Origin of the sequence: Variovorax paradoxus, assembly GCF_024734665.1 — a bacterium.
GTDB lineage: Bacteria > Pseudomonadota > Gammaproteobacteria > Burkholderiales > Burkholderiaceae_C > Variovorax.
The window spans coordinates 3,451,396-3,507,811 of record NZ_CP102931.1; the positions used below are offsets into that span (position 1 = coordinate 3,451,396).

Below are 56,416 nucleotides of genomic sequence, written 5' to 3' on the forward strand. Positions count from 1 at the left end.
CTCGAAACCCGGGCACTGCGTGTTGAACTCGCGCGAGAACTTGAGGTAGTCGACGATCTTCTTGTTGAAAACCTCGCCCGGAATCAGCAGCGGAATGCCCGGCGGGTACGGCGTGATCAGGCTGGTGGTGATGCGGCCTTCGAGCTCGTCGATTTCCACGCGCTCGGTCTTGCGGTGCGCGATGTGGGCGAAGGCGTCGCTGGGCTTCATGGCCGGCGTGAGGTCGCTCAGGTACATCTCGGTCGTGAGGCGGGCCACGTCGTAGCGCGCGTACAGCTGGTGGATGTGCTGGCACAGGTCGCGCAGGCCGAGGCGTTCGTAGCCCGGATGCTGCTGGCAGAACTCGGGCAGGATGCGCCACATCGGCTGGTTGCGCGCGTAGTCGTCCTTGAACTGCTGCAGCGCCGTCAGCAGCGTGTTCCAGCGGCCCTTGGTGATGCCGATGGTGAACATGATGAAGAAGCTGTAGAGCCCGGTCTTCTCCACGATCACGCCGTGCTCGGCGAGGAACTTGGTCACCACGCTGGCCGGGATGCCGGTTTCGGCGAAGTTGCCTTCGAGGTCGAGGCCCGGCGTGACGATGGTCGACTTGATCGGGTCGAGCATGTTGAAGCCATCAGCCAATTCGCCGAAGCCGTGCCAGTTGCGCGGCGACTTCTTGTTCTTGGGCTTGCCGTTCTTCTCGCCCTGCATGATCCAGTCGTCGGCGCGGCCAATGCCTTCTTCAACGAGCTTCTCGGGGCCCCAGACCTTGAACCACCACTCGTCCTTGCCGAACTCCGCCTCGACCTTGCGCATGGCGCGGCGGAAGTCGAGCGCTTCGAGAATGCTTTCTTCCACCAGCGCGGTGCCGCCGGGCGGCTCCATCATGGCGGCAGCCACGTCGCAACTCGCGATGATCGCGTATTGCGGGCTGGTCGATGAGTGCATCAGGTAGGCCTCGTTGAAGAGGTCGCGGTCGAGCTGGCGGTTCTGCGAGTCCTGCACCAGCACGTGGCTGGCCTGGCTGATGCCGGCCAGCAGCTTGTGCGTCGACTGCGTGGCGAACACCAGCGATTCCTTGGGGCGAACGCGGCGCTTGCCCATCGCGTGATAGGCGCCGTAGAACGGGTGGAAAGCCGCGTGCGGCAGCCACGCCTCGTCGAAGTGCAGCGTGTCGACGTAACCGTCGAGCATGTTCTTGATGGTCTCGGTGTTGTAGATCACGCCGTCGTAGGTCGATTGCGTGAGCGTCATCACGCGCGGCTTGACCTTGTCGGGGTCCACGTCGGCCAGCAGCGGGTTGGCCTTGATCTTGGCCTTGATCGCGCTTTGCTCGAACTCGCTCTTCGGGATCGGGCCGATGATGCCGAAGTGGTTGCGCGTGGGCTTCATGAACACCGGAATCGCGCCGGTCATGATGATCGCGTGCAGGATCGACTTGTGGCAGTTGCGATCGACCACCACCACGTCGCCCGGCGCCACCGTGTGGTGCCACACCATCTTGTTGCTGGTGCTGGTGCCGTTGGTCACGAAGAAGCAGTGGTCGGCATTGAAGATGCGCGCCGCATTGCGCTCGCTGGCAGCCACCGGGCCAGTGTGGTCGAGCAGCTGACCCAACTCTTCGACCGCGTTGCAGACGTCTGCGCGCAGCATGTTCTCGCCGAAGAACTGGTGGAACATCTGGCCCACCGGGCTCTTCAGGAACGCCACGCCACCCGAGTGGCCCGGGCAGTGCCACGAATAGGAGCCGTCTTCCGCGTAGTCGATCAGCGCCTTGAAGAACGGCGGCTGCACGCCCTCGAGATAGCTCTTGGCCTCGCGGATGATGTGGCGCGCCACGAATTCGGGGGTGTCCTCGAACATGTGGATGAAGCCGTGCAGCTCGCGCAGGATGTCGTTCGGGATGTGGCGCGAAGTCTTCGTTTCGCCGTAGATATAGATCGGCACATCGGCGTTCTTGCGCCGCACTTCGCCGATGAAGTTGCGCAGGTTCAGCACGGCCGGGTCGAGGTCGGGGCCGACCGTGAACTCCTCGTCGTCGATCGACAGGATGAACGCGCTGGCGCGGCTTTGCTGCTGGGCGAACTGGCTCAGGTCGCCATAACTCGTGACGCCCAGCACCTCGAAGCCCTCGCTTTCGAAGGCCTGCGCGAGCGCGCGAATGCCGAGGCCCGAGGTGTTTTCGGAGCGGAAGTCCTCGTCGATGATGACGATGGGAAAGCGGAATTTCATGAGCGGGGCTCCGGACGGACTGACAGACAGGCAATAAGGCGAGGCGCGAAGTGTACGGAATTCGGATGACGAATCTGGTCAGGCTCGTGCAAGCCATTCGGGCCTGTGCGGCAAGCTCCCTTTCGCCGGCTTGGGCGCAGTACCCCTACGCAGGGCAAGCGCTTGTAGCAGATGCATCAGAATGGCGCGCATCGAATAAGGAAAAGAGGAGTCGACATGGCGAATTCCACCGTCTGGTGGCTGATTGCGGGGGTAGCCATCGTGGTCGAGTTGCTCTCGGGCACCGTCTATCTTCTGCTGCTGGCCGCCGGCTTCGCGGCCGCGGCAATCGCGGCTCACTTGGGCTTCGGCACCGTCACCCAGCTGATCGTGGCCTCGGTCATCGGCGTGGGCGCCGTGCTGACCTGGTACTCGATCCAGCGCAAGCGCCCGCCTGCCCCGCCCACCGGAACCAACCGCGACGTGAACCTCGACATCGGCGAGACCGTGCACGTCGATGCCTGGAATGCCGACGGCACGGCGACCGTGCGCTACCGGGGTGCGCAGTGGACGGTGATCCAGCGCGCGGGCCGCACGCCCTCGACCGGCGAACACCGCGTGGTCGAAGTCATCGGCAGCCGGCTGGTCGTCGACAAGGTTTAGTCAATACGTAGAACTCAGAAAAGGAAGCGCACCATGGAATTTTCGGTCCCTCTCATCATCCTGGTCATCGCGATCATCTTCATCAGCCAGTCGGTGAAGTTCGTGCCGCAACAGAACGCCTGGGTGCGCGAGCGCCTCGGCAAGTACCACGGCACCATGACGCCCGGCCCCAACTTCCTGATTCCGTTCATCGACCGGGTGGCCTACAAGCACAGCCTGAAGGAAATCCCGCTCGACGTGCCGAGCCAGATCTGCATCACGCGCGACAACACGCAGCTGCAGGTCGACGGCATCCTGTACTTCCAGGTGACCGACCCGATGCGCGCGAGCTACGGCTCGTCGAACTACATCGTGGCGGTGACGCAGCTCGCACAGACCTCGCTGCGCAGCGTGATCGGCAAGCTGGAGCTCGACAAGACCTTCGAGGAACGCGACGTCATCAATGCTCAGGTGGTCGCCGCCATCGACGAGGCCGCGCTCAACTGGGGCGTGAAGGTGCTGCGCTATGAAATCAAGGACCTGACGCCGCCGAAGGAAATCCTGCTGGCCATGCAGGCACAGATCACCGCCGAGCGCGGCAAGCGCGCGCTGATCGCGGCTTCAGAAGGCCGCCGCCAGGAGCAGATCAACATCGCCACCGGCGAACGCGAGGCCTTCATCGCCCGCTCCGAAGGCGAGAAGCAGGCGCAGATCAACAACGCCCAGGGTGAAGCCGCCGCTATTACCGCGGTCGCCACCGCGACGGCCGACGCCATCGAACGCGTGGCCGCGGCCATCCAGAAGCCCGGCGGCGAACAGGCCGTGCAGCTCAAGGTGGCCGAGCGCGCCGTCGACGCCTACGGCAAGGTCGCGGCCGACTCCAAGACCACGCTGATCGTGCCAAGCAACATGAGCGAGACCGCCGCGCTCATCGCGTCAGCCATGCGCATGGTTCAGGCAGGCAAGCCGTCGAATCCGACCTGAACTGACTGCTACAATCGTGGGCTCAGGAGCGGTGGATGAGCGGTTTAAGTCGCACGCCTGGAAAGCGTGTGAGGGTTAATAGCCCTCCGCGGGTTCGAATCCCGCCTGCTCCGCCAGAGATTGATTGTTCGTAACCGTTCACGAACATGAAGACAACGCAAGAAGTCCAAGTTGCCACAAGCACTTGGGCTTTTTTGTCGTCTGGCCCAACCAGACTTGAAAGGCAGTGCGTTGCTTTGCAACAACTTGACTCCTGAACTCGGACACTTTCTTCTGGCAGTACCATCCAAAGGTTTTCATTTCAAGCCCACAAAGGAGCCTCGATGGCCGGACAACCGAAAACCCAGCCGCGTGGCAAGACACCGCTGGACCGCACCCTCGAAAAGAGCGAGCAGGTGGCCGCCGACGTGCAACGGGCATCGGACAACCTCGCCGTGGTGAACACGGTGCTCGAACAGGACCTGCCCGAGGAAGTGCAGGTCGGCGAGGTGGCGCAGGCCATCGAGCACACGAGCCAACTTGAAGAAAAGCTGGCCAAGTCCGCTGAAAAGCTGGCCGAGGTCAATGCCGCGCTGAGCGAGGAAATCGAGAAGCGTCTCGAGGTCACCGCGGAGCGCGACGAAAGCCAGGCTCTGGCCGAGAAGCTCAAGGCAAAGATCCGCGCCGAAAGCTCCGACTGAACGGCGCGCAATACGCCGTCCGTATCCTTTCTCCTACGCTGCATCAGCGTCAGGCACGCTACGCTATTGGTTCTCAAAGCGAAACCACGGCATGGCCCTCATCACGTTCCTCGTCGAGGACAACAAGACCATCAGGGATAACCTGGTCCCGGCACTCGAGGATTTGGTCAATGGCCGCGTGGTCGGCTTCGCCGAAACCGAGACAGACGCCCTCGCATGGCTCGCGGCGCATCCCGACGACTGGCAGCTCCTGATCGTCGACCTGTTTCTGAAGGAAGGCTCCGGCCTCGGCGTGCTGGGCGGCTGCAAGACCCGCAAGCCCAGCCAGCGGGTGGTGGTGCTCAGCAACTACGTGACGGCGGACATCCGGGCGCGCTGCACGGCACTCGGCGCCGACGCGGTGTTCGACAAGTCGCGAGACCTCGATGCCTTCATCGAGTACTGCAATGCCAACCGCCCCTCGGGTCTAGCACCGCTCTGAACCCTGAATAAGCCGCCTTTGAAGCGGCCATGAAAAAAGGGCCCGAAGGCCCTTTTCTCTTTTGCGGACAACCGCAGGTTTGCCGAAGCGAATCAGCGCACCACGGCGATCTGCGTGCGTGCACCACCCTTGTAGGTGTACAGCGTCAGGGCACCGTTCTTGATGTCGCCCTTTTCGTCGAAGGCGATCGGGCCGGTCACGCCCTTGTATTGCACCTTGCCGACTTCAGGCAGGTACTTGGCGGGGTCGGACGAACCGGCCTTCACCATGGCTTCGGCCAGCACGTTGACCGCGTCGTACACGTACGGTGCATAGATCTGCACTTCCACGCCGTTCTTGGTCTTGAACTTGGCCTTGAAGTCTTCCAGCGGCTGCTTGAAGTCGCCGTCCACACCGCCGGCTTCGGCGCACACCACCATCTCTTCGCCGATGGCATCGCCAGCCAGCTTCGGCAGTTCGCTGGTGCACAGGCCGTCGCCGCCCATGAACTTGACGTTCAGGCCGAGTTGCTTGACCTGCTTGAGCATGGGGCCGCCAACGGCGTCCATGCCGCCGAAGAACAGCACGTCGGGCTTGGAGGCCTTCAGCTTGGTCAGGATGGCGTTGAAGTCGGTCGACTTGTCGGTGGTGAACTCGTGGCCCACGATGGTGGCGCCAGCGGCCTTGGCCGATTTCTCGAACTCTTCGGCAACGCCTTGGCCGTAAGCGGTACGGTCGTCGATCACGGCAATGTTCTTGCCCTTGAGCGTTTCGACAGCGTACTTGCCCAGCGTGCCGCCGAGTTGCGTGTCGTCAGCCACCACGCGGAACGTGGTCTTGAAGCCTTGACGCGTGTACTTCGGGTTGGTGGCCGAAGGCGAGATCTGCGGAATGCCGGCGTCGCTGTAGAGCTTCGAGGCGGGGATGGTGGTGCCCGAGTTCAGGTGACCGACCACGCCGTTGACCTTTTCGTCCACGAGCTTCTGGGCCACAGCCGTGCCCTGCTTCGGATCGCCTGCGTCGTCTTCGGCGATCAGTTCGAACTTGGCAACCTTGTCGCCGATCTTGAGGCCCTTTGCATTCAGGTCTTCGATGGCCATCTTGGCGCCGAACTCGTTGTCCTTGCCGAGGTGGGCGATGGCGCCGCTGGTAGGTCCAACGTGACCGATCTTGACGACCAGTGTTTCTCCGGCAGGTGCGGGTGCAGGTGCAGCCGGGGCCGCAGCCGTTGGCGCGGGCGCTGCAGCGGGAGCAGCAGCTTCTTCCTTCTTGCCGCAAGCCACGAGCGTGATTGCAGCCAGTGCGACCGCAGTCCATTTCAATTGCATGAGAACCTCCAGAACTTGGATGAAAAGAATAAAAAACCGGTCGTGTGATCCGGGCGCGCTGACCTCGCAAGTTTCGCGCCGCGGACCAGCGGCACCCTCACGCCCTTCCGACCTGCGGCGCAGTTTAGCCGAGGATTCAGGCTCCGGAAGCTGGCGTAGACCCTGTGTTTTCGCTGAGTTCGGCGGCCATCGCTTCGATCACCAACGCGCGCAAAACGGCTTCGATTTCATTGCGCAATCGCGGCACCATCGCATCGAGTTGATGCTGAACGGCAGCTGACACGGTGTCGCTCAAACGCTCTTCCAGAGACAGGTCGACGCGCTGCAGAACGCGGTGCAACAACTGCTCTTCGAGGCTGACGATTTCCGCCTGCGAAAGCTGCGCAGCTGGCGGCAATGCCATGGCGCTCGCCGGGTCAGGCTGGGATGCCGGTGCGGCCTGCGGCTCGGGGATCGCGGGCTCCTCCGGGATCTCGAGCACCGTGGTCAGCGTGGGAACGAACCGGGGCGGCGTGCGCAGTGTGCTGGCCATGTCAGGGACTCTTTGCGAAGTCGTGCGGCTGGATGGTGTAGCCACGATCGGCATAGTGGCGCCAGCGCGAACGGCCGACCTGGCGGTCGTTGTCCTCGTTGCTCACGATGTCGATCATGCGTTCATAGCGCTCGAAGCCCGCAGGCACTTCGAGGCCCAGGTTCACCAGCATCTCGCGGTGCGGCAGCGAGGCCGCATCAGCGCCCTGCGCCGACAGCACGACGGGCGAACGCGCGACCACATGGGCCGGCGCATCGTCTCGGCAGTGCGCGACGAAGTCCACCGGCGACAGCTGCCAGAGCGCAGCGTCCACGGCGTCGAGCGCCTGCGCATCGCCCACGACCACCACGCGCAGGCCGCGCGTGTTCACGGCCTTGCGAACCAGCCGGCAGGCGTAGTTCAGCTTGTCCCGCGCGTTGTAGTGAAAGCCGATTTCCGTCACTTCGCGGACCGGGCCTTTTTGGCCGGGGCTCCGGGGGTCTTGGTTTTCTTGGCCTTGCCGGTCTTGGCGTCAGCGTCGTCGCTGGCCGCGCGACTCGTCAGGTACGACACCAGCAAGCCCACTGGCCGGCCGGTCGAACCCTTGGCCGCCCCGCTCTTCCACGCAGTGCCCGCGATATCCAGATGCGCCCAGGCGAAGTCGCCCGCGAAGCGCTGCAGGAACTTGGCGGCAGTGATGGCGCCACCTGCGCGGCCGGCGATGTTGGCCACGTCGGCGAAGTTGCTCTTGAGGCCTTCCGCATAGTCGTCGTCGAGCGGCAGGCGCCAGCAGCGGTCCTGCGAGGTCTCGCCAGCGGCTTCGAGCGCCGCGGCCAATGCTTCGTTGGTCGAGAACAGGCCGCTGCGCACGCCGCCCAGGGCCACCACACAGGCGCCCGTCAGCGTGGCGATGTCGATCACTGCCGCTGGCTCGAAGCGCTTGGCATAGGTCAGCGCGTCGCACAGGATCAGCCGGCCTTCAGCGTCGGTGTTGAGCACCTCGATGGTCTGGCCGCTCATGCTGGTCACCACGTCGCCCGGCTTCACCGCGCGGCCGTCGTTCATGTTTTCGCACGAAGGAATGAGGCCGACGACGTTGATGGCGGGCTGGATGTCGCCGAGCGCGCGGAAGGTGCCGAGCACGCTGGCCGCGCCGCACATGTCGAACTTCATCTCGTCCATTTCGGCAGCCGGCTTGAGCGAGACGCCGCCGGTGTCGAAGGTGATGCCCTTGCCGACCAGCACCACGGGCGCCTGGTCCTTGGGCGCCCCGTGGTAGCGCAGCACGATGAAGCGCAGCGGCTCCGCCGAGCCCTGCGCCACCGCGGCGAAGGAGCCCATGCCGAGCTTTTCGACCTCCTTCGGCCCCAGCACTTCGCACTTGATGTTCGGCAGCTTGGCCAGCCCCTTGGCGGCCTCGGCCAGCAGCGTGGGCGTGGCGTGGTTGGCGGGCCGGTTGCCCCACTCCTTGGCCAGTTCGATGCCCGCGACAGTGGCTCGGGCGGCGTCGAAGGCGCCGGTGACAGCGGCGGCATCGGCCACGCCGACGGTCAGGTGGCGGATGCTGCGGGGTTCGGCCTTCGACTTGGTGGCGGTGTAGACATAGCTGGCGTCAGCCGCCGCCGTGACGGCGCCGGCCACCGCCGCACCTTCGGCAGGCTGGGCAAACACCAGAGTCACGCGCTTGGGGGCCTGGGCCTTGGCCGAATTGACCGCTGCGACCACGCCGCTGCGCACCGATGCGGGCTTGCCGTCGCCGATGGCGGCGAGCACCACGCGGGATGCCACGACGTCTTCCGGACGGTAAAGCCCCAGCAGCTTGCCGGCCTTGTCGGGCAGGTCGCCGGCCTTGCGGGCACTGGCGGCGAGCACCGACAACGGGTCTTTGGAGGTAAGAGGAGCGCTGCCGACGAGCACGATCAGGACATCGGATTTCTCGGCTGCGGCCTGGGCGACGGTGAGGGTCTTGAGTTGAAAGTCCATAATCCTTTTTTTCCTCGAACGATGTTATTCCATTCTTCCCTACGCAAGGAGCTGTCCCGCAGCTTCGGAGCGACCCTCGTGGTACTGGTCACCATCGTGATGACCATGATGCTCATCCGTACCCTCGGGCTCGCGTCCAAGGGCAGTGTGAACCCGCAGGAGGTGTTCCTGGTGATGGCCTACACGGTGCTCGGCTACATGCCGACCATCCTGAGCCTGAGCCTGTTCATCGCCATCGTCGGCACCCTGTCGCGCATGTATCGCGACAGCGAAATGGTGATCTGGTTTTCCAGCGGGCGCGGCCTGACCGACTTCATCAAGCCGCTGTTCCGCTTCGCCTGGCCGGTGCTGATCCTGATCGCGGTGATGGCACTGGTGGGCTGGCCGTGGGCCAACTCGCAAACCATCGGCATGCGCAAGCAGTACGAGCAGCGCAGCGACATCGAGCGGGTGGCGCCGGGTGAGTTCCGCGAATCCGCAGGCCGGGTGCGCGTGTTCTTCATCGACAAGGAGACGCCGGACAACTCCAAGGCCACCAACGTCTTCATCTGGTCGATCGAGCGCAACATGCAGATCACGACCTCGGCACGCAGCGGCAGCATCGAGAACATCGGCGATTCGCGCTACCTGCTGCTCAACAACGGCCAGCGGCTCGAGCAGCCCATGGCCAACACAGGCCTGAAGATCAGCGAGTTCAAGACCTACGGCACCCGGGCAGGCGGCAACAGCGGCCTGGTCAACGACGTGACACCGCCGCGCGCGCGCAGCACGCTGTCCCTGTTGCCCGACGCCAGCGCCCCCAGCCGCGGCGAACTGGCCTGGCGCATCGGCATGCTGCTGACGGCCATCAACTTCGTGCTCCTGGCGCTGAACGTGTCGAGCGCCAACCCGCGCGTCGGCCGAAGCGGCAACCTGCTGCTCGCGCTGTTCGCGTTCGTCGTCTACTACAACATGCTCAACCTGGGCCAGAGCTGGATCAGCTCCGGCAAGTACGGCATGGGCAACTTCATGCTGCTGTTGCATGGCGGCGTGCTGCTGATCAACCTGGCATGGCTTGGCGCCCGCCAGAACAACTGGGGCCGGCGCATGAAGCAAAGCCCGTCCGCAGCCGTGCCGCCCACACCCAAGATCGAACCCACGTGAAAACGATAAGACGCCTGATCTACGTGGAGGTGCTGAAGGCCGTTGCGTTCGTGACGCTCGGCTTCCTGAGCCTCTTTTTCTTCTTCGACTTCGTCGACGAGCTGCAATCCATCGGCAAGCCGGACAGCCTCAACTACGGGCCCGCGCAAGCGCTGGCCTACGTGACCTTGCTGATCCCCAGCCACCTCTACGAGCTGCTGCCGATCACGGTGCTGATCGGCTCCATCTTCGTCATGGCCCGGCTGGCGCAGAGCTCCGAATACACCATTCTGCGCACCAGCGGGCTGGGCCCCTGGCGCGCGTTGCGCACCCTGCTGCTGCTGGGCATCGGCTTCGTCGTGCTGACCTTCGCAGTCGGCGACTATGTCGCCCCGGCTTCCGAGCGCACGGGGCAACTGCTCAAGGCCAAGTACCAGGGCATCTATTCGCTGGCGGGCAACACGGGCGCCTGGCTCAAGGAAAAACGGGGCAATGTCTCGTACGCGGTGAACGTGCTGTCCATCGACCGCAAGGGCGCGCTGAAGAGCCCGCGCATCTTCGAATTCGACGACAACGGCTACATCAGCACCCAGATCACCGCAGGCTCGGCCCGCATCGGCGACGGGCACTGGATGCTCACCGACGTGGAAGAGCAGAAGTACGACACGCGCGGCGCGGCCGACCAGGCCCGCATTGCCACGACCAAGACCCCGCAGCTGAACTGGGCCACCTCGCTGACCAGCGAAATGGTCTCGGTCGCGCTCCTGCGCCCCGACCGCATGAGCACGATCGACCTGTTCGACTACATACGCCACCTCGACGCCAATGGCCAGACCGCGCAGCGCTACGAGATCGAGTTCTGGCGCAAGGTGTTCTATCCGCTCTCGTGCCTGGTGATGGTGGTGCTCGCCCTGCCCTTCGCCTACCTTCACTTCCGCCAGGCCGGCATCACCACCTACGTGTTCGGCGGCGTGATGATCGGCATCAGCTTCTTCCTGCTGAACAACGTGTTCGGCTACCTCGGCAACCTCAGCAACTGGTCGCCATGGCTCACGGCGGCGGCGCCGGGAATGATCTATTCGGTGATGTCGTTGACAGCCTTCAGCTGGCTGGTCTTGCGACGATGACCCAGGGCATCGTTTTACTGGCGCATGGTTCGCGCGACGAGCGCTGGCGCCAGCCCATCGAGGCCGTGGCCGAGCGCGTATGCAAAAACGAGCCCGATGCCCGCGTGGCCTGCGCCTACATGGAGCTGGCAACGCCCGACTTGCCCACGGCGGTTGCGGCGCTGATTGCAGGCGGTGCCACCGCCATCCGCGTCGTTCCTCTCTTCCTCGGCATGGGCAAGCACGCCCGCGAAGACCTGCCGCACCAACTCGAGGCACTGCGCCAGCGCTGGCCCGACATTGGCTTCTCGCTCGCCCGCATCGTGGGCGAAGAGCCCGAACTGGTCGATCTCCTGGCCAGAATTGCGGTCAAATAGTGAACATCCGGCAATTTCGATAGATTCCGAAGGCATAATGAATTCCGCAATAAGACGGAATTTGATATGAATCTGCATCAGTTCAAGTTTGTTCAGGAAGCCGTGCGGCGCAACCTGAACCTCACCGAGGCGGCCAAGGCGCTCCACACCTCGCAACCCGGTGTCTCCAAGGCCATCATCGAGCTCGAGGAAGAACTGGGCGTTGAAATCTTCGCGCGCCATGGCAAGCGGCTCAAACGCGTTACCGAGCCGGGCCAGCACGTCATTGCCAGCATCGAGCTCATCATGCGCGAGGTGGGCAATCTCAAGCGCATCGGCGAACAGTTCAGCGCGCAGGACAGCGGCACCCTCTCCATCGCCACCACGCACACCCAGGCGCGCTACGTGCTGCCCGTGCCCGTGGCCAACCTGCGCGAGGCCTATCCCAAGGTCAACGTGAGCCTGCACCAGGGCTCGCCCGACCAGGTGGCGCGCATGGTGATCGACGAAATCGCCGAAATCGGCATCGCCACCGAATCGCTCGACGGCTACGCCGAGCTGGTGACCCTGCCCTGCTACGAATGGCAGCACGTTCTGGTGCTGCCCAAGGACCATCCGCTGGCCGCCAAGGAGCGCATTTCGCTCGAAGACCTGGCGAGCGAGCCGATCATTACGTACCACCCCTCGTTCACCGGCCGCACGCGCATCGACCATGCGTTCGCGCAGAAAAAGCTCACGCCGCGCATCGCGCTCGAAGCCATCGACTCCGACGTGATCAAGACCTACGTGCGCCTCGGGCTGGGCGTGGGCATCGTGGCCGAAATGGCCGTGCGCGACGAGTCGAATGCCGACCTCGTGGTGCGCCCGATGGGCCATGTGTTCGGCCAGAATATTGCGCGTGTCGCGTTCAAGCGCAGCGCCTATCTGCGCAACTTTGTCTTCAAGTTCGCCGAGCTGCTGTCCGACCGCCTCGACCGCAACCTGATCGCCAAGGCCCTCAGTGGCCATCAACAAGACTACGAGCTATGAGTACAGTTCAATCCCCACGCACGCCCGACATCGTCACCAAGCTGCCGGCCGTCGGCACCACCATCTTCACCGTGATGTCGGCGCTGGCCGCCGAGAAGAACGCGGTCAACCTGGGCCAGGGCTTTCCGGATTTCCACTGCGATCCGAAGCTGCTCGAGGACGTCACGGCCGCCATGGCCGCGGGCCACAACCAGTACCCGCCGATGCCCGGCATCCCGGCGCTGCGCGACGCCATCGCCGCCAAGATCTCGGCGATGTACGGCTACAGCTACAGCGCGGCCACGGAAATCACCGTGACCGCCGGCGCCACGCAGGCCATCATCACCGCCATCCTCGCCATCGTGCGCCCGGGCGACGAAGTGATCGTGCTCGAACCCTGCTACGACAGCTACGTGCCCAACATCGAGCTGGCCGGCGGCAGCGTGGTGCGCGTGCCGATCACGCCGGGGACCTTCCGCCCCGACTTCGACAAGATCGCCGCAGCGCTCACGCCGCGCACGCGCGCCATCATCATCAACACGCCGCACAACCCGAGCGCCACGGTCTGGACCGAAGCCGAAATGCGCCAGCTCGAAGAGCTGCTCGCCCCCACCAACGTGTTCGTGATCAGCGACGAGGTCTACGAACACATGGTGTTCGACAGCGCCCGCCACGAAAGCGTGGCCCGCTTTCCAGGCCTGGCAGCGCGCAGCTTCATCGTCAGCAGCTTCGGCAAGACGTACCACGTCACCGGCTGGAAGGTCGGCTATGTGGCCGCACCGGCCCCGCTGATGGCCGAGTTCCGCAAGGTGCACCAGTTCAACGTGTTCACCGTGAACACGCCGATGCAGCACGCGCTTGCGCAGTACATGGGCGAGCCGAAGCCGTACCTCGAACTGCCGGCCTTCTATCAGCGCAAGCGCGACTTGTTCGCGGCGGGCCTGGCCGAAAAAACCCGCTTCAAGCTGCTGCGCAGCGAAGGCAGCTACTTCCAGTGCGTCGATATCTCGGCAGTCAGCGATCTGTCCGAAGCCGAGTTCTGCCTGTGGCTCACGCGCGAGATCGGCGTGGCGGCGATCCCGCTGTCAGCTTTCTATGGCGACGGCTTCGACCAGCGCGTGGTGCGCTTCTGCTTCGCCAAGAAGGACGAAACGCTGCTCGCCGCGCTGGAGCGCCTCGCGCGGCTCTGACGCTTGCGGCAGCCGCACGTCGATGACGAAACAGCCCACCACCATCGTCAGGCTCGTTTTCAGCGTGGTCGGCGCGCTGCTGTGCGGCATCGCCCTGCTGCTGTACCAGCATACGTCGGCGTTCATCGCGTCGGCCAGCCGCACGGAGGGCGAAGTCCTGCGGCTGCTGCATGTGGAAAGCTCGAAGAGCAACAGTTCGGGCACCTGGAAGCCACTGGTGCGCTTCAAGGCGCCGGGCGGCGAAATCATCGAGTTCACGCCGTCGAGCAGCAGCAACCCGCCGGCCTACGGCGTCGGCGAGAAAGTCGACGTCTTCTTCGATCCGCGCAACCCGCAGGACGCCATGCTGAACGGCTTCTTCTCGCTGTGGGGCGGCGCCGTCATCACCGGTGGCATTGGCCTCGTTTTCCTGCTCATTGCGGTGGCAATGCTGTTCCTGCCTGCGCAGGCGCCGGCAACGCGCCGACGGCCAGGGTAGGACGTTCACCGACCACCGAAGGGGCGGCTCTCCGGCGATCTGCGCGACATGGCGGGGGGAGCATGAAAGCTCGTCACAACAACCGCCCTGGAGAAAACATGTCGCTCTCGTTCATTCTGCTGATCGTCCTGATCCTGATATTGATCGGCGCGCTGCCGAGCTGGGGATACAGCCGGGCCTGGGGCTATGGTCCCAGCGGCGGTGTCGGCCTGGTCGTGCTGATCGTCGTGATCCTGGTTCTCATGGGACGCATATAGGCCCAGGCACGCCGCAAAGAAAAAGCCCGCGCAAGCGGGCTTTTTTTCGTCCTCCGCGGCCTGCGGATCAGGCCTGCAACTGGGCCCAGGCCTTGTCGAGCCGCTTCACGCTCACCGGCTGCGGCGTGCGCAGCTCCTGTGCGAAGAAGCTCACGCGCAACTCTTCGAGCAGCCAGCGGAATTCGAGCATGCGGTCGTCCACCACGCCCTTGCGCTCGGCCACAAGGCGCCAGTAGCGCTGGTCCTGCGGCTTCAGCTCGGCGAGCTTGGCGGCGTCGCGCGCCGGGTCGGCACGCAGCTTGTCGAGCCGCAGCACGATCGCCTTGAGGTAGCGCGCGAAATGCTGCAGCTGCGTCCACGGCGCATCGGCGATGAAGCGCTTGCCGACGAGACGCTGCAGTTGCTGCGCGGCGTCCTGCACGGCGTCGGGCTGGATCTTCGTGTCCTTGATCTTGCGCGCGGCCGCTGCATATTCGACGAGGATGGTCGACGCGAGCCGGGCCACCTCATTCGCGATGAGCGTGAGGCGGCCGCGGCCCTCCTCCAGCCGGCGCTTGAAGGCGAACTCGTCGGTCGGCAGCGGCTCCTGCAGGAAGGCCCGGTCGATCGCCACGTCGATGATCTGCGTGCGCAGCTCCTCGGAGGTGCCCAGCGGCATGTAGGCCACCGACATCTTCTGCAGGTCGGGAATGTTCTTCTCGAGGTACTTGAGCGCGTCTTTCAGCTGCAGCGCGAACAGGCGCCGCAGGCCGGCGCGGTGCTTTGCGGCTGCCACGGCGGGCTCGTCGAACACCTCGATGGTCACCGCATCGCCTTCGTCGCGCAGCGCCGGGAAGCCGATCAGCGATTGCGAGCCGCGGCGCACTTCCATCAGCTCGGGCAGCTCGCCGAAAGTCCAGCCCGTGTAGCGCTGGCCTGCAGGCAATGCAGCGGGTGCGGTGGCCTGGCTCGCATCCTTTGCAGGCGCCCCTGACTTGCCTTCGGGCGCAGCCGCCGCATTCTTCTCCGGCGACGCCTTGACGTTGAGCCCCGCCAGCGCCTGGAAAGCACCCCGCGCCTGCGCACCAAGCTCAGCCTTCAGCGCACCGAGGTTGCGCCCCATGCCCAGCTGCCGGCCGTGCTCATCGATCACGCGCAGGTTCATGAACAGGTGCGGCGGCAGCATGTCGAGCTTGAAGTCCGCGCGCTTGACGTCGATGCTGGTCATGTCGCGCACGCGCTTGAGCAGCACGTCAGTCAGCGAGCCTGTGCCGAACAGCTCGGGCACGGACAGTTCTTCCGCCAGCTTCGACGCCGACTCGGGCAGCGGCACCAGCCGCGATCGCGGGCGCTGCGGCAGGCTCTTGAGCAGCGCCTGGATCTTGTCCTTGAGCATGCCCGTGACCAGCCACTCGCAGCGCTCCTCGCTCACCTGGTTGAGCACGAACAGCGGCACGCTGACCGTGAGGCCGTCCTTCGCGTCGCCGGGCTCATGCAGGTAGGTCGCGGCGCAATCCACACCGCCGAGTCGAAGCGTCGGCGGGAACGATTGCGTCGTGATGCCGGCCGCCTGGTGGCGCATCAGTTCGTCACGTGTCAGGAACAGCAGGCGCGGTTGGTCCTTCGAGGCATGGCGGTACCAGTTCTCGAAGGTGATGCCGCTGGCCACGTCGGCGGGCAGCTGTGCGTCGTAGAAGGCGAAGATCAGCTCGTCGTCGACCAGCACGTCCTGCCGGCGCGACTTGTGCTCCAGCCCTTCGACCTCGCGCACCAGCTTGCGGTTGGCCTGGAGGAACGGGAACTTGCTCTCCCACTGCCCCGCGACCAGCGCCTCGCGGATGAAGATCTCGCGCGCCGCGACCGGATCGACCTTGGTGAAGTCGACACGCCGGCCGCTGTAGACAACGAGGCCGTACAGCGTTGCCCGCTCCAGCGCAGACACCTGCGCGCCCTTTTTCTCCCAGTGCGGATCGAGCAACTGCTTCTTCAGCAGATGCTCAGCCACCTGTTCGAGCCACTGCGGCTCGATGTTGGCGATGCCGCGCCCGAAGAGCCGCGTGGTCTCGACCAGTTCGGCCGCGACGATCCAGCGGCCGGGCTTCTTCTTCAGGTGCGCGCCTGGGTGCTTGTAGAACTTGATGCCGCGCGCGCCGAGGTACGCCTCGTCGTCTTCGAGCTTCCAGCCGACATTGCCCAGCAGGCCTGCGAGCATCGACAGGTGCAGCGGCTCGTAGCCGGCCGGCTCCGCATTCAGGCGCCACTTGTGCTCGGTAACCACCGTGAGCAGCTGCGAATGGATGTCGCGCCATTCGCGCACGCGGCGGATGTTGATGAAGTTCTGCCGCAGCAGCTGTTCGTACTGCCGGTTGCTGAGCTTGTGAGTGTCGCCATGGCCGCCGCGCGCGTCGGCGATCCACTTCCACAGCCGCAGGTAGCCGCTGAACTCGCTCTTCTCGTCGTCGAACTTCGAATGCGCCTGGTCGGCCTGCTGCTGTGCTTCCATCGGGCGATCCCGCACGTCCTGCACGCTGAGAGCCGACGCGATGATGAGCACCTCTTCGAGCGCGCCACGCGAGCGGGCTTCCAGGATCATGCGGCCCACGCGCGGGTCCAGCGGCAGCCTCGACAGCTCGGCGCCGGTGTGCGTGAGCTCGTTGGCGTCGTCGACCGCGCCCAGCTCGTTGAGCAACTGGTAGCCGTCGGCAATCGCGCGCGGGGAAGGCGCTTCCAGGAACGGAAAGCGCGCCACGTCACCGAGGCGCAGTGATTTCATCCGCAGGATCACGCCGGCCAGCGACGAACGCAGGATTTCAGGATCGGTGAAACGCGGCCGGCCCTCGAAATCCTTCTCGTCGTAGAGCCGGATGCAGATGCCGTTCGCCACACGACCGCAACGGCCCGCGCGCTGGTTGGCCGCAGCCTGGCTGATCGGCTCGACCAGCAGCTGTTCGACCTTGCTGCGGAAGCTGTAACGCTTGACGCGTGCCGTGCCGGTGTCGATCACGTAGCGGATGCCCGGCACCGTAAGCGAGGTTTCGGCCACGTTGGTGGCCAGCACGATGCGCCGGCCCGTGTGGCCGTCGAAGATGCGGTCCTGCTCGGGGCCCGAGAGCCGCGCGAACAGCGGTAGCACCTCGGCATTGCGCAGCAGCGGCTGGTGGCTCAGGTGGCGGCGCAGATGGTCGGCCGCCTCGCGGATCTCGCGCTCGCCGGGCAGGAACACGAGGATGTCGCCCGCGTTGTGCGGATCGCGCCAGAGTTCGTCGACACCGTCGGCAATGGCGTCGTTCAGGTCATGCTCGCGCGACTCTTCGAAGGGGCGGTAGCGCTGCTCCACCGGGAAGGTGCGGCCCGACACCATGATGGTCGGCGCCGGTCCCTTGGCCGAGGCGAAATGCTGCGCGAAGCGATCGGCGTCGATGGTGGCCGAGGTGACGATCACCTTCAGGTCGGGCCGGCGCGGAAGGATCTCGCGCAGGTAGCCCAGCAGGAAATCGATGTTCAGCGAGCGCTCGTGAGCCTCGTCGATGATGAGCGTGTCGTAGGCCTTCAGCAGCGGATCGGTCTGCGTTTCGGCCAGCAAGATGCCGTCGGTCATCAGCTTGACCGAGGCGTCCCGGCTCAAGCGGTCCTGAAAGCGCACCTTGAAGCCGACCACGTCGCCCAGCGGCGTCTTCAGCTCTTCGGCGATGCGCTTGGCCACCGAGCTCGCGGCGATGCGGCGCGGCTGCGTGTGGCCGATGAGCCGGCCCTTGCCGGGCTCGGCATTGAGCTTGCCGCGGCCCAGCGCGAGCGCGATCTTCGGTAGCTGCGTGGTCTTGCCCGAGCCCGTCTCGCCGCAAACGATCACAACCTGGTGCGCCGATATGGCGGCCATGATTTCGTCGCGCCTGCCCGAGACAGGGAGCGATTCGGGAAATTCGATGCGGAGAGGTGTCGTGGTCGTCAAGGGAAGGCAGTCGTCGGGCTGGCGCGGCGGGCAAACCGTCGATTATCGGTGCGCACCGCGGCTGTTGCACGGCATCCACAGCGCGCTGCTTCGCCGCAACACGATCCGTAAATAGTCTTTACTCAATTGCAAACCGCTACTACGATCGCGTCCATGTCCTGCCTTGCCCCCACCACTTTGCGCCGTCGCTGCGCAAGCCATGCGCCCGCCGCGCATGGGAGGGTCAAGTTGCCCCGCCCGGCCTGAAGCCCGCGTCCTCGCTCACGTCGGCGCGCTTCGAGCACAGAAGCGCCGCAACCGACACCCACAGCGTCTTGCCTGCCGATTCCTTCATGCCGAAGGAGCGGCCGCCTTTCCGTATCTGTTCGATTCAAAAAGAAAAACACCATGTCCAAAGACATCCATTCCCGTCTGCACGCCGAGCTCGCAGAGCGCACGCGCCACCTGCAGACCGTTGCCGAAGCCCTGAAGACCGAGCTCTTCGGCATCGACGACATCATCGACCGCGTGATCGATTCGCTGCGCGCCTGGTATGTGCTGCCGCAGATCATCAGCCGCCCCGTCATCGTCTGCCTCTGGGGCCTTACCGGCACCGGCAAGACGCAACTGGTGCGCAAGCTCGCGCAGCACCTGGGCTTCTACGACCGCTTCATCGAAGTGCAGATGGACGGCTTCAGCCACGGCTCGGGCTATCACAGCCGCGGCTCCATCTCGGCCATGCTGGCCGAATCGGGTATCGCCGAAGGCACGCCAGGCATCCTGGTGCTCGACGAATTCCAGCGCTTCCGCACGGTCGACGGCAACGGCAATGACGCCAAAGTTGAGCGCTACCAGGACGTGTGGGCGCTGCTGTCAGACGGCCGCCTGCCGCCCGCGCTCTCGATGCTCGGCGAGATCGAGTCGTCGCTCGCGCATGCCGAGTTCGTGCAGGACCGCGACGGCGCCGACAAGAAGAAGTTCGACAAGAAGCGCAAGCTGCACCTGTCGCCCTGGGAGGCGCGCGAAGTGAAGCGCTGCCTGAAGCTCTCCGAGACCCTGCTGCAGATCATGGCGTGGAAGCCCGCCGAGGTGCACGCACGCCTGCGTGCCTTCCGCGACACGCAGCAGAGCTGGGAGACCGACTACAGCAAGCTGCTGGTGTTCGTCTCGGGCAACCTCGACGAGATGTACGCCGAGACGGCCCAGCGCGTCGAAGACTGCGACACCGACGCCGACATCTTCCACGCGCTGACGAAGAAGCTCTCCGTCATCGACGTGAAGAAGGCGCTGGCCGAGCGCTTCCGCCCCGAGCAGATCGCCCGACTGGGCAACAACCACGTGATCTACCCCTCGTTCAACCGCGCGACCTACGTGCGCCTGATCCTGTCGATCTGCGACCGCTACGTGGCCGAGATCCAGGAAAGCTCCGGCGTGCGCTTCGTGCTCGACGCGAGCGTGTACGAGCAGATCTACGCCAACGCCGTGTTCCCGGCGCAGGGCACGCGCCCGCTGTTCTCGTCGATCCACGCGATCCTGAGCGCGACGCTGGTCAATGCCGCGCTGTGGGCGCTGGAGCAACGCGCCGACGGCAGCGAGCCGGTGTGGCTCACGCTGGACGCGGGCGCCTCGTGCATCACGGCCAAGTACCGAAAGGCGCGCCGCCAGTTTCCGGTCGCGCTGGAGCTGAACCGCCTCAAGCAGCGCTCGAGCGAGGACTTCCGAGCCCTGCTCGCCGTGCACGAGGCGGGCCACGGCGTGGCCTATGGCCTGCTGTTCGCCCGCGCGCCGCAGGAAATCAAGATCAACGTGGCCTCGTTCGAAGGCGGCTACAACAGCTACGAGCAGCGCAAGGCCTGGTCCAAGGAAAACCTGCGCGACCGCATCTGCGTGAGCCTCGCGGGCCGCGCCGCCGAGCAGCTGGTGTTCGGCGAGCAGGCCTGCACCTCGGGCGCCACGCAAGACTTCATGCAGGCGACCGCCTATGCCGCGCAGTACGTGCGCCACTTCGCCTTCGGCACGCGCCTGAGTCGCACCGACGTCGCGAACGACCCGGGCGACAACGTCAACACCGACATCGAGGCGACCAACCCCGAGATCGAGGCCCTGCTGGCGCAGGAACACGCACGCGCGCTGGCGCTGCTCGACGCGCACACGCCTGCGCTGATGGCGGTGGTCGACGCGCTGCTGCGCGAGGGCTCCATCGCGCCGGCTGAACTGGCCGCGATGCTCGAGCTGCCGGACCCGGCAGCCGGTGCGGCCACGGACGCCTACGCAGCGCTGCTCGCGAGCTTCCGCGCCCGCAACGCCGGCCTGCCACCGGCGACGCCGCCCAGGGGCTCCGGAGCGGCCATTCCCGCGAGCGCAGCCCGTGTGCTGCGTGCGATCGCCTGAGTCAGGCAAATGACGCTTCATGAATGCACAATCACGCCCCATGTCCACCGTCTTCAATTTCACCTTCGTGCCCTGGTTCCGCTCGGTCGCGCCCTACATCCACACGCACCGCGGTAAGACTTTCGTGGTCGGCCTGGCGGGCGAGGCGATTGCGGCAGGCAAGCTGCAGAACATTGCGCAAGACCTGGCGCTGATCCAGAGCATGGGCGTGAAGATCGTGCTGGTGCACGGCTTCCGGCCGCAGGTCAACGAACAGCTCGCGGCCAAGGGCCACGAGGCTCGCTATTCGCACGGCATCCGCATCACTGACGAGGTGGCTCTCGACTCCGCGCAGGAAGCCGCCGGCCAGCTGCGCTACGAGATTGAGGCCGCCTTCAGCCAGGGCCTGCCCAACACGCCGATGGCCGGCTCGACGGTGCGGGTGATCTCGGGCAACTTCATCACCGCGCGACCGGTGGGCGTGGTCGATGGGGTGGACTTCAAGCATTCGGGCCTGGTCCGCAAGGTGGATGCGGCCGGCATCCGCCGCACGCTGGACTTCGGCGCGATGGTGCTGATGTCGCCCTTCGGCTTCTCGCCCACCGGCGAAGCCTTCAACCTGACGATGGAAGAGGTGGCCACCAGCGTTGCCATTTCCATCCAGGCCGACAAGCTGATCTTCCTCACGGAAATCCCCGGCATCCGCATCGACAGCGAGCTGCCCGAGAGCGAAGACAACCCGATCGACACCGAGCTGCCGCTGGACGCCGCCGAAAAGCTGCTGGCCTCGCTGCCGCCGGCCCAGAAGCCGACCGACACGGGCTTCTACCTGCAGCACTGCGTGAAGGCCTGCAAGGGCGGCGTGGAGCGCAACCACATCCTGCCCTTTGCGCTCGACGGCTCGCTGCTGCTGGAGGTGTACGTGCACGACGGCGTCGGCACCATGGTGATCGACGAGAAGCTCGAAAGCCTGCGCGAAGCCACCGTGGACGACATCGGCGGCATCCTGCAGCTGATCGAGCCCTTCGAGCGCGACGGCACGCTGGTCAAGCGCGACCGCAACGAGATCGAGCGTGACGTGGGCCACTACACGGTGATCGAGCACGACGGCGTGATCTTCGGCTGCGCGGCGCTCTACCCGTACCCAGAGGCGCGCACCGCCGAAATGGCCGCGCTCACGGTGTCGCCGCAATCGCAGTCGCAGGGCGACGGCGAGCGCATCCTCAAGCGCATCGAGCACCGCGCCAAGGCCATGGGCCTGGACAGCATCTTCGTGCTCACCACGCGCACCATGCACTGGTTCCTCAAGCGCGGCTTCCAGCAGGTCAACCCCGACTGGCTGCCCGAGGCCCGCAAGCGCAAGTACAACTGGGACCGCAAGAGCCAGGTGCTGGTCAAGAAGATCTGACCGGCTGCTGCCCCCTCTCGAAGGAAACTGCCCCGATGACGCTCGCCACCGCCCTGCTTTTTGCCATCGTGGCCTTCGCCGCCATCGCCACGCCCGGCCCCACGGTGCTGCTGGCGCTCAGCAACGGTTCGCGCCACGGCGTGCGCCGGGCGCTGCCGGGCATGCTCGGCGCGGTGCTGTCCGACTTCGTACTGGTCGGCGCCGTGGCGCTCGGCCTGGGCGCACTGCTGGCGGCGTCGGAGTTCTGGTTCTCGATGCTGAAGTGGGTCGGTGCGGTGTACCTCGCCTGGCTCGGGCTGCGCATGCTGCGCTCCAAGGGCGGTTTCCACCTGCCGGCGGCCGATGCCGCGCCTTCGGCCACGGCGGGCGAAAGCCGGCGCATCTTCTTCAAGTCTTTTCTGGTGGCGGTGACCAACCCCAAGGGCTACATCTTCTGCTCGGCCCTGCTGCCGCAGTTCATCGATCCCTCCGCCGCACAGGCGCCGCAGTACATCGTCATTGCGCTGATCTTCGCGGGCCTCGACATGGCGGTGATGCTGACCTACGCCTTCGTCGGCGCCCGCGCGATCCGGCTGCTGACCGTGTCGGCCACACGCTGGATCGATCGCGCCTGCGGCGGCATGCTGCTGGCGCTGGCCGGCTCGCTGGCCTTCTACCGGCGCAGCGCGGCCTGACGCCTGCCAGCCGTCATGGCTGTCGTCATGGCCGCCAGTAGCCGCTTCGACAGGAGCGGTAACACCTGTCACCGATAATCCCGGGCATGAATCCTCTGCTTTCCCGGTTGCAACCCTATCCCTTCGAACGGCTGAAGCAACTGTTCGCGGGCGTCACGCCCAACCCCCAGTTCCCGGCCATCAGCCTGGGCATTGGCGAACCCAAGCACGCCACGCCGGGCTTCATCAAGGACGCCCTGAGCGCCAGCCTCGGCGCGCTGGCCGCCTACCCCGCCACCGCCGGCGACCTGGCGCTGCGCACCGCCTTCACCGACTGGCTGAAGACCCGCTACAGCCTCGCCCTCGACCCAGCCACCCAGGTGCTGCCCGTCAATGGTTCGCGCGAAGCCCTGTTCTCGCTGGCGCAGACCGTGGTCGATCCCACCGCCTCGCCGCAGCCGGTGGTGATGTCGCCCAACCCGTTCTATCAAATCTACGAGGGCGCGGCCCTGCTCTCGGGCGCCGAGCCGTACTACGCGGCCAGCGTGCCCGCGCGCAATTTCGCGGTCGACTGGGACAGCGTGCCCGAGGCCGTCTGGGCCCGCACGCAGTTGGTGTTCGTCTGCTCGCCGGGCAACCCGACGGGCGCGGTAATGTCGCTGGACGAATGGAAGAAGCTCTTCGCCCTCTCGGACCGCCACGGCTTCGTGATCGCCGCCGACGAGTGCTACAGCGAAATCTACTTCCGCAACGAGCCCCCGCTCAGCGGCCTCGAAGCCTCGGTGAAGCTCGGCCGGCCCGACTTCCGCAACCTGATTGCGCTGACCTCGCTGTCCAAGCGCAGCAACGTGCCCGGCCTGCGTAGCGGCTTCGTGGCGGGCGACGCGGCCATCATCAAGAAGTTCTTGCTCTACCGCACCTACCACGGCAGCGCCATGAGCGGCACCGTGGCCGCGGCCAGCATCGCGGCCTGGGGCGACGAGTCGCATGTGGTCGACAACCGCGCCCAGTACCGCGCCAAGTTCGCGGCCGTCACGCCGCTGCTCGAACCCGTGCTCGACGTGCGGCTGCCCGACGCCAGTTTCTACCTCTGGGCCGGTGTGCCCGAAGTGTGGGCTGGCGACGACGAAGCCTTCGCCCGCGCGCTCTACGCTCAATACAATGTGACGGTTCTGCCGGGGAGCTATCTGGCGCGCGAGACCGCGCACAGCGCCAACCCGGGCCGCGGCCGCATCCGCATGGCACTGGTGGCCGAAACAGCCGAATGCGTGGAGGCCGCCGAGCGCATCGTCCGCTTCTGCAAGGACGCCCGCCGCTGACCCGCTTTCCTGCCCCGATTTTTCACCCGAGACCTTCTCAATGACCCAGCAACTGCAACAAATCATCGACGCCGCGTGGGACGACCGCGCCAACATCTCGCCCACCGCCTCGTCGGCCGAAGTGCGCGACGCCGTCGAGCACGTCATCACCGAGCTCAACAACGGCAAGCTGCGCGTGGCAACCCGCGAAGCCGTCGGCAAGTGGACCGTGCACCAGTGGATCAAGAAGGCCGTGCTGCTGTCGTTCCGCCTGAAGGACAACGAGCAGATGCAGGCCGGCTCGCTCGGTTTCTACGACAAGGTGCCCACCAAGTTCTCGCACCTGTCGGCCGGTGAGCTGAAGGAATCGGGCGTGCGCATCGTGCCGCCGGCCGTGGCCCGCCGCGGCAGCTTCATCGCCAAGGGCGCGATCCTGATGCCCTCGTACGTGAACATCGGCGCCTACGTGGGCGAAGGCACCATGGTCGACACCTGGGCCACCGTGGGTTCGTGCGCACAAATTGGTGCCAACGTGCACCTGTCGGGCGGCGTCGGCATCGGTGGCGTGCTCGAGCCGCTGCAGGCCGGCCCGACCATCATCGAAGACAACTGCTTCATCGGCGCCCGCTCGGAAGTGGTCGAAGGCGTGGTGGTCGAAGAAAACTCGGTGCTGTCGATGGGCGTGTTCATCGGCCAGAGCACCCCCATCTACGACCGCGCCACCGGCGAAACCCATTTCGGCCGCGTGCCCGCCGGCTCGGTCGTCGTGGCCGGCAGCCTGCCCAAGGACAACGGCCGCTACAGCATGTACGCCGCCATCATCGTGAAGAAGGTCGACGCCAAGACGCGCTCCACCACTTCGCTGAACGACCTGCTGCGCGACTGATCGGCTCTTTCAAGGCCGAACCCTTTTCCCCTTAGAGAAAACAACAGCACCCCAGGAGAGAGACCGATGAACATGATGGAGCGAATTCTTCGTTTGATGGCCGAGCGCAAGGCCTCCGACATCTACCTCTCGGCCCACTCCCCGGTGCTGATCCGCATCAACGGCATCTGCGTGCCCATCAACGCGCAGGTGCTGCCTCCGACCGCGCCGCTCGCGCTGCTGTCCGAAGTGGTGCCCGCCGCCCGTATCCAGGAGCTGGAAAGCACGGGCGAACTCAACATGGCCGTCGCCCTCGAAGGCGCCGGCAACTACCGCGTGAGCGCCATGCGCCAGCGCGGCACCTACGCGGTGGTGGTGCGGCACATTGCCGCCGACATCCCGAGCTTTGCCGATCTGAACCTGCCCGACATCCTGAAGACGCTGATCATGGAAAAGCGCGGGCTGATCCTGATGGTCGGCGCCACGGGCGCGGGCAAGACCACCACGCTGGCCTCGATGCTCGACTACCGCAACGAACACGCCAGCGGCCACATCCTCACGGTCGAGGAGCCGATCGAGTTCACCTACACCAACAAGAAATCGGTGGTGAACCAGCGCGACGTGGGCAGCGACACCACCTCGCTGCAGACGGCGCTGAAGAACGCGCTGCGCCAGGCGCCCGACGTGATCCAGATCGGCGAAATCCGCGACCGCGACACCATGACCGCCGCCATCGCTTATGCGCAGTCGGGCCACCTGTGCGTGGCCACGCTGCACGCCAACAACAGCTACCGCGCGCTGAACCGCATCCTGAGTTTCTTCCCGGTCGAGGTGCGTCCCACGCTGCTGGGCGACCTGGGCGGCGCGCTGCGCGCCATCGTGTCGCAGCGCCTGCTGCGCACGCCGGCCGGCGGTCGCGTGCCGGCGCTCGAAGTCATGCTCAACACCGCGCTGGTGGCCGAGCTGATCGAAAAGGGCGACTTCTCCGCCGTAAAGGAAGCGATGGAAAAGTCGATGGCCGAAGGCTCGCAGACCTTCGAGGAAGACATCGCCCGCCTCATCACCGAAGAGCGCGTCACGCGCGAAGAAGGCCTGTCGCAAGCCGACTCGCCCACCAACCTGATGTGGCGCCTGCAGAACCGCGCCGCGCCCAAACCGCAGGTCGACGACCGCCATCTGACCGACCAGGTCGATGAACCCACCTTCACCGACATCACGCTCGACGTGAAGTTCTGAACCAAGCCTTTTCCCGATGTCCCGTACGCTCCAGCTCGCCGAGCAACTCATCTCGCGCCCCTCCGTCACCCCCGACGATGCGGGCTGCCAACAGATCCTCGGCGAGCGGCTGGCGCAACTGGGCTTCACCCTGGAAACCATCGAGAGCGGCCCGGCCGACTTCCGCGTGACCAACCTGTGGGCGGTGCGCCGCCCCGCGAACGCGGCCGCGACCAAGACGCTCGTGTTCGCCGGCCACACCGACGTGGTGCCCACCGGCCCCGTCGAGCAATGGACCAGCCACCCCTTCACGCCCACGCACCGCGACGGCAAGCTCTACGGTCGCGGCGCCTGCGACATGAAGACCTCGGTCGCGGCCTTCGTGACCTCGATCGAGGAATTCCTGCAGGCCGTGCCCGAGCCGAAGCTCACGCTGGCGCTGCTGCTCACCAGCGATGAAGAAGGCCCCGGCGTCGACGGCACCGTCATCGTCTGCAATGCACTGGCCGCCCGAGGCGAGGTCATCGACTACTGCATCGTCGGCGAACCCACTGCCGTGGAGCGCTGCGGCGACATGATCAAGAACGGCCGCCGCGGCACCATGAGCGGCAAGCTCACAGTGAAGGGCGTGCAGGGCCACATCGCCTACCCGCACCTGGCGAAGAACCCGGTGCATTCGGTAGCGCCCGCGCTGGCCGAACTGGTGGCCATCAACGCCGCCGGCGGCTGGGACGCCGCAAGCAACCCCTACTTCCAGCCGACCAGCTGGCAGATCAGCAATTTCCACTCGGGCACAGGCGCGAGCAACGTGATTCCGGGCAGCGCGGTGATCGACTTCAACTTCCGCTTCTCGACCGAATCGACACCCGAGTCGCTGCAGCAGCGCGTGCACGCCGTGCTCGACGCGCACAAGGTCGACTACACGCTGGCCTGGACCATCGGCGGCCTGCCCTTCCTGACCACGCCGGGCGAACTGGTCACGGCCGTGCAGGGCGCGATCCGCGATGAGACCGGCATCGAGACCGAGCTGTCGACCAGCGGCGGCACCAGCGACGCGCGCTTCATCGCCAAGATCTGCAAGCAGGTGGTGGAGCTGGGCCCGGTGAACGCCAGCATCCACAAGATCGACGAGCACATCGACGTGGCCGAGATCGAGACGCTGAAGAACATCTACGTGCGCACGCTGAAGCAGCTCGACGCTGCGCTTGCGGCATGAGCACGGTCATCGAACTGATCGAGTCGGGCGCCAAGAAGCTCGAAGAGGCTGGCGTGGCCTTTGGGCACGGCACCGCCAACGCCTTCGACGAAGCTGCCTGGCTCGTGTTGTGGCGCCTGAAGCTGCCGCTGGACGACCTCGACAGCGTGGCCGACAGGCCCGTGTCGCCCGCCGACGCCGGCAAGGTCGCCGCGCTGATCGACGAGCGCATTGCCACGCGCAAGCCCGCCGCCTACCTCACCAAGGAAGCCTGGCTGCAGGGCTTGCCCTTCTACGTGGACGAGCGCGCCATCGTGCCGCGCAGCTTCATCGCCGAGCTGATCGCCGATGGCAGCATCGACTACTGGCTGGGCGAACATACGCTGCGCGTGCTCGACCTGTGCACCGGCAACGGCAGCCTCGCGGTGCTCGCGGCGCTGACCTATCCGGATGTGACGGTGGACGCAGCCGACCTGTCGGTCGAGGCGCTCGAAGTGGCAGCCATCAACGTCACCCGCCATCAGTTGGACGCTCGCGTCACGCTGATCGAATCGGATGGCCTGAAGAACGTGCCCGGCCCGTACGACCTCGTGCTTTGCAACCCGCCCTACGTAAACAGCGCCAGCATGGCCGCCCTGCCCGCCGAATACCGCGCCGAGCCTGAACTGGCGCTGGCCGGCGGCACCGACGGCATGGATTTCGTGCGCCAGCTGTTTGCCGACGCGCCCTCGCGCATGAGCGAGCAGGCGGTGCTGGTGCTGGAAATCGGCAACGAGCGCGACTACTTCGAGGCCGCCTTCCCGCAGCTCGAAGTAGTCTGGCTCGAAACCTCGGCGGGCGAGGACCAGGTCTTGCTTGTCACGCGCGACGCCCTGGTGGCCGGCGCCGGCGTGCGTTAGCTGCGCCAGCTCCAAGCCCTTCAGCCGCTTTCTCGCAGCCACTGGCCGCGAAACCCCATTCACCGGGCCATTCCCCGCGCCTGCCGCGCCTTTCCCCTGCGCTTTTGCCCCCTTTCGCCGGGCCGCAAAGGACGGGCGGGATAATCGCCCCTACGGTTCCTCTTTCATGATTACTCTCAAAAACGTCATTCTTCGCCGCAGCGCCAAGGTTCTGCTCGACGGCGCCACCGTCACCCTCAACCCCGGCGAAAAGGTCGGCCTGGTGGGGCGCAACGGCGCCGGCAAGTCGACCCTGTTCGCCCTGCTCAACGGCACGCTGCACGAAGACGGCGGCGATTTCTCGGTGCCCAAGCACTGGCGCATGGCCCAGGTGGCGCAGAACATGCCCGAAACCGAGGAGTCGGCAACCGACTTCGTGGTGGGCGGCGACACCCGCCTGACCGAGCTGCGCGAGTCGCTGGCCGCCATCGAGGCCGCCTACACAGAGAACCCCGACGACGCCGACATCGGCATGGAACTGGCCCACGCCTACACCGACCTGGCCGATGCCGGCGAGCACGACGCCGTGCCGCGTGCGCAGGCGCTCATCCTGGGCCTGGGCTTCAAGTCGCACGAGCTCGACGAGCCCGTCAACAGCTTCTCCGGCGGCTGGCGCATGCGCCTGCAACTGGCCCGCGCGCTGATGTGCCCGAGCGACCTGCTGCTGCTCGACGAACCCACCAACCACCTGGACTTGGACGCGCTGGTGTGGCTCGAAGCCTGGCTGCAGAAGTACCCGGGCACCATGATCGTCATCAGCCACGACCGCGAGTTTCTCGACGCCGTGACAGACGTCACCCTGCACATCGCCAATGCCCAGCTCACGCGCTACGGCGGCAACTACAGCAAGTTCGAGGACATGCGCGCGCTGCAGATGGAGCAGCAGCAGGTTGCCTTCAGCAAGCAGCAGGACAAGATCGCCCATCTGCAGAAGTTCATCGACCGCTTCAAGGCCAAGGCCAGCAAGGCCAAGCAGGCGCAAAGCCGGGTCAAGGCGCTGGAGCGCATGGAGCGCGTGGCGCCGCTGCTGGCCGAGGCCGACTTCACCTTCGAGTTCAAGGAGCCGGGCAACATTCCCAACCCGATGCTGTCGATCAGCAACGCGAGCTTCGGCTATGAGATCGAAAACGAAGAGCCCAAGACCATCCTGCGCGGCGTCAGCCGCTCGGTGCTGGCGGGCCAGCGCATCGGCATCCTGGGCGCCAACGGCCAGGGCAAGTCGACGCTGGTGAAGACCATCGCGCGTGAAATGGGTGCGCTGGCCGGCCAAGTCACCGAGGGCAAGGGCCTGAACATCGGCTACTTCGCGCAACAGGAACTCGACGTGCTGCGCCCGCAAGACACGCCGCTCGAACACATGGTGCGCATGGCGCGCGAGCTAGGCAGCAGCGTGAAGGAAGCCACCGGCGAGCAAGCGCTGCGCGGCTTTCTCGGCAGCTTCAACTTCAGCGGCGACATGGTCAAGCAGGCCGTGGGCACCATGAGCGGCGGCGAAAAGGCCCGCCTCGTGCTCGCAATGATGGTGTGGCAGCGCCCCAACCTGCTGCTGCTCGACGAACCTACCAATCACCTGGACCTGGCCACCCGCGAGGCACTGGCCGTGGCGCTCAACGAGTTCGAGGGCACGCTGATGCTGGTGAGCCACGACCGTGCGCTGCTGCGCTCGGTGTGCGACGAGTTCTGGCTGGTGGGCCGCGGCGTGGTCGGCGATTTCGACGGCGACCTGGACGACTACCAGCGCTACCTGCTCGACGAAGCCAAGCGCCTGCGCGAAGAGGCCAAGGTGGCCGTGCGCGAGGCCGTCAGCGCGGCGGCTGCGGCCGCTGCTGCGCCGGTGGCCGCGCCCGCAGCCCCGCAGCAGCGCAAGCAGGACGCCCAGGAGCGCCAGCAGCGCAGCGACCAGGCCAAGCCGATCAAGCGCGAGATCGCCCAGATCGACGAGCGCCTGGCCGCGGCCGGCACCGAACGCACCGCGCTCGAGGCGCGCCTGGCGCAACCGCTGCCTTCCGCCGAGATCGCCGAAGCCGGCAAGCGGCTGAAAGCCCTCAACGATGAAATCGGCCGCCTCGAGGAGCGCTGGCTGGCCCTGTCGGACCAGCTGGAAGCGCTAGCGGCCTGAGCCTGGAAGCCGACAACAAGGGAGCCGCTGGATGCCGTCTGCAATCGAACTGGCCCGGGGTGACGAAAAACTCATCGCCGCCGTGCACCGCAGCCGCCGCCTCATCACCAGCAAGGCGCTGATGGCGGCAGCGGCCAGCGCCGTGCCGCTGCCCGGCATCGACTGGATGGCCGACGCGGCGCTGCTCTCGCGGCTGGTGCCGCAGATCAGCGCGGAGTTCGGCCTTTCGGTCACCCAGGTCGAAAAGCTCGCGCCGCACCAGCGCGAGCGCATCCAGAAGGCTGCGACCACTGTCGGCGCCCTGCTGGTCGGGCGGCTCGTCACGCGCGACCTGCTGATCCGGCTGGCAAAGCACGCTGGCGTGCGCCTCACGGCCAAGCAGGCGACCAAGTACGTGCCCATTGCCGGGCAGATCGTGTCGGCCGCGCTCGGCTATGCGGCGCTGCGCGCGCTGGGCGAGCAGCACATCAAGGACTGCGTGCGCGTCAGCTCCACCCTCGCTCTCGCGCCGCCCGAACCGCTCGCGAGCGCCTGAGCGCCTCGCGGTCGAACAGCACCTGCGCCGCCCACGCCGCGCAGACCAGCCCGAAGCAGCCGCCGCCGGCGATGGCCGGCCGCGCCGCGATCAGCCCGACAACCAACCCCGCCAGGGACAGTAGCGCCAGCAGCACGCACAGCGCGCGGTCGAGCCACAGGCCCGACGGCAATCGTCTGCGGCGCACGGCCTATTCATTGACGGACGGCTGGCGAAAGACCTGCGGCGCGGGCTCCAGCGCCTCTTCCCTCACCCGCTGCTCATAAGCGGCCAGCAGCGCGAGGTAGTGGCGCGACATCACGTCGCCCACCCGACCCAGGCCGATCTTGCTGACCGTTGGCTGCGGAATACCGGTTCTCTGTTCGATCTGCTTCTGCGTGAGCCCCATGGCCCTCAGCGCCAGCACCAACTCGCGTGGCTTCATGGCAATACTCCCTTTTTTTAATATTCTAGAGTTCAGGAAGAATATTCGTTTGGGCTTAAATCCCCAACCGATGGAGAGCATTGCCACACGCGCATTGGCCGCGCGCAAATTCGCCAAGATGACCCAGAAGCAGGCCGAGGCGGCTTCCGGCGTCAAACAGTCCAGCATTTCCAAGATCGAGCGGGGGGACGTCAGCCGGTCGATGAGCGTGCTCGCGCTGGCGCGCGCCTACCGCGCCGATCCGAACTGGCTCGACACCGGCGACGGCCCTGCCCCTTGGGACGAAGACCAGATCCGCCAGGCCCGCGACAAGGCCAACGAGCCGCCGGGCCCCTACCGGGTGACGCACATTGCGCCATTGATTCCGTCGTTCTCGCCCCGCACGCCCGGCACCGTGCCCCTCATTTCCTGGGCGGATGCCGCCAACTGGGACAGCCACGAAGTCTCGCAACAGCCGCGTGCCGAGCGCTGGATTCCCTGCATCGCCCACCACAGCCTCCAGAGCTACGCCCTGCGCGTGCGCGGCGACAGCATGACGGCGTCCAGCGGCCATCTGAAGAGCTATCCCGCGGAGTCGATCGTGTTCGTCGATACGTCGCTGAGGAAGCCCGAGGACGGTGAACGCATCATCGCGAAGCTCGAGGACAGCGGAGAGGTCACCTTCAAGGTCTACAAGGAAGACGACGGCCGACGCTGGCTGCTGCCGCTGAATCCGAAGCACGAGCCGGTGCGCGAGGCCTTCACCGTGCTGGGCACCGTGGTCGGCAAATGGGAAGACGAAGACTGAGCGCAGACGGTCCAAGAATTAGCGAGGAATGAGCCTGGAACAAGATTCCAGCGAGGTCAGGTTGCGTGCAGGTTCACAGGCGATATTCATGTCTCTCCCTGTGGCCTGCATCCTCTGATCCTCCCTCCTCCAGCAGGTCACCTTCAAGCCCGCCTAGTGCGGGCTTTTTTTTGCTCGCCCCCAGGCTGCGCGCACTTCGTGTCGCTTCTCCTTCCCCCTACCGGGGGCAACACCTACGGCCCGGCGGAGCCGGTTCCGTGGTGTTTCTGGAATGAGCCGTGGGTTTACTTGGGGAGGAGCACCTTGTTGACCACGTGGATCACGCCGTTCGACTGGTAGACGTTGGGGATCGTCACCGTGGCGGTGCCGCCTTTCTCGTCGGTGAGGGTGATCTTGCCGCTCTTTTCCTTGGCTACGAGCGTGCCGCCGGCCACGGTCTTGAGTTCGGCCGAGCCTTTGCCTGCCTTGATCTCTTTCTTCAGCGCGGCTGCGTCCAGCTTGCCGGTCACCACGTGGTAGGTCAGCACACCGGTCAGGGCGTCTTTGCTTTCGGGCTTGAGCAGGGTATCGACGGTGCCGGCCGGCAGTGCGGCGAAGGCGGCGTTGGTGGGCGCGAACACGGTGAACGGACCGGGGCCCTTGAGCGTGTCGACCAGGCCAGCAGCCTTGACCGCGGCAACCAGCGTCGTGTGGTCCTTGGAGTTGACTGCGTTGTCGATGATGTCCTTGGTCGGCAACATCGGCGCGCCGCCCACCATGACCGAAGCCGCAAGGGCCGAAACTGCGCCGGCGGACAGTGCGATGGCGAGAGAGACCGCGGCGAGGCGATGAAGTTTGCGCTGCATGAAGATGCTCCTAGTTGAATGAATGACCGACCACCGCGAAATGGCAGCGGCTGTCTTCAATACGGGAGCCCGCGCGGAACAGATTCGGCAACGGCGAAAAGAAAAAGGAAAGCAAAGGACTGCATTCCGGTAGCCGCGGTTCGCGCCGTGCCCATGCATTTCGCACCACGCAGTGCAAATTTCGTCGCATCGCTCTTGCGGCGTGGAGCGCAGACGACGACATTTCAGGAAAGTCAGGTATCCCGGACGGTCCGGGTGTACAACCGCTGCCCCATGCCAAATCAAGAAAACAATGCGTTGGAGGGTCCCCCCAGTTCTCCGCGCGCGGCTTCCGCGCGCCGACGAATGGGGCGGCCTGCCCAGGGTGCCGTGCTCGGTGCCGTCCTGCTGCTATTGAGCGCCTGTGCGGTCGGCCCCGACTTCAAGACGCCTGATCTGCCGGCCGCCGCCAGCGGCGCCGACTACACGCCCGCGCCGGTACCCGCGCGCACGGCACAGGCCAACGTGCCGGCCGGCCAGTCCCAGGAGTTGCTGGCGGGACGCGACATCCCCGCCCAGTGGTGGGACGTGTTCCGTTCGGAGCCGCTCGACCAGCTGATCCGCGCGTCGCTCGCGCAGAGCCCCACGCTGGCTTCTGCACAGGCCGCATTGCGCCAGGCCGAGGCCACGTACGACGCCAAGTCGGGCAACCTGCTGTGGCCACAGGTCACGGGACAGCTCGGCGTGCAGCGCGAGCGCGCATCCGAAGTCAGCACACAGGTGCCGGGCGGCCAGCTGCTCACGCTGTACAACGCCTCGGTCAACGTCAGCTACAACCTCGACGTGTTCGGCGGTTCGCGCCGGCAGATCGAAGGCGAACAGGCCGCGGTGGAAGCGCAGCGCTACCAGGTCGAGGCGGTCTACCTCACGCTGACCTCGAACCTCGTCACCACAGCCATCCGCGAAGCCTCGCTGCGCGCGCAGCTGCAGGCCGTGCGCGAGGTGCTGCAGGCGCAGCGCGAGCAGCTGAACGTGATCGAAAAGCAGTTCGACACCGGCGCGATCGCGAAGTCGATCGTGCTGCAGCAGCGCACGCAGGTCGCGCAGACGGAGGCCACAGTGCCGCCCATCGAGAAATCGCTCGCGCAAACGCGTCACCAGCTCGCGGTGTTCGCGGGCCGGCTGCCGTCCGAAGCGGGCCTGCCCGAGTTCGACCTGGCAAGCCTCTCGCTGCCGCAGGCGCTGCCGCTGTCTCTGCCCTCCGAGCTCGCGCGCCAGCGCCCCGACGTGCGTGCCAGCGAAGCGCAGCTGCACCAGGCCAGCGCGGCAGTTGGCGTGGCCACGGCCAACCTCTATCCACAGATCCAGCTGAGCGCCAGCTACGGCAACAGCGCCTTGCGGGCGCGCGACCTGTTCACCGGCCCGACCACCCTGTGGAACATCGGCGCCGGGCTCACGCAGCCGATCTTCAACGGCGGCGCCCTGCGCGCGCAGCAGCGCGCGGCGGTCGCGGCCTACGACTCGGCGGCGGCGCAGTACCGCAACACCGTGCTCGGCGCCTTCCAGAACGTAGCCGATGCCTTGCGCGCGCTGGAACTCGACGCCAACGCCCTGCAGACCCAGGCCACGGCCGAATCCCTTGCAAGGCAGTCGCTCGACCTGTCGACCGCGCAGTTCCGCGCCGGCGCGGTGAGCTACGTCACGCTGCTCACCGCGCAGCAGGCCTGGCTGCAGACGCACACCGCGCTGGTGCAGGCGCAGGCCGCGCGCTATGCCGACACCGCCGCCCTCTTCCAGGCGCTTGGCGGCGGCTGGTGGAACCGCGGCGCGCTGGCCGATGCGGTGATCGCGCCGGGGCAGCCGGTGGCACAGCCCGCCGCACAGAACTGACCGAATACCTCCATCAAATAACACGAAGAAAAGCCTACCTATGACCCGGAGAATGATCATCATGATCGGCTGCGTACTGCTGCTGGTCGCCGTGCTCGCGTTCGGCAAGTTCATGCAGATCCGCGCGCTGATCGCGGCCGTGCCCAAGCCGGCGCCGCAGACCGTGTCGACGGCCCAGGTGCAGAAGCTGCAGTGGCAGACGCAGTTCACCGCAGTCGGCACGCTGAACCCGGTGCGCGGCGCCGACCTCAGCACCGAAGTGGCGGGCCTGGTGCGCACAGTGCACTTCAAGTCCGGCCAGGACGTGAAGGCCGGCGCGCTGCTGGTCGAGCTCAATGCCGACTCCGACATCGCCCTGCTGCATTCGGCCGAAGCCGCCGCCGCGCAGGCCGCCACCGTGCTCAAGCGCGACCAGGCGCAGCTGGCTGTGCAGGCCGTGAGCCAGGCGCAGATCGACGCGGACGTCAACGACCTGAAAGCCAAGCGCGCGCAGGTCGAGCAGCAGGCGGCCGTGGTGGCGAAGAAGTCGATTCGCGCACCCTTCTCGGGCCGCTTGGGTATCACCGCGCTGAACCCGGGCCAGTACGTGAACGCAGGCGACAAGCTCGTGACGCTGCAGACGCTGGACCCGATCTACGCCGACTTCTCGCTGCCGCAGCAGCAGCTCGCGGGCCTCGCGGTGGGCCAGGTGGTGAACCTGACTGTCGACACCTTCCCGGGCCAGAGCTTCACCGGCAAGATCAACGCGATCAGCCCGAAGGTAGATTCCACCACGCGCAACGTGCAGGTCGAGGCCACGGTGACGAACCCCAAGCTGCTGCTGCTGCCCGGCATGTTCGCGAACGTGAAGATCGACATCGGCGGCGTGCAGGAGCAACTGACGCTGCCCTCCACCGCCGTGACCTACAACCCGTATGGCTCCACGGTGTACGTGGTGAAGGAAGCCGAGCCGCCCAAGGCTGGTGCTGCCGGTGCTGCAGGTACGCCGGCCCCCGCGGCCAACCCGTCGGGCAAGCCGCAGCTCATCGCCGAGCAGGTCTTCATCGAGACCGGCCCGACGCGCGGCGACCAGATCTCCATCGTCAAGGGGCTGAAAGCCGGCCAGGTGGTGGTGAGCAGCGGACAGAACAAGCTGAAGAACGGCTCGCCCGTGACGGTGGACAACAGCGTGCAGCCCACCAACGATGCGGCGCCGACGCCGCAGGAAAAGTGAGGCAGCCCGCATGAACTTCACCGACATCTTCATCCGCCGGCCCGTGCTGGCGATGGTGGTGAGCCTGCTGATCGTGGTGCTGGGGCTGCGCGCGCTGACCGGCCTGCCGGTCAACCAGTATCCGAAGACCGAGAACGGCGTGGTCACCATCAGCACGGCCTACTACGGCGCCGATGCGGCCACGGTCGCGGGCTTCATCACGCAGCCGCTCGAAGCCGCCGTGTCGCAGGCACAGGGCATCGACTACCTGTCGTCGTCCAGCAGCCTGGGCGTGTCGACCATCACCGCCACGCTGCGGCTGAACTACGACTCGAACCGCGCGCTGACCGAGATCAACACGCAGGTCAACTCCGTGCGCAACCAGCTGCCACCGCAGGCGCAGCAGCCGGTGCTCACGGTGGCCACGGGCCAGACCACCGATGCCATGTACATCGGCTTCTACAGCGACACGCTGCCCAACAACAACGTGACCGACTTCCTGGTGCGCGTGGTGCAGCCCAAGCTCAACGCCATTCCGGGCGTGCAGACCGCCGAAATCCTCGGCGCGCGCACCTTCGCGCTGCGAGCCTGGCTCGACGCGCAGAAGATGGCCGCCTACGGCGTGACCGCCACCGACGTGAGCACCGCGCTCGCCGCCAACAACTACCTGGCGGCCGTGGGCACCAGCAAGGGCCAGATGGTGAGCGTGCCGCTCACGGCCGGCACCTCGCTGCACAGCGTGGACGAGTTCAAGCAGCTGTCGGTGAAGAGCAGCAACGGCGCCATCGTTCGGCTGCAGGACGTGGCCAACGTCACGCTCGGCTCGGAGAACTACGACTTCAACGTCGCTTTCAACGGCGTGCGCTCGGTGTTCATCGGCATCAAGGTCGCGCCCGAGGCCAACATCCTCGAAGTGGCCAAGCAGGTGCGAACCGTGTTCCCCGACCTGCAGGCCCAGTTGCCCACGGGCCTGACCGGAAAGATCGTCTACGACTCGACCGACTTCATCAACACCTCCATCAGCGAAGTGATCAAGACGCTGGTCGAGGCGCTGATCATCGTGACGGTGGTGATCTATCTCTTCCTGGGCAGCTTCCGCGCAGTGGTGGTGCCGGTGATTGCCATGCCGCTGTCGCTGATCGGCACCTTCTTCGTGATGCTGGTGCTTGGCTACTCCATCAACCTGCTCACGCTGCTGGCGCTGGTGCTGGCGATCGGGCTGGTGGTGGACGACGCGATCATCGTGGTGGAGAACGTCGACCGGCACATGCGGGAGGGCAAATCGCCAATGCAGGCTTCGCTGCTCGCGGCGCGCGAGCTGGGCGGACCCATTCTGGCCATGACGGTGGTGCTGGTGGCGGTGTACGTGCCCATCGGCTTCCAGGGCGGGCTGACCGGCTCGCTGTTCACCGAATTCGCGTTCACGCTTGCGGGCTCGGTGGTGGTGTCGGGCGTGGTCGCGCTCACGCTGTCGCCGATGATGTGCTCGCGCTTCTTCAAGCCCGAGCAGGACACCGGCAAGTTCGCGACCTTCATCGAGCACACCTTCGAACGCGTGCACCGCCGCTACCAGCTGATATTGCGCGGCGTGCTGAAGACCTGGCCGGTGATGATCGTGATGGGCGCCATCCTCGTGGCGCTGCTGTTCGTGATGTTCAAGATGTCGAAGTCGGAGCTCGCGCCCGAGGAAGACCAGGGCATCGTGCTGTCGCAGGTGGTGGGCGCGCCCACGGCCACCATCAACCAGATGCAGACCTATGCGGACCAGATCTTCAAGGTTGCGCACGACACGCCCGAATACGCGCAGCTGTTCCAGCTGACCGGCGTGCCAAGCACCAACGCAGGCATTGCCGGCGTGCTGCTCAAGCCCTGGGACCAGCGCACGCGCAGCGCGCACGAGATCCAGGCCGACCTGCAGAACCGCTGGAACGGTATTGCAGGCGCGAAGGTCGTGGCCTTCCAGTTCCCGGCGCTGCCGGGCGCCTCGGGCCTGCCGGTGCAGTTCGTCATCAAGACGACCGAGCCCTTCGAGAACCTGAACACACTCGCGCAGCAAATCATGGACAAGGCGCGTGCGGACGGAAAGTTCTACTACATCGACGCCGACCTGAAGATCGACTTGCCGCAGGCCACCGTGGTGGTCGACCGCGACAAGATCGCCACGCTGGGCATCACGCAGCAGGACGTAGGCAACGCGATGGGCGCGGCGCTGGGCGGCGGGTATGTCAACTACTTCTCGATCTCGGGCCGCTCGTACAAGGTGATTCCGCAGGTGCAGCAAGTCGACCGGCTCAACCCGTCTGACGTGCTCAACTTCTACATCAAGACCCCGAACGGCGTGGTGCCGGCAAGCACGGTCGCGAGCCTGAAGTACACGGTGCAGCCCGAGACGGTGAACCACTTCCAGCAGCTCAACTCCGTGACCATCCAGGGCGTGCCCAGCGGCACGCAGGGCGAAACGCTGGAGTACCTGCGCGGCGTGGTGCAGCAGCTGGCGCCGAGCGGCTACACGGTCGACTACTCGGGCCAATCGCGCCAGTTCGTGCAGGAGTCGGGCAACTTCGCCATCACCTTCCTGTTCGCGCTGATCATCGTGTTCCTGGCGCTGGCGGCGCAGTTCGAAAGCTTCCGCGACCCGGTCGTCATTCTGGTGTCGGTGCCGCTGGCCCTCTTCGGCGCCATGATCTTCATCTTCTGGGGCTTTGCCTCGATGAACATCTACACGCAAGTGGGGCTGGTCACGCTGATGGGGCTGATCAGCAAGCACGGCATCCTGATCGTCGAAGTGGCGAACCGGCTGCAGAAGCAGGGGCTGAGCAAGCTCGACGCCATCGTCGAAGCGGCCGGCACACGGCTGCGGCCGATTCTGATGACCACCGCGGCAATGGTGTTCGGCGTGCTGCCGCTGGTCATTGCCTCGGGCGCCGGCGCGGCCGGACGCAAGGCGATGGGCATCGTGATCTTCAGCGGGCTGTCGATCGGCACGCTGTTCACCTTGTTTGTCGTGCCTGCGATGTACCTGTTCATTGCGGCGCGGCATCAGAAGGAAGAAAGCGCGGAGAGCCCGCCGGGACAGCCGGCATTGCCGGGGACGGTGGCGCCGGAAGCCTGAGCCTTCGGGCCAGGTCGCGCCGGTCGAGCCCGCTGCCGTGGAAGCAGCGGGCTTTTTCATTTGAGAATTGCGAATTGCGCAACGGCACTTGAAGGACTGAAGACGTGTCCCCCTTCCATCTCCCCGCATTGCGCGGCGGCCTGCTGGCCCTCGCGGCCGCGGCACTCTTCGGCATCAGCACGCCACTGGTTCAGCGCGCGGGCGCGGGACTCGGCGCCTTCACCACCGCCGCCCTGCTCTACGCCGGCGCCGCGTTCATGGGCGCGTGGCTGCGCCAGCCGGTGGAGCGCGAAGCGACGCTGCGCCGCGCCGACCTGAAGCGGCTGTCGTGGATGGCGCTGTTCGGCGCCGTCATCGGCCCCGTGGCGCTCGCCTGGGGCCTGCAGCACACCAGCGGTACCAGCGCCTCGCTCATGCTCGCGCTCGAAGCGCTGTTCACCGCGGTGCTGGCGCGCACGCTCTACCGCGAGGTGATGGACCGCCGGGTGTGGAGCGCGATGCTGCTGTTGCTCGCAGGCGGCATGGTGCTGGTGATCGACCGGGGCCTGAGCGGTGGCGTGCAACTGCTGGGCCTGCTTGCGGTGCTGGCAGCCACGGCTGCCTGGGGCATCGACAACACGCTGTCGCGCGCGCTGGCCGAGCGCGATCCCGGTCAGGTAGTGCTCGGCAAGTCGCTGCTGGGCGCGGGCGCGACCGCCCTGCTCGCAATTGCGACCGGCGAACCACTGCCCGGCAGGACCGCGGCCCTGGCGCTACTCGCCATCGGTGCCAGCGGCTACGGGCTCAGCCTGCGGCTCTACCTGCTGGCGCAACGTGCCTTCGGCGCGGCGCGCACGGGCTCGGTGTTCGCCTTCGCACCGTTCATCGGCGCAGTGGTCGCCATCGCGCTGGGGGACCGTGCCTTGAGCTGGGGCATGGCGACCGGCGGATTGCTGATGCTCGCCGGGGTGGCCTTGCACCTGGCCGAATCCCACGGCCATGCGCACGACCACGAGCCGCTCGACCATGAGCACGCGCACCGGCACGACGACGGGCATCACGACCATACACACGACCCGATGCCGGTGGGCGAGCACAGCCACCCGCACCACCACGCACCGCTGCACCACACGCATGCGCACGTGCCGGACGCGCACCACGCGCATCCGCACTGAAGAAGAACCCTCAGGCTCGATGAAGCGCAAGACCAGCCGGCCGCGCGCAACTCCTCAGCGCAGCCCGGGCACCAGGGTCGCCAGCAGCCCGACGGCCGCGCAGGCACCGAGCAGCGGCATCACGCCCACCTTGAAGCGAAAGAGCGCCACGACCGCAGCCACCGCGATGACCGCGGACAGCGCGTCGAAGCGCCCACCGAAACCCTGCGGCCACAGCACGTGGTACGCGAAGAACAGCGCGAGGTTCAGGATCACGCCGACCACCGCGGCCGTAACAGCCGACAGCGGCGCGGTGAACCCGAGCTTGCCGTGCGTGGCCTCGATCAGCGGCCCGCCCGCGAGGATGAAAACGAACGACGGCAGGAAGGTGAAGAAGGTCACCACCGTGGCCGCCAACGCCCCGCCGATGAACAAGGCGCCCGGTCCCGCGACCTGCTGCAGCCAGCCGCCCACGAAGCCGACGAAAGCCACCACCATGATCAGCGGCCCGGGCGTGGTCTCGCCGAGCGCGAGGCCATCGATCATTTGCGTGCCGTTGAGCCAGTGGTGGTGCTCGACCGCCCCCTGGTACACATAGGGCAGCACGGCGTAGGCGCCGCCGAAGGTCAGCAGCGCAGCCTTGGTGAAGAACCAGCCCATCTGCGCCAGCGCACTCTGCCAGCCCTGCGTGGCCACGAGCACGCCCATCGCCAAGGCCCACAGGCCGAGTCCCACTGCCAGCACTTTGACAAGGCGGCTGCGCGTGAAGCGGGCATGCGCAGGGGTCGGCGTGTCGTCGTCGATCAGCGCCGGCCCGTAGCCCTGATTGGCGCCGCCGTGGCCGCCGCCCAGCGCGAACACACCCGGCGCCCAGCGCGCCCCGAAATGGCCGATCAGCGCGGCCCCGATCACGATCGCCGGGAACGGCGTGTCGAAAGCGAAGATGGCCACGAAGGCCGCGGCCGCAATGCCCCACATCCACCGATTCTTCAGCGCACGCGTGCCGATGCGATGGGCTGCGTGCAGCACCAGCGCGGTGACGGCCGGCTTGATGCCGTAGAAGATTCCGGCCACCGCGGGCACGTTGCCGTAGGCCATGTAGATCCAGGACAGCGCGATCAGGATGAACAGCGACGGCAGCACGAACAGCGCACCAGCGACGATGCCGCCCCAGGTGCGGTGCATCAGCCAGCCGATGTAGGTGGCCAGTTGCTGGGCCTCGGGGCCGGGCAGCAGCATGCAGTAGTTGAGCGCGTGCAGAAAGCGCTTCTCGCTGATCCAGCGCCGGCGCTCGACCAGCTCGGTGTGCATGATCGCGATCTGCCCGGCAGGACCGCCGAAGCTGATGAAGCCGAGCTTGAGCCAGAAGCGGAATGCTTCGGCGAAGGAGACAGGCTGGATTGGCGCGGAATGCGCAGGAGAGGAGTCGGGCAGTACGGTGTCCACGGATAGCTCCGTTATGAGTCGCCAGCGCTTGGACGGGACACCGTCTTACTTTGCAGACCGGGAGGCTGTTTCCCCGGGACGGAAATCGTAGCAGACCCATCGGCTTCCTGATCGGGATCGGCATCTTGATCCTCTATGAGCACCTGAACGGTCTGGCTTGATCGCGCGCAGAAAAAATCCCCGCGTGCACAAGGCAGGCGGGGATTCTTGAAAGTTTGGTAGGACGTACTGGATTCGAACCAGTGACCAACGGATTAAAAGTCCGCTGCTCTACCAACTGAGCTAACGTCCCAAACCATTTTTATTCTTGCTCTTGCCGACGTTGAATCCGGCAAAGCCAAAGATTATAGCGCGACGTTTGACGCGATTTTGTCGAGCACCCAACCTGCAGCACATTGACCGAAAGTTGCCGTCACGCTCACCACCGATCCGTAGCCGTGGCAGTTGAGCGAACCGTCGCCTTCGATGGCACAAGACGCATCCGGCGGCGCTACGCTTTCGCGGCTGAAGACGCAGGCAACGCCGATCTTGCGGCCTTCACGCGGGGCGCCGTGCTCCTTGCGCAGGCGCTGGCGCAACTGCGCAAGCAGCGGGTCGTGCGTAACGAGCGACAGATCGTCGATGTCGACCTTGTGCGCCTGCCGCTTGCCACCCGCCGCACCTACCGTGACGAACGCCGTGCGCGACGATGCACGCGCCCATGCCGCCATGGCCACCTTGGCCTTCACCTGGTCGCAGGCATCGATGACGGCCGTTGCCGGCCCGTTCGCAGCCTGTGCCGCGTCGAGCAACGAGAGCCAGTTGCCGGGCTCGACGAACTCGTCGATCGCCTGCACCTTGCACTCGGAGTTGATCTGCGCAATGCGGTCGCGCATGGCTTCGACCTTGGCCTGCCCCACGGTCGCATCGAGTGCGTGGATCTGGCGGTTGATGTTCGACTCCGACACGTGGTCCAGGTCGATCATGGTCAGCCGCCCCACCCCGCTGCGCGCCAGCGCCTCGACCGCCCATGAGCCCACGCCGCCGATGCCGACGACCAGCACGTGCGCGTTGCGGATGCCCGCGGCACCGGCCACGCCGTACAACCGCTCGAGCCCGCCGAAGCGGCGCGCAAAGTCAGGCGCCGCGGTGTCGGTGACGACATCCGCGGCGGCAGGAGGGGTGGTGAACGCGGCAGTGATGATGGCGCTCAAGCGGAAGACTCCGCCCGCATCAACGCAGGCGCGAGAGGCGCTCGCGGCCGGCCTGTGCGGCTTCGGACTGCGGGTAGGCCTTGGTCAGGTCTTCCAGCGTGCGGCGCGCGGCGCGCGTGTCCTTCAGCTCGATCTGGCAGTTCGCGATCGACAGCACGGCCTCGGGGGCCTTGGCATGGTCGGGCGCGAGCGAGAGCATGGAGCGGAAGTTCGCGATGGCCTCGTTGTAGTTGCGCGTGGCGTACTGCGCATTGCCGAGCCAGAACAGCGCCGAGGCGTTGTAGCCGCTTTGCGGGTAGCGCTTGACGAATTCGGCAAACGCGGTCTGCGCCTGCGCGAACTGGCCCGAGCGGAACACACCGAGGGCGGCGTCGAAGTCGGCCTTTTCCTTGGGATCGGCGGTGAACTCGCGGCCGTCCACCGACACCTTCGAAGGCTCGCTCTGCTTGAGCTTGTCGTCGATGGTGGTCTGGCGCGACTGCATCTCGCTCACCGTGCGGGTGAGCTGCTCGTTCTGGCCGGTCATGCGCGCCAGGTCGCCACGCATCTGTTCGATCTGGTTCTGCAGGTCGAGCAGACTGCGGCGAAGCTGGCCGTTCTCGTCGGTCAGCCGCTGGTCGGTCTGCTGGCGCATGGCCTCGACGCGCTGGCGCAGGTCGAGAATGGCGCGGCGAGCCTCGTCATCCTCGAACAGTGCAGCCTGCGACCCCATCGAGACGCAGAGCAAGGCGGCAGCCAGCGCCGCGCCTCGCAGCATGGCGCGTGGCATCACCGGGTGTAGCGGATTTCGGCGCGGCGGTTCTGCGCCCACACTTCTTCACCCGAGCCCGTGACGGCAGGCTTTTCCTTGCCGAAGCTCACGGCCTCGATCTGGCTGTCGCTCACGCCCAGCAGGGTCAGCGCGCGACGCACGGCTTCGGAACGCTTCTGGCCGAGTGCAAGGTTGTACTCGCGGCCGCCACGTTCGTCGGTGTGGCCTTCGATCGAGACGCGGCGTTGCGGGTTGGCCTTGAGGAACCTGGCGTGGCCGTCGATCAGCGACTGGAACTCGGGCTTGACCGTGTAGCTGTCGTAGTCGAAATACACGATGCGCTCGACGCCAATCGGACCTTGCGCTGTGCCCGCGGTCGGATCGATGGTGACAGGTGCCACGTTGCTGGCGCCTTGCTGGCCGCCAGCCGAGCCGGAACGATCGGTCACCGGCGTTTCGTTGAGCTTGGTGCCCGACGAGCAGCCGGCGATGAGAGCCACGATGGCCAGCGAATAAATCGTACGTTTCAACATATTTTCAAACTCCTCAAATAAACCTTGGTCATTGCTTTTGAAACGGACCCCAGTCCGGTTCTCTGATGTCTCCAGCCTGTCCCGCCAGTCGTGCCTTTATTTTTCCATCGAGCGTGGTCGTCATCAGGGCTTCGCGGCCTTGCAGTTGCGTTGCATAGACGATCAGCTTGCTGTTCGGGGCAAAACTTGGACTTTCGTCCGCGGAGGTGTCGGTGATTGCGCTGACGTTGCCGGTTGCCAACTCCATCACGTGGAGTTTGAAGGCACCGCCCACTCGGGAGATGTAGGCCAACCACCGGCCATCGCCGCTGACAGACGGAGAAATGTTGTAGGTGCCGCTGAAGGTCACCCGCGTCGGGTTGCCGCCGCCGGCGCTCATCTTGTAGATCTGGGGCGCACCACCGCGGTCGCTTACGAAATAGATGGTGCCGCCGTCAGCCGAGTACACCGGCTCGGTGTCGATGCTGGAGCTTTGCGTCAGGCGGCGCGGTTCGCCGCCGCTGGCCGGAATGGAAAACAGCTGCGAGCCGCCATCGCGGCTGAGCGTGACGGCGAGCGAGTTGCCGTCAGGCGCCCAGGCCGGCGCGCTGTTGGAGCCCTTGAAGTTCGCAAGCAGTCGGCGCTGGCCGGTGGCCACGTTGTGCACGTACACGACCGGCTTGCGCGACTCGAAGGACACATACGCCAGCTGTTGCCCGTTGGACGACCAGCAGGGCGAGATGATGGGTTCGGGGCTAGCGAGCGCGGCCTGGGCGTTCTCGCCGTCGGCGTCTGCCACCCACAGCGAGTAGCGGCTGCCGCCCTTGGTGACGTAGGCGATGCGGGTCGAGAAGATGCCCTTTTCGCCGGTCAGCTTCTCGTACACGTAGTCGGCAATGCGGTGCGAAGCAAGGCGCAGGTCACCTTGCGGCACGGTGTAGCTCAGGCCGCCCAGGTCCTGCCCCTTCACCACGTCCCAGAGGCGGAAGCGCACGTCGAAGCGGCCGTCGGCCAGCCGGTTGACGCTGCCCACCACGAGCGAATCGGCCGTGCGCTGGCGCCACAGCGACAGGTCGGGGCGCGAGGCCTCGTCCAGCGCCTGGCCCGAGGCATCGACGCCACGGAACTGGCCGCTGCGTTCCAGATCGGCCTGGACGATGTCCGAGATCTTCTGGGGCGAGCCTTCCTGGCCCTTGAAAGGAACGAGCGCAATCGGCAGCTGCGTGAGCCCGACGCCCGACACCTCGACCCGGAACTGGGCCAGTGCAGGAAGCATGGGAGTGGCAGCGAGAGCCGCGATGAGCGTGCGGCGTGCAAATAACGATGAAGAAGGAGTTGGAATTAGAGTTGGCAACGGCTTGTTCATGCGGTTCGGAGAGGTTTCCGGGTAAAAAGTTCTCCCCGGCTGTAACGGGCCACATGTTACACACTGGCTTGAAGCCGCCGTCACAAAACGTTTATCCGGCGACGCGGTCCTACAGAAGCACCTGCGGAAGGCCCTGAATAAGGGCCCCCGTAGAATCCGCCGCCATGCAAGCACCCCCCGGCGGCGAGAACGTACGCCCTCCCCTGATGCGCCGTATGGCGCGACTCATGACCTGGTTTGGCGGCTCCCGCCAATGGTGGGCCCTCGGACTGAGCGGAGCGATGCTGGCAGCAATCACCGAACCGCTGATGGCCGCCCTGCTGAAGCCCCTGCTCGACCGGGGCTTCACGCGCGGCGAGATGCCCTTGTGGTTCGTGCCCGCCGCCGTGCTGCTTCTTTTCGCAGTACGCGGCATCGCCCAGTTCATTTCCCAGTACGCGCTGTCGCGCATCGCCAACGAAGGCATGCAGAAACTGCGGCGGGTGCTGTTCGAGCGGCTGCTCGGCGCCGAACTCGCGCTGTTCGCCCGGCAATCGGCCAGCACTCTGTCGAACACGGTGGTCTACGAAGTGCAGACCGGCGCGATGCTGCTGGTGCAAGCGATTCTCGGGCTCTCGCGCGATGGCTTCACGCTGATCGCGCTGCTGGGCTATCTGGTCTACCTGAACTGGAAGCTCACCCTGATCGTCGCGTTCCTGGTGCCCAGCATCTCCTGGATCATGAAGGTGTTCTCCAAGCGGCTCTACCGCCTGACCCAGCAAGGCCAGCAAGCCACCGACGAACTGGCCTACGTGGTCGAAGAAAACGTGCTCGCCCACCGAGTGGTGCGGCTGCACGGCGCGGAAGGCGCCCAGGGCCGCCGCTTCGAACAGCTGAGCCAGCGCCTGAACCGGCTGGCCGTGAAGTCGACCATCGCCCAGGCTGCCACCACGCCGCTCACGCAGATGATGGCTTCGCTCGCACTGTCGATCGTGGTGATGATCGCGCTGTGGCAAAGCGGCAAGCAGGGCTTCACGGTGGGCGGTTTCGTCGCCTACATCACGGCCATGCTGATGCTGATCGCGCCGATCCGGCGCCTCGCCGAAGTTGCCGGCCCCATCACCCGCGGCCTCGCTGCGCTGGAGCGTGGGCTGATCCTGATCGACGACGTGGCCCCGGAGTCGCAGGGCGCATTCCAGGTCGAACATGCCGAAGGACGCATCGAACTGCGCAACGTGCAGGTCAGCTACCGTGGCGAAGACGAACAGCGCGCGCTCGACGGCGTGAGCCTGACCATCGAGCCCGGCCAGGTGGTGGCCTTCGTCGGCCCTTCGGGTTCGGGCAAGACCACGCTGGTCAACCTGCTGCCGCGCTTCGTGCAGCCCAGCGGCGGGCAGGTGCTGCTCGACGGACACGACACCAGCGAATGGCAATTGAAAAGCCTGCGCGCCCAGTTCGCCATGGTGAGCCAGGACGTGGTGATGCTCAATGAGACGCTGGCGGCCAACGTGGCGCTGGGTGCCGAAATCGACCGCGAGCGCGTGCTGCAATGCATCGAGGCAGCCAATCTGAGCGCGCACGTCGAAAGCCTGCCCCAGGGCCTCGACACGGTGCTCGGCCACAACGCCACGCAGCTTTCGGGCGGCCAGCGCCAGCGCCTCGCCATTGCCCGTGCGCTCTACAAGAATGCGCCCGTGCTGCTGCTCGACGAGGCCACCTCGGCGCTCGACACCGAATCCGAACGGCTGGTGCAGGACGCCCTGCAGCGCCTGATGCAGAACCGCACCACGCTGATCGTCGCCCACCGCTTGTCGACCATCCAGCATGCCGACCGGATCATCGTGATGGAGCAAGGGCGCATCGCCGAGCAAGGCAGCCACGAGCAGCTCATGGCGCTGGACGGGCTCTACGCGCGGCTGCAGACGCTGGCGGTGCGCAGCGCCCCGCCAGGACAGGACCCGACGCTTTAAGCCTTAAAGCAGCACGATGTCGTACTGCCCCTGCCCGATCGCGGGCTCGGACTGCAGCGAAATCGGCTTGCCGATGAAGTCGCTCAGCCCCGCCAGGTGCTGGCTCTCCTCGTCGAGGAACAGCTCAATTACCTGCGGCGACGACACGATGCGGAACTCGCGCGGCGTGAACTGCCGCGCCTCGCGCAAAATCTCTCGCATCACGTCGTAGGCCACGCTGCGCGCGGTCTTCACGATGCCCTGGCCGCCGCACGCCGCACAAGGCTCGCACAGCATGTGCGCCAGCGATTCGCGGGTGCGCTTGCGCGTCATCTCGACCAGCCCGAGCTGCGAGAAGCCGCCGGCCGTGGTCTTCACGCGGTCGCGCGCCAGTTGCTTGCGGAACTCCGCCAGCACCTGCTCGCGGTGGTCGTCGCGGCCCATGTCGATGAAGTCGACGATGATGATCCCGCCCAGGTTGCGCAGCCGCAGCTGCCGCGCAATGGCCTGCGCCGCTTCGAGGTTGGTCTTGAAGATGGTGTCGTCGAAGTTGCGTGCACCGACGAAGCCGCCGGTGTTCACGTCCACCGTGGTCAACGCCTCGGTCTGGTCGACCACCAGATACCCGCCCGACTTGAGTTCGACGCGCCGGCCCAGCGCCTTCGCGATTTCTTCATCGACCGAATACAGGTCGAAGATCGGCCGCTCGCCCTTGTAGTGCTGCAGCTTGCCCGCCGCCTTGGGCATGAATTCGAGCCCGAACTTCAGCAGCACCTCGAACTGCTCTCGCGAGTCGATGCGGATGGTCTGCGTGTCTTCGCTGGTCATGTCGCGCAACACGCGCTGCAGCAGGCTCAGGTCCTGGTGCAGCAACGACATCGGCGGCATGCGCATCGAGGCGTCACGGATGCGCGACCAGGTCTTGCGCAGATAGGCGATGTCTTCGGCCAGCTCGGGGTCGGTGGAGTCCTCGCCGTTGGTGCGCAGGATGAAGCCGCCGGTGTTGGCCGGCACCACGCCGCCACTGTCGGCCGCAGCAGCCGCTTCGATCAGCGCCAGCATGCGGTTGCGCAGCGACTCGCGCTGGTCTGACGGGATCTTCTGCGACACGCCTATGTGGTTGTCCTGCGGCAAGAACACCAGCAGCCGCCCGGCAATGCTGATCTGCGTGGACAGCCGCGCGCCCTTGGTGCCGATGGGGTCCTTGATGACCTGCACCAACAGCGACTGGCCCTCGAACACCTGCTTCTCGATGGGCACCATCGGCCCGCCGTTGCGGTGGTCGCGCTCGGGCGCCGGTGCACTGGGTCGCGAACCCGGCGTGAACGGCGCCACGATGTCGGCCACGTGCAGGAAAGCGGTGCGCTCCAGGCCGATGTCGATGAAGGCCGACTGCATGCCCGGCAGCACGCGCGACACCTTGCCGAGGTAGATGTTGCCGACCAGTCCACGCTCCAGCGTTCGCTCGACGTGCAGCTCTTGCACCGCGCCGTGCTCGACCAGCGCCACACGGGTCTCCTGTGGAGACCAGTTGATCAGGATGTCTTGCATGGAATTCTCAAGTATTGAAACCGGCGTTTCGAAGCAGCCCTGCTGTCTCGAACATGGGAAGGCCCATGATGCCCGAATAGGACCCGCTGATGTGTTCGATGAACGCGGCCGCCGCGCCCTGGATGGCATAGGCCCCGGCCTTGCCCAGCGGCTCGCCGCTGCCGGCGTAGCGGGCGATCTGCGCATCGGTGATGTCCGCGAAGCGCACACGGGACACGCTGAGCGCTGCGTGACGCTGCGCGCCATGCTGCAGCGCAACGGCGGTCAGCACGCGGTGCGTAGCGCCCGAGAGCAATCGCAGCATGCGCGCCGCATCCGCCGCATCTTCGGGCTTGCCGAGGATCGTGCGGCCGAGTGCGACTGTGGTGTCGGCGCAGAGCACCGGCGCATCGGCGAGGCCGCGGCGCTGGAGCCGGGCCACCGCGGCATCGAGCTTCAAGGCCGTGACGCGCTGCACATACGTTGCAGGAGCCTCGTTGGGCAGCACGGCTTCGAGCGATTCGGCGTCTTCGTTGGCATCGGCCAGCAGCAGTTCGTGGCGCACGCCGAATTGGCCGAGCAATTGGGCGCGACGCGGGCTCTGCGAAGCGAGGTAGATGAAGTCCGGCAAGGTTCAGTTCTCCTGGAGGGCCGGCTGCGCGCCGGCCACTGTGCGGTTCCAGACCAGTCCATGCGGCAGGCGCGCGGGTCCGAAAAGAAAGTGAAGGACACGGCGACGGTCCGGCGATCGGGCGCGGGACGACACATGCAGCAGCAACGGGCGCATCAGCAAGGCATCGCCACGCGCCGCCACGCAGATCGTCTCGCCATGTTCGGCGCGCAAAGCCTGCGCTTCATCGCCGTCCATCCGACCGGCACGATGGCTGCCCGGCACGACGCACAACGGCCCCGCATCCACGTCGCAGTCATCCAGATGCACCCGCACTGCGAGCAGCGATTCCAATACATCGACCGGCGGCTGCACATAAGGCTCGCCTTCCTTGACGACGGCCGGCATGCCGGCGCCCGAGGCGGGAATCGAGGTGTCCTGATGCAGCGCGACCAGCCAGTTCCTGTCGGCAGTCTTGTCGAAGAGCGTGCATTGCACGGCCACCGATGAAGCATCGAGCAGGCCCATGCTGACCAGCCGCGTCTTCAGTTGGACGGCCATTTCGCTGCACTGCGGCTGGGCCAGAAGGTTGCGGCTGCCTGCCGCCTGCCCCAGCCAATGATCGAGCGACTGCGCGGTTGCGTCCAGCAGATCAAACGGCAACAGCGCCGGCAGCAGCGCATGGCCCTTCTCCTCGAGCAACGCGGCCTGCCCGTCGGCGCTTGTCATTCGCGGTGGTAAGGATGACCCGCGTTGACCGACCACGCCCGGTACAGCTGCTCGACCAGCAGCACCCGCGCCATCGCGTGCGGCAGCGTCAGGTCAGACAGGCGGATGCGTTCGTGGGCCGCGGCCTTGAAGGCCGGATCGAGCCCGTCGGGCCCGCCAATGACCAAGGCGACGTCATCGCCCTCGCCCTGCCAAGCCTGCAGGCGCGCGGCAAGCGCCTTGGTGGTCAGCGCCGTGCCGCGTTCGTCGAGCGCAACGATGCGCATGCCACGCGCAATTGCGCCTTCGATGCGTTCGCGCTCCGCGGCATACAGCGTTTCGAGCGACTTGGAGCCGCGCGGCTCGGTCTTGACGGCGCGCAGCTCGAGCTTGAGCTCGGGCGGGAAGCGCTTGGCGTAGTCGTCCCAGGCAGTCTGTGCCCAATCGGGCATGCGCTGCCCGACGGCGACCACCAGCAGCTTCATGCGCGGCGGGCTGGCGCCTTCCTGGCAGCCGTCGTCGTCTTCTTCGCAGCGGGCTTCTTGGCGGCAGGCTTGCCGACGACCTTGACCGGCACGCGTGCGGTGGTGGTCTTCCTGGCGGGCGCCTTCTTGGCAGCGGTTTTCTTGGCCGGTGCCTTCGCAGCCTTGGCTTCTTGTTCGGCCGCGCGGATCGCGGTCTTGGCGGCGCTGGAGCGGCGCAGCGTCGGCGTCTTGGCGGCCGGCTTCTTCTCTTCGGTGCCGACCTTCGATGCGGTGGCAACCGCGGGCTTGACACCGCCGAGCTTGGCGCGCACCGGCTTGTCGCCCCAGATCTCTTCGAGGTGGTAGTACTGGCGGATGGCGGGCTGCATGATGTGCGCCACAGCCGCGCCGCAGTCCACGATGATCCACTCGCCGTTGTCTTCGCCCTCGATGCGCGGCTTGCCGAAACCGGCTTCGCGCACCGCATCGCGCACGCTGGCGGCCAGCGCCTTGGTCTGGCGGTTGGAGGTGCCCGACGCCACGATCACGCGCTCGAACAGCGGCGAAAGATGTTCTGTGTCGAATACCTGAATGTCCTGCGCCTTGACGTCTTCGAGACCATCGATGATGGCTCGCTGGAGTTTCTGGGTGTCTTTCTTGGCGGCGGCTTCAGTGGTCATCAGGCAGAGCGGTAGAGGTGGTGTTGGTCAATATAGCGTGCAACCGTGGGCGGAACCAGCGAGGAAATGTCCACGCCAAGCTCTGCGCGCCGCCGAATCTCGGTGGCGCTGTTGTTCATAGGTGGCAGTTCGAGCGCCTCGAAACGCGCGCCAGCCGGGAGGCCGGGCAGCATTTTCGGATCAAAACGAGCAGCGTTGCTCGTCGATAGTGCGCGATACGCTACAGAAACGATAGCAATGCCGAGTATATCCTGCCAGCCGTGCCAGGTCGGCAACGCACTCGCCTGGTCGGCGCCCATGATCAGAACCAGCTGTGCGCCGGGCTGCTCGCGCTGCAGTTCGTGCAGGGTGTCGAGCGTGTAGGTGGGCCCGTCGCGCAGCACTTCGCGGCTGTCGATGACGACGGTGCCCTTCAGGTCAGCGAAGGCCAGCCGCGTCATCTCGAGGCGGTCTTCCTTCGGCGTGAGCGCCCTGCTCTTGTGCCAGGCCTGACCCGTGGGAATGACGTGCAGTTCGGCAAGATCGAGTTGCGCCAGCGCGGCTTCGGCTAGCGCGACGTGGGCGTTGTGCGGCGGATCGAATGCGCCGCCGAAAATGCCGATGCGACGCACCGCAGTGCCGGAGCGGTTCACAACCAGTCGCGCCGCACGATGAAGTCGCTGTAGAGCGCGGCTTCTGGGCTGCCCGGCTCGGGCTGCTGCTGGTAGGCCCAGCTGGCCAGCGGCGGCATCGACAGCAGGATTGATTCGGTGCGTCCACCCGACTGAAGGCCGAAGTGCGTGCCGCGGTCCCACACGAGGTTGAACTCGACATAGCGGCCGCGCCGATAGAGCTGGAAGTTGCGTTCGCGCTCCGTGTAAGGCGTGGCGCGGCGGCGCTCGACGATCGGCAGATACGCCGGCAAAAAGCCATCGCCCACCGAGCGGATCAGCGCGAAGCCGTTCTCGAAACCGCCTTCGGAAAAATCATCGAAGAAGATGCCACCGATGCCACGCTGCTCGCCGCGATGCTTCAGGAAGAAATACTCGTCGCACCAGGTCTTGAAGCGCGGGTACTTGTCGTCGCCGAAGGGTGCAAGCGCATTGCGGCACGTGGTGTGGAAGTGCACCGCATCTTCCTCGAAGCCGTAGCACGGCGTGAGGTCCATGCCACCGCCGAACCAGCAGACCGGCTCGCCTCCTGCACCTTCTTTGGGCAGCGCAGCCAGCATGCGCACGTTCATATGGACGATGGGCACGTAGGGGTTGCGCGGATGGAACACCAGCGACACGCCCATTGCCTCGAAAGGCGCCCCCGACAGCTCAGGCCGGTTCTGCGTGGCCGAGGGCGGGAGCTTCGGCCCCCGCACCTGCGAGAAGCCGCAGCCCGCGCGCTCGAACAGTTCACCGCCTTCGAGGATGCAGGTCAGCCCATGGCCCTGCAGCGGCTCGCCGGGCGCCTTTTGCCAGGCGTCTCGCACGCAGATGCCGCCGTCGGCCTTCTCGGCCGCCGCGATGATCGACTGCTGCAGTCCGCGCAGGTACTCGCTGACCGCTGCCGGGTTAGTTTGCTGCATCAAGCGCCGTGGGTGTTGCGCGCGTGAAGCGCGCGGAATCCGATGTCCTTGCGGTATTGCGCGCCGTCGAAGTTGACGCGCGCCGCAACCTCGTAGGCCCGCTGCTGCGCCTGCTTCACGCTGTCGGCCAGCACGGTCACGCAGAGCACGCGGCCGCCGCTGGTCTTGAGCTCGCCGTTTTCCAGCGTAGTGCCGGCGTGGAACACCACGGCATCGGGCGCCTCGGCCGGAATGCCGGTTATGCGGTCGCCCTTGCGCGGCGACAGCGGATAGCCGTGCGCGGCCATCACCACGCCCAGCGCCACGCGGCGGTCCCACTGCAGCTCGACCTGGTCGAGCGTGCCGTCGGTGGCGTGCCAGAACACCTCGAACAGGTCGGACTTCAAACGCATCATGATCGGCTGCGTCTCGGGGTCGCCCATGCGGCAGTTGAACTCGAGCGTCTTGGGGTGGCCCGTGGCGTCGATCATCAGGCCGGCGTAGAGAAAGCCGGTGAACGGAATGCCGTCTTTCTCCATGCCGCGGATGGTCGGCAGGATGATTTCGCGCATGGCGCGCGCATGCACTTCGGCCGTGACCACCGGCGCGGGCGAATACGCGCCCATGCCACCGGTGTTGGGACCTTCGTCGTTGTCGAGCAGGCGCTTGTGGTCCTGGCTGGTGGCCAGCGCAGTGACGTTCTTGCCGTCGCACAGCACGATGAAGCTGGCTTCTTCGCCCTGCAGGAACTCTTCGATGACGACGCGCGCGCCGCCTTCGTTGTGCGACACGCCGAACTTGTTGTCGACCAGCATGAAGTCGACTGCCTCGTGCGCTTCCTCCGCGGTCATGGCGACCACCACGCCCTTGCCAGCCGCCAGGCCGTCGGCCTTGACGACGATGGGCGCGCCCTTGGCGTCGATGTACGCGTGCGCCGCTGCGGCGTCAGTGAAAGCCTCGTACTCGGCGGTCGGAATCTTGTGGCGCTTCATGAAGGCCTTGGAGAAGGCCTTCGAGCTTTCGAGCTGCGCGGCTGCCTGCGTGGGGCCGAAGATGCGCAGGCCGTGTGCGCGGAACTCGTCCACCACACCGGCAGCCAGCGGCGCCTCGGGGCCGACCACGGTCAGCGCGATCTTTTCCTTCATCGCCCATTCGCGCAGCGCGGCGGGCTCGGTGATGTCGACGCAGTCGTAGCGCTCGTCGGCTGCGGTGCCGCCGTTGCCCGGCGCCACGTACACGCGGCTCACCCGGGCAGCCTGTGCCAGCCGCCATGCCAGAGCGTGTTCACGGCCCCCTCCCCCAATTACCAGTACCTTCATTCGCGGGCCTTCATTTCTCGCTGTGATTCAACTAACAACATTCATTCGCCATCGCTCGCCGGATCACTCGGACAGCGAGGCGTTGTGATAAACGTCCTGCACGTCGTCCAAGTCCTCGAGCACGTCGAGCAACTTCTGCATTCTTGCGGCGTCTTCGCCAGTCACGTCTACCGTGTTTTCGGCGCGCATGGTGACTTCGGCGGCGTCGGGCTTCAGGCCCGCGGCTTCGAGCGCGTTCTTCACGGTTTCGAAGTCGGCGACGGCAGTGATCACCTCGATGGCGCCGTCGTCGTCGGTAACGACGTCTTCGGCGCCCGCTTCGAGCGCCACTTCCATCACCTTGTCTTCATTGGTGCCCGGCGCAAAGATGAACTGGCCGCAGTGCTTGAACTGGAAGGCCACGGAGCCCTCGGTGCCCATGTTGCCGCCGTGCTTGGAGAAGGCGTGGCGCACTTCGGCCACGGTGCGCACGCGGTTGTCGGTCATGGTGTCGACGATGATCGCCGCGCCGCCGATGCCGTACCCTTCGTAACGAATTTCTTCGTAATTGACGCCTTCGAGGTTGCCCGTCGCCTTGTCGATGTTGCGCTTGATGGTGTCGATGGGCAGGTTCACCGCCTTGGCCTTTTCCACCGCCAGCCGCAGCCGGGGGTTGGAGCCCAGATCGGCGCCGCCGGCGCGGGCGGCCACTGTGATTTCACGGATGGCGCGGGTCCAGAGCTTGCCCCGCTTCTCGTCCTGGCGGCCCTTCCGGTGCTGAATATTCGCCCACTTGCTATGTCCGGCCATGGCTTTCTATCTCGCTGTCCTGTGTTTTCTGAGCAGGCTCCGAGTTTACTGTCCGGCGCACACAACGCCCGCCCTGGGGCCCGGAATTCGGGCCGGGGCTTTTGGTGATAATCGTTCGATGACGCCATCGCCTTCCGTCGGGCCCGGGAATCCTGACATCCTGCCGCCGCACGCCCCTTTGCCGCTGTACTACAAGACCGAGGCCGAGCATCAGGCGTTCCTGCTGCGCATCTTCGACAGCACTGCCGCGGACTACGACCGCATCGAGAGCGTGCTGGCCTTCGGCACCGGCCCCTCATACCGCCGTGCTGCGCTGCGGGAAGCCGGCCTCTCGGCGGGCATGCAGGTGCTGGACGTGGGCATCGGCACCGGGCTCGTGGCCCGCGAGGCGCTGAAACTCATCGGCTCCACCGGCCAGCTCGTGGGCATCGACCCCAGCCCCGGCATGTTGGGCCAAGTCAAGCTTCCCGGTGTCGAGCTTGTGCGCGGCGTGGCCGAAGCCCTGCCCCGACCCGATGCCAGCAGCGACTTCGTGAGCATGGGCTACGCCATGCGCCATATCAGCGACGTGGCGGCCGCCTTCAGCGAGTTCCATCGCGTGCTGCGCCCGGGTGGGCGCGTGGCGGTGCTCGAAATAACCAAGCCCGAGGGCCGCATCGCAACCGCGCTGCTCAAGGGCTACATGCGTGCCGTGGTGCCGCTGATCGCCCGCGTGGTCGGTCGCCAACGCAACACCTCGGAACTGTGGCGCTATTACTGGGACACGATCGAGGCCTGCATTCCGCCCGAGCGGGTGATGCAGGCGCTGGCCGACGCGGGTTTTCGCGACGTGCGCCGGCATGCGAGCCTCGGCGTTTTCTCTGCCTACACCGCCATCAAACCCGAACACACCGTCGAGGCCAGCTGACAGTGCGAGCTCAGGACGAAACCCCTTCTTCCCATCTGCGCGTCGAGCGCCTGTCGCTGCCGGCCAGCCTCGCGCTGGCCACCGACGGCAAGGCGCCCTTCGCAGCGCTCGGCTACGGCACGCCGCATGGCGTGGCCTGGATGCCGACGGTCAACGCGCGCGTGCTGTCGGCCAACGGAGCCATGGCCGACGTCTGGCACGTAAGCGGCCCGCAGCACGTCAAGTCGGGCACCACTGGCATCGCGCGCTGGCGCACCGACGGGCACTGGCTGCTCGGCGCCATCGACCTGGACGAAGCCACCGAAAAGCAGGGCCTCGCCGAACTCGCGCACCGCGCCTACCGCGACCTGTTCAAGACGCTCGACCAGGCCGGCACGCCGCACCTGCAGCGCATCTGGAACTACCTGCCGCAGATCAACGCCGACGGCGGCGGGCTGGAGCGCTACCGCCAGTTCAACCTCGGCCGGCAGGAAGCGTTTCTTGAAGCCGGCCGCGCCGCCTTCGAAGGCGCGCCCG

Annotated in this window: 51 protein-coding genes and 2 tRNA genes (2 of these 53 running past the window's edge); 30 read left to right on the top strand and 23 right to left on the bottom strand. The window is 66.1% G+C overall.

What is annotated here, in order from left to right; all coding sequences use genetic code 11:
• Window positions 1-2,214 carry the 5' portion of an arginine/lysine/ornithine decarboxylase gene (locus tag NWF24_RS16245; RefSeq protein ID WP_093054744.1) on the bottom strand. The gene continues 84 nt to the left of window position 1, outside the view, so only the first 2,214 of its 2,298 coding nucleotides appear in the window; it begins with the start codon at window positions 2,212-2,214; its stop codon lies off the left edge, out of view.
• 216 nt (window positions 2,215-2,430) lie between these two features.
• Between NWF24_RS16245 and NWF24_RS16250 the strand changes: the two genes are divergently transcribed.
• From NWF24_RS16250 to NWF24_RS16270, 5 genes are all read left to right on the top strand, one after another.
• Entirely contained in the window at window positions 2,431-2,856 is a 426-nt protein-coding gene (locus tag NWF24_RS16250) for an NfeD family protein (protein WP_258355073.1), read from the top strand.
• 33 nt (window positions 2,857-2,889) lie between these two features.
• Window positions 2,890-3,819 (top strand): SPFH domain-containing protein, encoded by a 930-nt coding sequence (locus NWF24_RS16255; protein WP_258355074.1) that lies wholly within the window; start codon window positions 2,890-2,892, stop codon window positions 3,817-3,819.
• Window positions 3,820-3,844: 25 nt separating this feature from the next.
• Window positions 3,845-3,935 (top strand) — tRNA-Ser (locus tag NWF24_RS16260).
• A gap of 207 nt (window positions 3,936-4,142) precedes the next feature.
• Complete coding sequence (locus NWF24_RS16265) at window positions 4,143-4,499, top strand: hypothetical protein (RefSeq protein ID WP_258355075.1); 357 nt, start codon at window positions 4,143-4,145, stop codon at window positions 4,497-4,499.
• A gap of 91 nt (window positions 4,500-4,590) precedes the next feature.
• The gene (locus NWF24_RS16270) at window positions 4,591-4,980 is read left to right on the top strand and encodes a response regulator (RefSeq protein WP_258355076.1); all 390 of its coding nucleotides are present in this window, start codon (window positions 4,591-4,593) and stop codon (window positions 4,978-4,980) included.
• 92 nt (window positions 4,981-5,072) lie between these two features.
• On the opposite strand, the gene NWF24_RS16275 is transcribed toward NWF24_RS16270, so the two are convergent.
• The 4 genes from NWF24_RS16275 to NWF24_RS16290 all read right to left on the bottom strand — a co-directional run bounded on the left by NWF24_RS16275 (window position 5,073) and on the right by NWF24_RS16290 (window position 8,781).
• Window positions 5,073-6,287 carry a branched-chain amino acid ABC transporter substrate-binding protein gene (locus tag NWF24_RS16275; protein WP_093054731.1) on the bottom strand — a complete coding sequence of 405 codons (1,215 nt, stop codon included), beginning with the start codon at window positions 6,285-6,287 and terminating at the stop codon, window positions 5,073-5,075.
• Between the two features lie 136 nt (window positions 6,288-6,423).
• Window positions 6,424-6,819 carry a hypothetical protein gene (locus tag NWF24_RS16280; protein WP_258355077.1) on the bottom strand — a complete coding sequence of 132 codons (396 nt, stop codon included), beginning with the start codon at window positions 6,817-6,819 and terminating at the stop codon, window positions 6,424-6,426.
• Window position 6,820: 1 nt separating this feature from the next.
• The gene (locus NWF24_RS16285) at window positions 6,821-7,261 is read right to left on the bottom strand and encodes a DNA polymerase III subunit chi (RefSeq protein ID WP_258355078.1); all 441 of its coding nucleotides are present in this window, start codon (window positions 7,259-7,261) and stop codon (window positions 6,821-6,823) included.
• The gene (locus NWF24_RS16290; RefSeq protein ID WP_258355079.1) at window positions 7,258-8,781 is read right to left on the bottom strand and encodes a leucyl aminopeptidase; all 1,524 of its coding nucleotides are present in this window, start codon (window positions 8,779-8,781) and stop codon (window positions 7,258-7,260) included. Before NWF24_RS16290 ends, NWF24_RS16285 begins: the two co-directional genes overlap by 4 nt.
• Before the next feature lie 21 nt (window positions 8,782-8,802).
• Between NWF24_RS16290 and lptF the strand changes: the two genes are divergently transcribed.
• The 7 genes from lptF to NWF24_RS16325 all read left to right on the top strand — a co-directional run bounded on the left by lptF (window position 8,803) and on the right by NWF24_RS16325 (window position 14,298).
• On the top strand, window positions 8,803-9,924 hold the full coding sequence (lptF, locus tag NWF24_RS16295; protein ID WP_258355080.1) for an LPS export ABC transporter permease LptF: 1,122 nt from the start codon (window positions 8,803-8,805) through the stop codon (window positions 9,922-9,924).
• Window positions 9,921-11,030 carry an LPS export ABC transporter permease LptG gene (gene lptG, locus NWF24_RS16300; RefSeq protein WP_258355081.1) on the top strand — a complete coding sequence of 370 codons (1,110 nt, stop codon included), beginning with the start codon at window positions 9,921-9,923 and terminating at the stop codon, window positions 11,028-11,030. Before lptF ends, lptG begins: the two co-directional genes overlap by 4 nt.
• Window positions 11,027-11,386: a sirohydrochlorin chelatase gene (locus NWF24_RS16305; protein WP_258355082.1), complete on the top strand. Its 360-nt coding sequence runs from the start codon at window positions 11,027-11,029 to the stop codon at window positions 11,384-11,386. The genes lptG and NWF24_RS16305 overlap by 4 nt, the downstream gene beginning before the upstream one ends.
• Before the next feature lie 66 nt (window positions 11,387-11,452).
• Entirely contained in the window at window positions 11,453-12,394 is a 942-nt protein-coding gene (locus tag NWF24_RS16310) for a CysB family HTH-type transcriptional regulator (protein WP_007832298.1), read from the top strand.
• Window positions 12,391-13,563, top strand: coding sequence for a pyridoxal phosphate-dependent aminotransferase (locus NWF24_RS16315; protein WP_258355083.1), 1,173 nt, complete (start codon window positions 12,391-12,393; stop codon window positions 13,561-13,563). The genes NWF24_RS16310 and NWF24_RS16315 overlap by 4 nt, the downstream gene beginning before the upstream one ends.
• A 22-nt stretch (window positions 13,564-13,585) precedes the next feature.
• Window positions 13,586-14,041 (top strand): DUF3592 domain-containing protein, encoded by a 456-nt coding sequence (locus tag NWF24_RS16320; RefSeq protein ID WP_258355084.1) that lies wholly within the window; start codon window positions 13,586-13,588, stop codon window positions 14,039-14,041.
• A 98-nt stretch (window positions 14,042-14,139) separates the two neighbouring features.
• The gene (locus NWF24_RS16325) at window positions 14,140-14,298 is read left to right on the top strand and encodes a DUF3309 family protein (RefSeq protein ID WP_093054714.1); all 159 of its coding nucleotides are present in this window, start codon (window positions 14,140-14,142) and stop codon (window positions 14,296-14,298) included.
• Between the two features lie 67 nt (window positions 14,299-14,365).
• Here the strand turns inward: NWF24_RS16325 and hrpA are convergent, their stop codons facing one another.
• Entirely contained in the window at window positions 14,366-18,154 is a 3,789-nt protein-coding gene (hrpA, locus tag NWF24_RS16330) for an ATP-dependent RNA helicase HrpA (RefSeq protein WP_375338461.1), read from the bottom strand.
• A 459-nt stretch (window positions 18,155-18,613) separates the two neighbouring features.
• Between hrpA and NWF24_RS16335 the strand changes: the two genes are divergently transcribed.
• From NWF24_RS16335 to NWF24_RS16380, 10 genes are all read left to right on the top strand, one after another.
• Window positions 18,614-20,596 carry an AAA family ATPase gene (locus NWF24_RS16335; RefSeq protein ID WP_258355086.1) on the top strand — a complete coding sequence of 661 codons (1,983 nt, stop codon included), beginning with the start codon at window positions 18,614-18,616 and terminating at the stop codon, window positions 20,594-20,596.
• 40 nt (window positions 20,597-20,636) lie between these two features.
• A complete protein-coding gene (argA, locus tag NWF24_RS16340; protein ID WP_093054709.1) occupies window positions 20,637-21,983 on the top strand; it encodes an amino-acid N-acetyltransferase in 1,347 nt (448 codons plus the stop codon).
• A 35-nt stretch (window positions 21,984-22,018) separates the two neighbouring features.
• Window positions 22,019-22,657: a LysE family translocator gene (locus NWF24_RS16345; RefSeq protein WP_258355087.1), complete on the top strand. Its 639-nt coding sequence runs from the start codon at window positions 22,019-22,021 to the stop codon at window positions 22,655-22,657.
• 86 nt (window positions 22,658-22,743) lie between these two features.
• Window positions 22,744-23,955 (top strand): succinyldiaminopimelate transaminase, encoded by a 1,212-nt coding sequence (gene dapC, locus NWF24_RS16350; protein ID WP_258355088.1) that lies wholly within the window; start codon window positions 22,744-22,746, stop codon window positions 23,953-23,955.
• A gap of 40 nt (window positions 23,956-23,995) precedes the next feature.
• Complete coding sequence (gene dapD / locus NWF24_RS16355; protein ID WP_258355089.1) at window positions 23,996-24,820, top strand: 2,3,4,5-tetrahydropyridine-2,6-dicarboxylate N-succinyltransferase; 825 nt, start codon at window positions 23,996-23,998, stop codon at window positions 24,818-24,820.
• A gap of 66 nt (window positions 24,821-24,886) precedes the next feature.
• Window positions 24,887-26,035, top strand: a complete 1,149-nt coding sequence (locus tag NWF24_RS16360) for a PilT/PilU family type 4a pilus ATPase (RefSeq protein WP_258355090.1) — start codon at window positions 24,887-24,889, stop codon at window positions 26,033-26,035.
• 16 nt (window positions 26,036-26,051) lie between these two features.
• Window positions 26,052-27,230 (top strand): succinyl-diaminopimelate desuccinylase, encoded by a 1,179-nt coding sequence (gene dapE / locus NWF24_RS16365; protein WP_258355091.1) that lies wholly within the window; start codon window positions 26,052-26,054, stop codon window positions 27,228-27,230.
• A complete protein-coding gene (gene prmB, locus NWF24_RS16370) occupies window positions 27,227-28,108 on the top strand; it encodes a 50S ribosomal protein L3 N(5)-glutamine methyltransferase (protein WP_258355092.1) in 882 nt (293 codons plus the stop codon). Before dapE ends, prmB begins: the two co-directional genes overlap by 4 nt.
• Window positions 28,109-28,274: 166 nt before the next feature.
• A complete protein-coding gene (locus NWF24_RS16375) occupies window positions 28,275-30,266 on the top strand; it encodes an ABC-F family ATP-binding cassette domain-containing protein (protein ID WP_258355093.1) in 1,992 nt (663 codons plus the stop codon).
• 31 nt (window positions 30,267-30,297) lie between these two features.
• Complete coding sequence (locus NWF24_RS16380; protein ID WP_258355094.1) at window positions 30,298-30,801, top strand: hypothetical protein; 504 nt, start codon at window positions 30,298-30,300, stop codon at window positions 30,799-30,801.
• A 190-nt stretch (window positions 30,802-30,991) separates the two neighbouring features.
• On the opposite strand, the gene NWF24_RS16385 is transcribed toward NWF24_RS16380, so the two are convergent.
• The gene (locus NWF24_RS16385) at window positions 30,992-31,225 is read right to left on the bottom strand and encodes an XRE family transcriptional regulator (RefSeq protein WP_258355095.1); all 234 of its coding nucleotides are present in this window, start codon (window positions 31,223-31,225) and stop codon (window positions 30,992-30,994) included.
• 70 nt (window positions 31,226-31,295) lie between these two features.
• Between NWF24_RS16385 and NWF24_RS16390 the strand changes: the two genes are divergently transcribed.
• Window positions 31,296-32,012, top strand: coding sequence for a helix-turn-helix domain-containing protein (locus NWF24_RS16390; protein ID WP_258355096.1), 717 nt, complete (start codon window positions 31,296-31,298; stop codon window positions 32,010-32,012).
• A 284-nt stretch (window positions 32,013-32,296) separates the two neighbouring features.
• Here NWF24_RS16390 and NWF24_RS16395 read toward each other — a convergent pair whose 3' ends face one another.
• A complete protein-coding gene (locus tag NWF24_RS16395; RefSeq protein ID WP_258355097.1) occupies window positions 32,297-32,857 on the bottom strand; it encodes a fasciclin domain-containing protein in 561 nt (186 codons plus the stop codon).
• A gap of 369 nt (window positions 32,858-33,226) precedes the next feature.
• Between NWF24_RS16395 and NWF24_RS16400 the strand changes: the two genes are divergently transcribed.
• From NWF24_RS16400 to NWF24_RS16415, 4 genes are all read left to right on the top strand, one after another.
• Window positions 33,227-34,726, top strand: a complete 1,500-nt coding sequence (locus NWF24_RS16400; RefSeq protein WP_258355098.1) for an efflux transporter outer membrane subunit — start codon at window positions 33,227-33,229, stop codon at window positions 34,724-34,726.
• Window positions 34,727-34,787: 61 nt separating this feature from the next.
• A complete protein-coding gene (locus NWF24_RS16405; protein WP_446001731.1) occupies window positions 34,788-35,939 on the top strand; it encodes an efflux RND transporter periplasmic adaptor subunit in 1,152 nt (383 codons plus the stop codon).
• A 10-nt stretch (window positions 35,940-35,949) separates the two neighbouring features.
• Entirely contained in the window at window positions 35,950-39,030 is a 3,081-nt protein-coding gene (locus tag NWF24_RS16410) for an efflux RND transporter permease subunit (protein ID WP_258355100.1), read from the top strand.
• Window positions 39,031-39,134: 104 nt separating this feature from the next.
• Window positions 39,135-40,184, top strand: a complete 1,050-nt coding sequence (locus NWF24_RS16415; protein WP_258355101.1) for a DMT family transporter — start codon at window positions 39,135-39,137, stop codon at window positions 40,182-40,184.
• Between the two features lie 54 nt (window positions 40,185-40,238).
• Here the strand turns inward: NWF24_RS16415 and chrA are convergent, their stop codons facing one another.
• From chrA to tolB, 6 genes are all read right to left on the bottom strand, one after another.
• Window positions 40,239-41,609, bottom strand: a complete 1,371-nt coding sequence (gene chrA / locus NWF24_RS16420; protein ID WP_258355102.1) for a chromate efflux transporter — start codon at window positions 41,607-41,609, stop codon at window positions 40,239-40,241.
• Window positions 41,610-41,825: 216 nt separating this feature from the next.
• Window positions 41,826-41,901, bottom strand: a tRNA-Lys gene (locus NWF24_RS16425).
• A 52-nt stretch (window positions 41,902-41,953) separates the two neighbouring features.
• Window positions 41,954-42,802, bottom strand: a complete 849-nt coding sequence (locus NWF24_RS16430; RefSeq protein WP_258355103.1) for a tRNA threonylcarbamoyladenosine dehydratase — start codon at window positions 42,800-42,802, stop codon at window positions 41,954-41,956.
• A gap of 19 nt (window positions 42,803-42,821) precedes the next feature.
• Window positions 42,822-43,571, bottom strand: coding sequence for a tol-pal system protein YbgF (gene ybgF / locus NWF24_RS16435; RefSeq protein ID WP_093054675.1), 750 nt, complete (start codon window positions 43,569-43,571; stop codon window positions 42,822-42,824).
• A complete protein-coding gene (gene pal, locus NWF24_RS16440) occupies window positions 43,571-44,086 on the bottom strand; it encodes a peptidoglycan-associated lipoprotein Pal (protein ID WP_258355104.1) in 516 nt (171 codons plus the stop codon). Before pal ends, ybgF begins: the two co-directional genes overlap by 1 nt.
• Window positions 44,087-44,114: 28 nt before the next feature.
• On the bottom strand, window positions 44,115-45,341 hold the full coding sequence (gene tolB / locus NWF24_RS16445) for a Tol-Pal system beta propeller repeat protein TolB (protein WP_218132221.1): 1,227 nt from the start codon (window positions 45,339-45,341) through the stop codon (window positions 44,115-44,117).
• Window positions 45,342-45,595: 254 nt separating this feature from the next.
• Here tolB and msbA point away from each other — a divergent pair, with 254 nt between their 5' ends.
• On the top strand, window positions 45,596-47,380 hold the full coding sequence (msbA, locus tag NWF24_RS16450; protein ID WP_258355105.1) for a lipid A export permease/ATP-binding protein MsbA: 1,785 nt from the start codon (window positions 45,596-45,598) through the stop codon (window positions 47,378-47,380).
• Window positions 47,381-47,383: 3 nt separating this feature from the next.
• Here the strand turns inward: msbA and rng are convergent, their stop codons facing one another.
• The 9 genes from rng to NWF24_RS16495 form a co-directional block, all read right to left on the bottom strand.
• On the bottom strand, window positions 47,384-48,910 hold the full coding sequence (gene rng, locus NWF24_RS16455) for a ribonuclease G (protein WP_093054667.1): 1,527 nt from the start codon (window positions 48,908-48,910) through the stop codon (window positions 47,384-47,386).
• 7 nt (window positions 48,911-48,917) lie between these two features.
• Window positions 48,918-49,520, bottom strand: coding sequence for a Maf family protein (locus tag NWF24_RS16460; RefSeq protein ID WP_258355106.1), 603 nt, complete (start codon window positions 49,518-49,520; stop codon window positions 48,918-48,920).
• A 3-nt stretch (window positions 49,521-49,523) separates the two neighbouring features.
• A complete protein-coding gene (locus NWF24_RS16465; RefSeq protein WP_258355107.1) occupies window positions 49,524-50,228 on the bottom strand; it encodes a phytanoyl-CoA dioxygenase family protein in 705 nt (234 codons plus the stop codon).
• Complete coding sequence (gene rlmH, locus NWF24_RS16470) at window positions 50,225-50,692, bottom strand: 23S rRNA (pseudouridine(1915)-N(3))-methyltransferase RlmH (protein ID WP_042579728.1); 468 nt, start codon at window positions 50,690-50,692, stop codon at window positions 50,225-50,227. The genes NWF24_RS16465 and rlmH overlap by 4 nt, the downstream gene beginning before the upstream one ends.
• Window positions 50,689-51,351, bottom strand: a complete 663-nt coding sequence (gene rsfS, locus NWF24_RS16475) for a ribosome silencing factor (RefSeq protein WP_258355108.1) — start codon at window positions 51,349-51,351, stop codon at window positions 50,689-50,691. Before rsfS ends, rlmH begins: the two co-directional genes overlap by 4 nt.
• A complete protein-coding gene (gene nadD / locus NWF24_RS16480) occupies window positions 51,351-51,983 on the bottom strand; it encodes a nicotinate-nucleotide adenylyltransferase (protein WP_258355109.1) in 633 nt (210 codons plus the stop codon). The genes rsfS and nadD overlap by 1 nt, the downstream gene beginning before the upstream one ends.
• Window positions 51,980-52,906: an oxygen-dependent coproporphyrinogen oxidase gene (gene hemF / locus NWF24_RS16485; protein ID WP_258355302.1), complete on the bottom strand. Its 927-nt coding sequence runs from the start codon at window positions 52,904-52,906 to the stop codon at window positions 51,980-51,982. The genes nadD and hemF overlap by 4 nt, the downstream gene beginning before the upstream one ends.
• Window positions 52,906-54,204 (bottom strand): phosphoribosylamine--glycine ligase, encoded by a 1,299-nt coding sequence (purD, locus tag NWF24_RS16490; RefSeq protein WP_258355110.1) that lies wholly within the window; start codon window positions 54,202-54,204, stop codon window positions 52,906-52,908. The genes hemF and purD overlap by 1 nt, the downstream gene beginning before the upstream one ends.
• A 63-nt stretch (window positions 54,205-54,267) precedes the next feature.
• Window positions 54,268-54,993 carry a YebC/PmpR family DNA-binding transcriptional regulator gene (locus tag NWF24_RS16495; RefSeq protein ID WP_258355111.1) on the bottom strand — a complete coding sequence of 242 codons (726 nt, stop codon included), beginning with the start codon at window positions 54,991-54,993 and terminating at the stop codon, window positions 54,268-54,270.
• 118 nt (window positions 54,994-55,111) lie between these two features.
• Here NWF24_RS16495 and NWF24_RS16500 point away from each other — a divergent pair, with 118 nt between their 5' ends.
• Complete coding sequence (locus NWF24_RS16500) at window positions 55,112-55,900, top strand: class I SAM-dependent methyltransferase (protein WP_258355112.1); 789 nt, start codon at window positions 55,112-55,114, stop codon at window positions 55,898-55,900.
• 2 nt (window positions 55,901-55,902) lie between these two features.
• A protein-coding gene (locus tag NWF24_RS16505) for a chorismate transformation enzyme, FkbO/Hyg5 family (protein ID WP_258355113.1) crosses the window boundary here: on the top strand, window positions 55,903-56,416 show its 5' end (the start). It continues 524 nt past the right edge of the window; only the first 514 of its 1,038 coding nucleotides appear in the window; it begins with the start codon at window positions 55,903-55,905; its stop codon lies off the right edge, out of view.

Excerpts from the sequence above, each read along its gene's own strand:
- NWF24_RS16250 (WP_258355073.1), top strand. The coding sequence starts at position 2,431 with ATGGCGAATTCCACCGTCTGGTGGCTGATTGCGGGGGTAGCCATCGTG.
- NWF24_RS16255 (WP_258355074.1), top strand. The coding sequence starts at position 2,890 with ATGGAATTTTCGGTCCCTCTCATCATCCTGGTCATCGCGATCATCTTC.
- NWF24_RS16265 (WP_258355075.1), top strand. The coding sequence starts at position 4,143 with ATGGCCGGACAACCGAAAACCCAGCCGCGTGGCAAGACACCGCTGGAC.
- NWF24_RS16270 (WP_258355076.1), top strand. The coding sequence starts at position 4,591 with ATGGCCCTCATCACGTTCCTCGTCGAGGACAACAAGACCATCAGGGAT.
- NWF24_RS16275 (WP_093054731.1), bottom strand. The coding sequence starts at position 6,287 with ATGCAATTGAAATGGACTGCGGTCGCACTGGCTGCAATCACGCTCGTG.
- NWF24_RS16280 (WP_258355077.1), bottom strand. The coding sequence starts at position 6,819 with ATGGCCAGCACACTGCGCACGCCGCCCCGGTTCGTTCCCACGCTGACC.
- NWF24_RS16290 (WP_258355079.1), bottom strand. The coding sequence starts at position 8,781 with ATGGACTTTCAACTCAAGACCCTCACCGTCGCCCAGGCCGCAGCCGAG.
- lptF (WP_258355080.1), top strand. The coding sequence starts at position 8,803 with ATGTTATTCCATTCTTCCCTACGCAAGGAGCTGTCCCGCAGCTTCGGA.
- NWF24_RS16305 (WP_258355082.1), top strand. The coding sequence starts at position 11,027 with ATGACCCAGGGCATCGTTTTACTGGCGCATGGTTCGCGCGACGAGCGC.
- NWF24_RS16310 (WP_007832298.1), top strand. The coding sequence starts at position 11,453 with ATGAATCTGCATCAGTTCAAGTTTGTTCAGGAAGCCGTGCGGCGCAAC.
- NWF24_RS16315 (WP_258355083.1), top strand. The coding sequence starts at position 12,391 with ATGAGTACAGTTCAATCCCCACGCACGCCCGACATCGTCACCAAGCTG.
- NWF24_RS16320 (WP_258355084.1), top strand. The coding sequence starts at position 13,586 with ATGACGAAACAGCCCACCACCATCGTCAGGCTCGTTTTCAGCGTGGTC.
- NWF24_RS16325 (WP_093054714.1), top strand. The coding sequence starts at position 14,140 with ATGTCGCTCTCGTTCATTCTGCTGATCGTCCTGATCCTGATATTGATC.
- hrpA (WP_375338461.1), bottom strand. The coding sequence starts at position 18,154 with ATGGCCGCCATATCGGCGCACCAGGTTGTGATCGTTTGCGGCGAGACG.
- NWF24_RS16335 (WP_258355086.1), top strand. The coding sequence starts at position 18,614 with ATGTCCAAAGACATCCATTCCCGTCTGCACGCCGAGCTCGCAGAGCGC.
- argA (WP_093054709.1), top strand. The coding sequence starts at position 20,637 with ATGTCCACCGTCTTCAATTTCACCTTCGTGCCCTGGTTCCGCTCGGTC.
- NWF24_RS16345 (WP_258355087.1), top strand. The coding sequence starts at position 22,019 with ATGACGCTCGCCACCGCCCTGCTTTTTGCCATCGTGGCCTTCGCCGCC.
- dapC (WP_258355088.1), top strand. The coding sequence starts at position 22,744 with ATGAATCCTCTGCTTTCCCGGTTGCAACCCTATCCCTTCGAACGGCTG.
- dapD (WP_258355089.1), top strand. The coding sequence starts at position 23,996 with ATGACCCAGCAACTGCAACAAATCATCGACGCCGCGTGGGACGACCGC.
- NWF24_RS16360 (WP_258355090.1), top strand. The coding sequence starts at position 24,887 with ATGAACATGATGGAGCGAATTCTTCGTTTGATGGCCGAGCGCAAGGCC.
- dapE (WP_258355091.1), top strand. The coding sequence starts at position 26,052 with ATGTCCCGTACGCTCCAGCTCGCCGAGCAACTCATCTCGCGCCCCTCC.
- prmB (WP_258355092.1), top strand. The coding sequence starts at position 27,227 with ATGAGCACGGTCATCGAACTGATCGAGTCGGGCGCCAAGAAGCTCGAA.
- NWF24_RS16375 (WP_258355093.1), top strand. The coding sequence starts at position 28,275 with ATGATTACTCTCAAAAACGTCATTCTTCGCCGCAGCGCCAAGGTTCTG.
- NWF24_RS16380 (WP_258355094.1), top strand. The coding sequence starts at position 30,298 with ATGCCGTCTGCAATCGAACTGGCCCGGGGTGACGAAAAACTCATCGCC.
- NWF24_RS16385 (WP_258355095.1), bottom strand. The coding sequence starts at position 31,225 with ATGAAGCCACGCGAGTTGGTGCTGGCGCTGAGGGCCATGGGGCTCACG.
- NWF24_RS16390 (WP_258355096.1), top strand. The coding sequence starts at position 31,296 with ATGGAGAGCATTGCCACACGCGCATTGGCCGCGCGCAAATTCGCCAAG.
- NWF24_RS16395 (WP_258355097.1), bottom strand. The coding sequence starts at position 32,857 with ATGCAGCGCAAACTTCATCGCCTCGCCGCGGTCTCTCTCGCCATCGCA.
- NWF24_RS16405 (WP_446001731.1), top strand. The coding sequence starts at position 34,788 with ATGATCGGCTGCGTACTGCTGCTGGTCGCCGTGCTCGCGTTCGGCAAG.
- NWF24_RS16410 (WP_258355100.1), top strand. The coding sequence starts at position 35,950 with ATGAACTTCACCGACATCTTCATCCGCCGGCCCGTGCTGGCGATGGTG.
- ybgF (WP_093054675.1), bottom strand. The coding sequence starts at position 43,571 with ATGCCACGCGCCATGCTGCGAGGCGCGGCGCTGGCTGCCGCCTTGCTC.
- pal (WP_258355104.1), bottom strand. The coding sequence starts at position 44,086 with ATGTTGAAACGTACGATTTATTCGCTGGCCATCGTGGCTCTCATCGCC.
- tolB (WP_218132221.1), bottom strand. The coding sequence starts at position 45,341 with ATGCTTCCTGCACTGGCCCAGTTCCGGGTCGAGGTGTCGGGCGTCGGG.
- msbA (WP_258355105.1), top strand. The coding sequence starts at position 45,596 with ATGCAAGCACCCCCCGGCGGCGAGAACGTACGCCCTCCCCTGATGCGC.
- rng (WP_093054667.1), bottom strand. The coding sequence starts at position 48,910 with ATGCAAGACATCCTGATCAACTGGTCTCCACAGGAGACCCGTGTGGCG.
- NWF24_RS16465 (WP_258355107.1), bottom strand. The coding sequence starts at position 50,228 with ATGACAAGCGCCGACGGGCAGGCCGCGTTGCTCGAGGAGAAGGGCCAT.
- rlmH (WP_042579728.1), bottom strand. The coding sequence starts at position 50,692 with ATGAAGCTGCTGGTGGTCGCCGTCGGGCAGCGCATGCCCGATTGGGCA.
- rsfS (WP_258355108.1), bottom strand. The coding sequence starts at position 51,351 with ATGACCACTGAAGCCGCCGCCAAGAAAGACACCCAGAAACTCCAGCGA.
- hemF (WP_258355302.1), bottom strand. The coding sequence starts at position 52,906 with ATGCAGCAAACTAACCCGGCAGCGGTCAGCGAGTACCTGCGCGGACTG.
- purD (WP_258355110.1), bottom strand. The coding sequence starts at position 54,204 with ATGAAGGTACTGGTAATTGGGGGAGGGGGCCGTGAACACGCTCTGGCA.
- NWF24_RS16495 (WP_258355111.1), bottom strand. The coding sequence starts at position 54,993 with ATGGCCGGACATAGCAAGTGGGCGAATATTCAGCACCGGAAGGGCCGC.
- NWF24_RS16500 (WP_258355112.1), top strand. The coding sequence starts at position 55,112 with ATGACGCCATCGCCTTCCGTCGGGCCCGGGAATCCTGACATCCTGCCG.